Origin of the sequence: Gramella sp. KN1008, assembly GCF_004332155.1 — a bacterium.
Classification (GTDB): Bacteria; Bacteroidota; Bacteroidia; order Flavobacteriales; family Flavobacteriaceae; genus Christiangramia.
On the sequence record NZ_SJDV01000006.1, the window covers coordinates 173,014 to 230,684 of the forward strand.

At 40.5% G+C, this 57,671-nt stretch carries 52 protein-coding genes and 1 tRNA gene (2 of these 53 only partly in view); 35 read left to right on the forward strand and 18 right to left on the reverse strand.

Annotated features, from left to right (window positions below):
* From EZJ28_RS12410 to EZJ28_RS12435, 6 genes are all read left to right on the forward strand, one after another.
* Positions 1–595, forward strand: the end of a protein-coding gene (locus EZJ28_RS12410; protein WP_131398312.1) for a TonB-dependent receptor. The gene continues 2,429 nt to the left of window position 1, outside the view; only the last 595 of its 3,024 coding nucleotides appear in the window; the start codon falls outside the window, past its left edge; it ends in the stop codon at positions 593–595.
* A gap of 5 nt (positions 596–600) precedes the next feature.
* The gene (locus tag EZJ28_RS12415) at positions 601–2,097 is read left to right on the forward strand and encodes a RagB/SusD family nutrient uptake outer membrane protein (RefSeq protein WP_394346090.1); all 1,497 of its coding nucleotides are present in this window, start codon (positions 601–603) and stop codon (positions 2,095–2,097) included.
* Between the two features lie 15 nt (positions 2,098–2,112).
* Positions 2,113–4,248: a hypothetical protein gene (locus tag EZJ28_RS12420; protein ID WP_131398316.1), complete on the forward strand. Its 2,136-nt coding sequence runs from the start codon at positions 2,113–2,115 to the stop codon at positions 4,246–4,248.
* An 8-nt stretch (positions 4,249–4,256) separates the two neighbouring features.
* Positions 4,257–5,900 (forward strand): family 16 glycosylhydrolase, encoded by a 1,644-nt coding sequence (locus EZJ28_RS12425; protein ID WP_131398318.1) that lies wholly within the window; start codon positions 4,257–4,259, stop codon positions 5,898–5,900.
* A 68-nt stretch (positions 5,901–5,968) separates the two neighbouring features.
* Positions 5,969–8,248, forward strand: coding sequence for a beta-glucosidase BglX (gene bglX, locus EZJ28_RS12430; RefSeq protein WP_131398320.1), 2,280 nt, complete (start codon positions 5,969–5,971; stop codon positions 8,246–8,248).
* Complete coding sequence (locus tag EZJ28_RS12435; protein WP_131398322.1) at positions 8,248–9,024, forward strand: family 16 glycosylhydrolase; 777 nt, start codon at positions 8,248–8,250, stop codon at positions 9,022–9,024. Before bglX ends, EZJ28_RS12435 begins: the two co-directional genes overlap by 1 nt.
* An 82-nt stretch (positions 9,025–9,106) precedes the next feature.
* Here EZJ28_RS12435 and EZJ28_RS12440 read toward each other — a convergent pair whose 3' ends face one another.
* Positions 9,107–9,556, reverse strand: a complete 450-nt coding sequence (locus EZJ28_RS12440; protein WP_131398324.1) for a nucleoside deaminase — start codon at positions 9,554–9,556, stop codon at positions 9,107–9,109.
* 90 nt (positions 9,557–9,646) lie between these two features.
* Between EZJ28_RS12440 and EZJ28_RS12445 the strand changes: the two genes are divergently transcribed.
* Both EZJ28_RS12445 and EZJ28_RS12450 read left to right on the forward strand, forming a co-directional pair.
* Positions 9,647–11,419 (forward strand): 1-deoxy-D-xylulose-5-phosphate synthase, encoded by a 1,773-nt coding sequence (locus tag EZJ28_RS12445; RefSeq protein ID WP_131398326.1) that lies wholly within the window; start codon positions 9,647–9,649, stop codon positions 11,417–11,419.
* Positions 11,420–11,456: 37 nt separating this feature from the next.
* Entirely contained in the window at positions 11,457–12,446 is a 990-nt protein-coding gene (locus tag EZJ28_RS12450; protein ID WP_131398328.1) for a DUF3078 domain-containing protein, read from the forward strand.
* Position 12,447: 1 nt separating this feature from the next.
* Here the strand turns inward: EZJ28_RS12450 and dgt are convergent, their stop codons facing one another.
* The 7 genes from dgt to EZJ28_RS12485 form a co-directional block, all read right to left on the reverse strand.
* The gene (dgt, locus tag EZJ28_RS12455; RefSeq protein WP_131398331.1) at positions 12,448–13,794 is read right to left on the reverse strand and encodes a dGTP triphosphohydrolase; all 1,347 of its coding nucleotides are present in this window, start codon (positions 13,792–13,794) and stop codon (positions 12,448–12,450) included.
* 161 nt (positions 13,795–13,955) lie between these two features.
* Positions 13,956–16,415, reverse strand: coding sequence for a ribonucleoside-diphosphate reductase subunit alpha (locus EZJ28_RS12460; protein WP_131398333.1), 2,460 nt, complete (start codon positions 16,413–16,415; stop codon positions 13,956–13,958).
* A gap of 152 nt (positions 16,416–16,567) precedes the next feature.
* Entirely contained in the window at positions 16,568–17,545 is a 978-nt protein-coding gene (locus tag EZJ28_RS12465; RefSeq protein ID WP_131398335.1) for a ribonucleotide-diphosphate reductase subunit beta, read from the reverse strand.
* Between the two features lie 518 nt (positions 17,546–18,063).
* Complete coding sequence (locus EZJ28_RS12470; protein ID WP_131398337.1) at positions 18,064–18,510, reverse strand: hypothetical protein; 447 nt, start codon at positions 18,508–18,510, stop codon at positions 18,064–18,066.
* Between the two features lie 38 nt (positions 18,511–18,548).
* Positions 18,549–19,796 carry an OmpA family protein gene (locus tag EZJ28_RS12475; protein ID WP_131398339.1) on the reverse strand — a complete coding sequence of 416 codons (1,248 nt, stop codon included), beginning with the start codon at positions 19,794–19,796 and terminating at the stop codon, positions 18,549–18,551.
* 12 nt (positions 19,797–19,808) lie between these two features.
* Positions 19,809–20,795 (reverse strand): hypothetical protein, encoded by a 987-nt coding sequence (locus tag EZJ28_RS12480; RefSeq protein WP_131398341.1) that lies wholly within the window; start codon positions 20,793–20,795, stop codon positions 19,809–19,811.
* Positions 20,796–20,809: 14 nt separating this feature from the next.
* Complete coding sequence (locus EZJ28_RS12485; protein WP_131398343.1) at positions 20,810–21,817, reverse strand: hypothetical protein; 1,008 nt, start codon at positions 21,815–21,817, stop codon at positions 20,810–20,812.
* A 135-nt stretch (positions 21,818–21,952) separates the two neighbouring features.
* On the opposite strand from EZJ28_RS12485, the gene EZJ28_RS12490 reads away from it, so the two are divergent.
* The gene (locus EZJ28_RS12490; RefSeq protein WP_131398345.1) at positions 21,953–24,097 is read left to right on the forward strand and encodes a tetratricopeptide repeat protein; all 2,145 of its coding nucleotides are present in this window, start codon (positions 21,953–21,955) and stop codon (positions 24,095–24,097) included.
* On the opposite strand, the gene EZJ28_RS12495 is transcribed toward EZJ28_RS12490, so the two are convergent.
* The gene (locus EZJ28_RS12495; protein ID WP_131398347.1) at positions 24,094–24,663 is read right to left on the reverse strand and encodes a DUF3109 family protein; all 570 of its coding nucleotides are present in this window, start codon (positions 24,661–24,663) and stop codon (positions 24,094–24,096) included. The two genes, EZJ28_RS12490 and EZJ28_RS12495, sit on opposite strands and share 4 nt — an antisense overlap.
* 134 nt (positions 24,664–24,797) lie before the next feature.
* Here EZJ28_RS12495 and EZJ28_RS12500 point away from each other — a divergent pair, with 134 nt between their 5' ends.
* The 3 genes from EZJ28_RS12500 to EZJ28_RS12510 are packed head-to-tail and all read left to right on the forward strand — an operon-like array spanning position 24,798 to position 26,180.
* Complete coding sequence (locus EZJ28_RS12500; protein ID WP_207388463.1) at positions 24,798–25,379, forward strand: MarC family protein; 582 nt, start codon at positions 24,798–24,800, stop codon at positions 25,377–25,379.
* On the forward strand, positions 25,376–25,573 hold the full coding sequence (locus tag EZJ28_RS12505) for a hypothetical protein (protein WP_131398349.1): 198 nt from the start codon (positions 25,376–25,378) through the stop codon (positions 25,571–25,573). The genes EZJ28_RS12500 and EZJ28_RS12505 overlap by 4 nt, the downstream gene beginning before the upstream one ends.
* Positions 25,563–26,180 (forward strand): FAD-dependent oxidoreductase, encoded by a 618-nt coding sequence (locus tag EZJ28_RS12510; RefSeq protein WP_242670118.1) that lies wholly within the window; start codon positions 25,563–25,565, stop codon positions 26,178–26,180. Before EZJ28_RS12505 ends, EZJ28_RS12510 begins: the two co-directional genes overlap by 11 nt.
* Here EZJ28_RS12510 and EZJ28_RS12515 read toward each other — a convergent pair.
* From EZJ28_RS12515 to EZJ28_RS12530, 4 genes are all read right to left on the reverse strand, one after another.
* Positions 26,172–26,474 carry a hypothetical protein gene (locus tag EZJ28_RS12515; RefSeq protein WP_131398353.1) on the reverse strand — a complete coding sequence of 101 codons (303 nt, stop codon included), beginning with the start codon at positions 26,472–26,474 and terminating at the stop codon, positions 26,172–26,174. The genes EZJ28_RS12510 and EZJ28_RS12515 overlap by 9 nt on opposite strands.
* 15 nt (positions 26,475–26,489) lie before the next feature.
* A complete protein-coding gene (locus EZJ28_RS12520; RefSeq protein ID WP_131398355.1) occupies positions 26,490–28,082 on the reverse strand; it encodes a S41 family peptidase in 1,593 nt (530 codons plus the stop codon).
* A complete protein-coding gene (locus EZJ28_RS12525) occupies positions 28,079–28,510 on the reverse strand; it encodes a dCMP deaminase family protein (RefSeq protein WP_131398357.1) in 432 nt (143 codons plus the stop codon). The genes EZJ28_RS12520 and EZJ28_RS12525 overlap by 4 nt, the downstream gene beginning before the upstream one ends.
* An 87-nt stretch (positions 28,511–28,597) precedes the next feature.
* A complete protein-coding gene (locus EZJ28_RS12530; RefSeq protein ID WP_131398359.1) occupies positions 28,598–29,185 on the reverse strand; it encodes a HupE/UreJ family protein in 588 nt (195 codons plus the stop codon).
* A gap of 456 nt (positions 29,186–29,641) precedes the next feature.
* Here EZJ28_RS12530 and EZJ28_RS12535 point away from each other — a divergent pair, with 456 nt between their 5' ends.
* The 6 genes from EZJ28_RS12535 (at position 29,642) to EZJ28_RS12560 (ending at position 34,111) form a co-directional block, all read left to right on the forward strand.
* On the forward strand, positions 29,642–30,454 hold the full coding sequence (locus EZJ28_RS12535; RefSeq protein WP_131398361.1) for a response regulator transcription factor: 813 nt from the start codon (positions 29,642–29,644) through the stop codon (positions 30,452–30,454).
* Between the two features lie 73 nt (positions 30,455–30,527).
* The gene (locus EZJ28_RS12540) at positions 30,528–31,340 is read left to right on the forward strand and encodes a response regulator transcription factor (RefSeq protein WP_131398363.1); all 813 of its coding nucleotides are present in this window, start codon (positions 30,528–30,530) and stop codon (positions 31,338–31,340) included.
* A 4-nt stretch (positions 31,341–31,344) separates the two neighbouring features.
* A complete protein-coding gene (locus EZJ28_RS12545; RefSeq protein ID WP_131398366.1) occupies positions 31,345–31,797 on the forward strand; it encodes a hypothetical protein in 453 nt (150 codons plus the stop codon).
* 204 nt (positions 31,798–32,001) lie between these two features.
* On the forward strand, positions 32,002–32,982 hold the full coding sequence (locus tag EZJ28_RS12550) for an NAD(P)-dependent alcohol dehydrogenase (protein ID WP_131398368.1): 981 nt from the start codon (positions 32,002–32,004) through the stop codon (positions 32,980–32,982).
* A complete protein-coding gene (locus EZJ28_RS12555; RefSeq protein WP_242670119.1) occupies positions 32,966–33,757 on the forward strand; it encodes a DUF6090 family protein in 792 nt (263 codons plus the stop codon). Before EZJ28_RS12550 ends, EZJ28_RS12555 begins: the two co-directional genes overlap by 17 nt.
* 72 nt (positions 33,758–33,829) lie before the next feature.
* On the forward strand, positions 33,830–34,111 hold the full coding sequence (locus tag EZJ28_RS12560) for a DUF3291 domain-containing protein (RefSeq protein ID WP_207388464.1): 282 nt from the start codon (positions 33,830–33,832) through the stop codon (positions 34,109–34,111).
* A gap of 136 nt (positions 34,112–34,247) precedes the next feature.
* On the opposite strand, the gene EZJ28_RS12565 is transcribed toward EZJ28_RS12560, so the two are convergent.
* Positions 34,248–34,469 (reverse strand): hypothetical protein, encoded by a 222-nt coding sequence (locus EZJ28_RS12565; protein ID WP_131398370.1) that lies wholly within the window; start codon positions 34,467–34,469, stop codon positions 34,248–34,250.
* 632 nt (positions 34,470–35,101) lie between these two features.
* Here EZJ28_RS12565 and EZJ28_RS12575 point away from each other — a divergent pair.
* Positions 35,102–35,183 (forward strand) — tRNA-Leu (locus tag EZJ28_RS12575).
* Positions 35,184–35,271: 88 nt separating this feature from the next.
* Here the strand turns inward: EZJ28_RS12575 and EZJ28_RS12580 are convergent.
* Together EZJ28_RS12580 and EZJ28_RS12585 are read right to left on the reverse strand one after the other, a co-directional pair.
* Positions 35,272–36,372, reverse strand: coding sequence for an acyl-CoA desaturase (locus EZJ28_RS12580; RefSeq protein WP_131398374.1), 1,101 nt, complete (start codon positions 36,370–36,372; stop codon positions 35,272–35,274).
* Between the two features lie 151 nt (positions 36,373–36,523).
* Complete coding sequence (locus tag EZJ28_RS12585; protein WP_131398376.1) at positions 36,524–36,757, reverse strand: hypothetical protein; 234 nt, start codon at positions 36,755–36,757, stop codon at positions 36,524–36,526.
* 130 nt (positions 36,758–36,887) lie between these two features.
* On the opposite strand from EZJ28_RS12585, the gene EZJ28_RS12590 reads away from it, so the two are divergent.
* The 8 genes from EZJ28_RS12590 (at position 36,888) to EZJ28_RS12620 (ending at position 44,656) form a co-directional block, all read left to right on the forward strand.
* The gene (locus EZJ28_RS12590; RefSeq protein ID WP_207388465.1) at positions 36,888–37,448 is read left to right on the forward strand and encodes an AraC family transcriptional regulator; all 561 of its coding nucleotides are present in this window, start codon (positions 36,888–36,890) and stop codon (positions 37,446–37,448) included.
* A gap of 292 nt (positions 37,449–37,740) precedes the next feature.
* The gene (locus tag EZJ28_RS12595) at positions 37,741–38,079 is read left to right on the forward strand and encodes a cupin domain-containing protein (protein ID WP_131398378.1); all 339 of its coding nucleotides are present in this window, start codon (positions 37,741–37,743) and stop codon (positions 38,077–38,079) included.
* The gene (locus tag EZJ28_RS12600) at positions 38,080–38,763 is read left to right on the forward strand and encodes a PIG-L family deacetylase (RefSeq protein ID WP_242670120.1); all 684 of its coding nucleotides are present in this window, start codon (positions 38,080–38,082) and stop codon (positions 38,761–38,763) included.
* Positions 38,764–38,766: 3 nt separating this feature from the next.
* Positions 38,767–39,909 carry a glycosyltransferase family 4 protein gene (locus EZJ28_RS12605; protein ID WP_131398380.1) on the forward strand — a complete coding sequence of 381 codons (1,143 nt, stop codon included), beginning with the start codon at positions 38,767–38,769 and terminating at the stop codon, positions 39,907–39,909.
* A gap of 6 nt (positions 39,910–39,915) precedes the next feature.
* Positions 39,916–41,091 (forward strand): glycoside hydrolase 100 family protein, encoded by a 1,176-nt coding sequence (locus EZJ28_RS12610; RefSeq protein WP_131398382.1) that lies wholly within the window; start codon positions 39,916–39,918, stop codon positions 41,089–41,091.
* Positions 41,092–41,203: 112 nt separating this feature from the next.
* Entirely contained in the window at positions 41,204–41,335 is a 132-nt protein-coding gene (locus EZJ28_RS16205) for a hypothetical protein (RefSeq protein ID WP_278248329.1), read from the forward strand.
* Positions 41,336–41,360: 25 nt separating this feature from the next.
* Positions 41,361–43,634: a glycosyltransferase family 4 protein gene (locus EZJ28_RS12615; RefSeq protein WP_131398384.1), complete on the forward strand. Its 2,274-nt coding sequence runs from the start codon at positions 41,361–41,363 to the stop codon at positions 43,632–43,634.
* An 8-nt stretch (positions 43,635–43,642) separates the two neighbouring features.
* Positions 43,643–44,656 (forward strand): glycosyltransferase family 4 protein, encoded by a 1,014-nt coding sequence (locus EZJ28_RS12620; RefSeq protein WP_131398386.1) that lies wholly within the window; start codon positions 43,643–43,645, stop codon positions 44,654–44,656.
* Between the two features lie 4 nt (positions 44,657–44,660).
* On the opposite strand, the gene EZJ28_RS12625 is transcribed toward EZJ28_RS12620, so the two are convergent.
* A complete protein-coding gene (locus EZJ28_RS12625; RefSeq protein ID WP_131398388.1) occupies positions 44,661–46,121 on the reverse strand; it encodes a glycoside hydrolase family 130 protein in 1,461 nt (486 codons plus the stop codon).
* Positions 46,122–46,220: 99 nt separating this feature from the next.
* Positions 46,221–46,400 (reverse strand): hypothetical protein, encoded by a 180-nt coding sequence (locus EZJ28_RS12630; RefSeq protein ID WP_131398390.1) that lies wholly within the window; start codon positions 46,398–46,400, stop codon positions 46,221–46,223.
* 757 nt (positions 46,401–47,157) lie between these two features.
* Here EZJ28_RS12630 and nrfH point away from each other — a divergent pair.
* From nrfH to EZJ28_RS12670, 8 genes are all read left to right on the forward strand, one after another.
* A complete protein-coding gene (nrfH, locus tag EZJ28_RS12635) occupies positions 47,158–47,766 on the forward strand; it encodes a cytochrome c nitrite reductase small subunit (protein WP_131398392.1) in 609 nt (202 codons plus the stop codon).
* A complete protein-coding gene (gene nrfA, locus EZJ28_RS12640; RefSeq protein ID WP_131398394.1) occupies positions 47,763–49,265 on the forward strand; it encodes an ammonia-forming cytochrome c nitrite reductase in 1,503 nt (500 codons plus the stop codon). Before nrfH ends, nrfA begins: the two co-directional genes overlap by 4 nt.
* Positions 49,266–49,343: 78 nt before the next feature.
* Positions 49,344–52,487 carry a cytochrome c biogenesis protein gene (ccsA, locus tag EZJ28_RS12645; protein WP_242670121.1) on the forward strand — a complete coding sequence of 1,048 codons (3,144 nt, stop codon included), beginning with the start codon at positions 49,344–49,346 and terminating at the stop codon, positions 52,485–52,487.
* A gap of 179 nt (positions 52,488–52,666) precedes the next feature.
* Entirely contained in the window at positions 52,667–53,944 is a 1,278-nt protein-coding gene (locus EZJ28_RS12650; RefSeq protein WP_131398396.1) for an alginate export family protein, read from the forward strand.
* 232 nt (positions 53,945–54,176) lie between these two features.
* Positions 54,177–54,641, forward strand: a complete 465-nt coding sequence (locus EZJ28_RS12655; RefSeq protein ID WP_131398398.1) for a (2Fe-2S)-binding protein — start codon at positions 54,177–54,179, stop codon at positions 54,639–54,641.
* Between the two features lie 25 nt (positions 54,642–54,666).
* Positions 54,667–56,943 carry a molybdopterin cofactor-binding domain-containing protein gene (locus tag EZJ28_RS12660; protein ID WP_131398400.1) on the forward strand — a complete coding sequence of 759 codons (2,277 nt, stop codon included), beginning with the start codon at positions 54,667–54,669 and terminating at the stop codon, positions 56,941–56,943.
* 16 nt (positions 56,944–56,959) lie between these two features.
* Positions 56,960–57,298 (forward strand): winged helix-turn-helix domain-containing protein, encoded by a 339-nt coding sequence (locus EZJ28_RS12665; RefSeq protein WP_131398402.1) that lies wholly within the window; start codon positions 56,960–56,962, stop codon positions 57,296–57,298.
* Positions 57,299–57,376: 78 nt separating this feature from the next.
* Positions 57,377–57,671, forward strand: the beginning of a protein-coding gene (locus EZJ28_RS12670) for a cysteine desulfurase family protein (protein ID WP_131398404.1). Its footprint extends 860 nt past the window's final position; 295 of the gene's 1,155 nt are visible here — the first part of the coding sequence; it begins with the start codon at positions 57,377–57,379; the stop codon falls past the right edge of the window.

A 57,671-nucleotide genomic window follows, 5' to 3' on the forward strand; every position in this document is an offset into this window, starting at 1 on the left:
TGAAGTAGCGGCAGGTAATCAACCCGATGCGAACCCTGGCGATCTAAGGTTTGTAGATCAGAATGGAGATGGTGAAATAAATTCATTAGACCGTGTAGATATTGGGGATCCTATTCCAGATTTCACTATGGGTCTTAACCTTGGTGTTAACTATAAGAATTTTGACTTTAGCGCTTATGCTTTTGCCTCATTAGGGAATGATATAGTAAGATCTTATGATAGAAATGGATTAAGAACCAATAGAACTGTTGATTATCTAAATAGATGGACTGGAGAAGGTTCAACAAATTACTATCCTAGAGTAAGTAATGGATCCAATGATAACTTCGTATTTTCTGATTTCTTCGTAGAAGACGGGTCTTACCTAAGACTCCAGAATGTTCAGTTAGGTTATACTTTAAATGAAAATATATCAGAACAACTGGGGATTAGAACATTAAGGTTTTATGTTTCTGTGAATAATGCCTTTACCTTAACAGAGTACCAGGGATTTGATCCTTCGGCCTCATCTGGAGCTCCAATTGGAAGCGGTATAGATCAGGGCTTTTATCCTGTACCCAGGGTTTATCAAGCAGGTCTAAACTTCAAATTTTAATAATAATGAAGATGAAAATAAACACAATTAAGAATCGAATTATCTTCACTTTAATAGCCGCATTCGCTATTTCGTGTAGTGATGATTTTGTAGATGTACAGTCTGAAAATGAAGATTCAGCTAACTTCTTTAATTCTGAAGAAGATTACCAGGATGCACTGGTAGCTGCCTATGATCCATTACAAAGCACATATATTAATGTGATGCTCGGGGAAATTGCAGGAGACAATACTGTAGCAGGAGGTGAAGGTATCATTGAAGAAAAAGGCATCAGGGATGTTGACTTTTTTGAATTGACAGAAGTTAATCCAGAATTAAGGAATCTATGGAACTGGATGTTTAACGGTGTGAACCGTGCCAATTATATAATGCAATATCAGGATAAGACCGATTTTCCGGGTAAAGAGGAAGTGATCGCCCAGGCAAGGTTTTTAAGAGCCTATTATTATTTTGAATTGGTAAAATTCTTTGGCGATGTACCTTTAGTGATAGATAAACCTCTGGAATTTGGAGATCAATATGAGGTTGATCGTACACCAAAAGAGGAAGTTTATGATCAGATTGAGGTTGATCTCATGTTTGCTGCAGAAAATCTTCCTCCCACGCAGGCCCAGACAGGTCGCATTACCTCTGGGGCTGCCAATGCCCTTTTAGGTAAAGCCTATTTATATCAAAATCAATTTGAGGAAGCAGCTACGGCATTGGAGAAAGTGGTAAATGGACCTTATATGCTGGTCGAAGATTATGCGAGTATTTTTGAGCCGGAGGGAGAAAATGGCCCCGGATCTGTATTTGAAATTCAATATACAGATAAAGAAGGAGGAAGCTTTAATTGCTTTCCATGTTCAGAAGGGAATATTGCAGTTGGTTATAGCGGCATCAGAGGATATATTGGACCTATATATGATGAAGGTTTTGGTTTTAACCTTCCTACTCAGGACCTGGTAGAGGCGTATTCAGCAGGTGATATTAGGAAAGATGTAACAATCTTGGATATAGAAGCCCTGGCTGCAGAAACTGATGAAGAAATAGAATATGAGGAAGGATTTCAGCATACCGGTTTTTACAATAAAAAATATCTTCCAAGGAAGGGAGATTTAAATATTCCAGACGCAAACCTTACGAATCCTAATAATTACAGGGCAATTCGATATGCCGATGTCTTGTTAATGGCTGCAGAAGCTAATTATAAAAAACCATCAGCTAATGAAGAAAAGGCCAGGAAGTATCTAAATATGGTAAGAGAGCGAGCTGATTTAGATCCTGTAACCCTTAGCGGAAATGATCTGCTGGAACAAATTTATGAGGATAGAAGACTTGAATTAGCAGGAGAAGGACATAGGTTCTTTGACCTTGTAAGAACCGGTAGAGCTTCAGAAGTTTTAGGGGAACTTGGTTTCCAGGAAAATAAACATAAGTTATTCCCAATTCCACTTATAGAAATTGAATTAGCCGGTAACCGTTGGAATAACAATCCAGGATACATACCTCAAAATAATTAATAAAAAACATTCGATATGAAAATATTCAGATTTTTAGCAATGCTTACCGTCTCCGTCCTTTTGTTCACGGGTTGTGCAGACGATGATATTACAAACTACGCCTTCGCGGAAGTTTCTGCTCCATCAAATGTGAGTGCAGATTTTAATGTAACCCAGGATGATACAGGAACCGTTACCATTACTCCAAGTGGAGAAGGAGCACAAATGTTTGAGGTTTATTTCGGGGACGTCGAAAATGAAACTCCGGTTGAAGTTCCTGCAGGAGAGAACGCAACTCATGTTTATGATGAAGGAGAATATGAGGTTAAGATCGTGGCTATTGGCTCTACCGGTTTAACCAGTGAATATAACCAGAAGCTTATAGTCTCATTTAAAGCACCGGAAAACCTGGAGATTAACGTAGATCAACCGGCTACTAATCCAAAAAAGATTACTGTAAGCCCTTCAGCAGATTACGCTACCCTTTTCGAAGTGTATTTCGGAGATGTGGATGATGAGGAGCCAACCCAGGTGATGCCAGGTGAAAGCGTGGAACATACATACGATCCAGGGGTGTATGAAATAACTGTAATTGCGAAAGGCGCAGGTAGTGCTACTACAGAAGAAGATGCGATTGTTATTGTTCCTGAGGCTACAGATCCATTGAAGTTGCCTATTACGTATGATATTGGAACGGTAAGTTATGCTGCAGACACTTTTGGCGGAACAAGTTACGAGGTAGTTACAAATCCAGATATGTCAGGAATAAATACCACCGAATCTTATGTTGGAGCGATTACAAACTCTGGTGTTAACTGGGAAGGTATTGCTTACACTCTAGGAGAACCGGTAGACTTTAGCGGACCTGGGAAAACTATTTCTATGAAGGTTTGGTCTGATGTTGCTCTTCCGGTATTATTGAAATTTGAAGGGGGCATAAATGATGAAAGACAAACTGAAGTAACCGCAAACCATGGGGGTACTGGATGGGAAGAACTCACATTCAATTTTGCCACAGACGCGACAAAAAGTTACATAGACGGAACCCAGGGTGTTGGAGAACCTTTCGTGCCAACAGGACAATATGGTACTACGGTTCTATTCATTGATGGGCCTGGTACAAGTGCAGGTACTTTCTATATAGATGATATCAAGAAGCTTCCAGGAATGCCATTTAAATTACCGGTTACTTTCGATACTTTCGATGTGTATACTGAGTCTATGATAATTCCTTTTGGAGGTACTTTCGAAGTGGTTGCTAATCCAGATACTTCCGGAGACAATCCTGATGCTAGCGATGTGGGATCATTTACAAAAGGTGGTGGTCAGTATGAAGGCCTTACTTTCAAACTTGATGAATCTCTTGATTTCTCTGGTGATAATAAAACCATGAGTGTAACTCTTTGGTCAGATCAGGCGTATGACGTACTATTTAAATTAGAAACAGGCGTAAATGGTGAAAGATCTAACGAGGTATTAGTTTCTCACTCTGGTTCTGGATGGGAAACCTTAACCTTTGATTTTAACAATGCGACTAAAAGTTATATAGATGGATCTCAGGGCGTTGGTGAACCATTTGTGCCAACAGGGGAATACGCATCTTTTTCAGTATTCTTTGCCTTTGCTGAAGGTATAGGTGGAACATATTATATAGATGATATTTTCCGTGTAGGAGATGATATGGTTTCTCTTTATTCACTTGATTTTGATTCAGCTGCTAATTATCAAACTTCCGGTATTGGATTTAATGTAGTCACTAACCCGGAACAGTCTGGAATAAATGATTCAGATACAATGGTAGGAGAGTTAACGAATGCTGGCTCTCAGTATGAAGCATTAACCATTGCATCGGATGTGGAAATCGATTTTTCAGGTTCTAATAAAACCATCACAATGAAGGTTTATTCTGAAACTGCCTACCCGGTTCTGTTTAAACTTGAAACAGGAGTGAATGGTGAAAGAGCCAATGAGGTTGAGGTAAACCACGGTGGAACCGGTTGGGAAGAATTAACTTTTGATTTCAATAATGCTAGAAAAAGTTATATAGATGGAAACCAGGGAGTAGGAGAGCCTTTTGTGCCAGTGGGTCAATACAATACTTATTCTATTTTTCTTGATTTTGCAGGTACTACAGCAGGTACTTTCTACATTGATGATATCGAACAGAATTAGAAAAAACTATGAAATATTTAAGAATTATTAATTTTATGATCATCAGTATCCTGGCAATTAGTTGCCAGGAAGATGATCTGGGACTTGAAGATATATCTGTACCTACTAATTTAATTATAAATACAGATGTTAGCACAGATGGGTCTGGGATAGTGAATTTCAATGTATCTGCAGACAATGCTTTTACCTATCAATTTAATTTTGAAGATGGTTCCAAGGAAACCTCTTTAGATGGAACTCTTGAAAAAAGATTTACCCGTATAGGTTTAAATCAATACCTCGTAACTGTTGTGGCATATGGCAAGGGAGGCGTAAGTAGTTCCAGAAGTATAGAGGTAGAAGTGGAAAGCACCTTCGATGATCCGGAAACCAAGCAATTTTTAACCGGAGGTAGTTCTAAAACCTGGTATATAGCTTCTGCGGTCTCAGGTCATCTGGGAGTAGGTCCAAGATTAGATCCAGGTTCAGGTGAAGTGAGAGCAGATGACGAGTATTTTAGTGCTGCAGCAGAATTTGGTCCGGAGTGTTTTTATGATGATGAAATGATATTTTCACTAACAAACGAGGGTGATATAAAATATGTGTATAATGATTTTGGCGAAACCTTTGTGCAATGGAGCTTGACACCTCAGTTTGGGGGTAATGGAAATCAATTTCAAGATGAATGTCTTGCGGTTGGAGCCTCCGATGATATCGCGGTATCTTTAATACCTGCTTCATCCGGGATTTCCGAAGATCTTTCTACCGGTACTTCCATCCAGTTATCTGGCAATGCTTTTATAGCTTATTATGTAGATAATAGTGAGTATGAAGTACTGGAGATCAATGAAAATTTCATGTATTTACGTGTTATTCAGGGGAATGATCCTGCTCTAGCCTGGTATATTAAGTTAACTACGAATGCTGATGGAAGTGTTGTAAGCGATAGAAGTGAAGAGCCGGGTTTTCAATCTCAATTCACTACCGAGGTCTGGTCAGATGAATTTGAAGGAGATGCTCTTGATACCGATAAGTGGAATTATGCCATTGGAAATGGTGAAAATGGATGGGGTAATGGAGAAGCTCAGTACTATACTGATGCTGAAGACAACGTGAAAGTTCAGGATGGACACCTTATCATCACCGCTAAAAGAGAGGCTGAAAGCGGTTTCGATTTTACATCGGCAAGGATCACCACCAAGGATAAATATGAATTTACTTACGGTCGCGTTGAGGTTCGTGCCAAACTTGCCGAAGGTCAGGGTACATGGCCAGCGATCTGGATGTTAGGTGAAGGCTGGCCCGAAGAGTCCTGGCCTGGGGTAGGAGAAATGGATATTATGGAGTTCGTGGGAAATGATCCCGACAGAATTTCTTCAGCCATACACTATACGGGTAACTCCGGTGGTGATGCAATTGTAGGTGAGGTAACGGGTGTAGATGATGTAACTTCTGAATTTCACGTTTACGAGGTAGAATGGACCGAAGATAAGATCACCTTTTTTATGGATGGTGTAAATCATTTGGAATTCGATAATTCGGATGCCACGCCATTCAATGATGATTTTTACCTGCTTCTGAATGTTGCCATGGGTGGAAGCCTTGGAGGTACTATAGCAGATGACTTTCAGGAGTCATCAATGGAAGTGGATTATATAAGAGTATTTCAATAACTGTTTGTTTTTTGCTCAATTGTTAGATTTCCGGGGGTTAACTGCCCCCGGATTTTAAACTATCTATTATGAAAAAAATATTAACTACCATCACGTTTCTCACAATGGGAACGCTCGGGCTTTTTGCCCAGTCCAGTGACATTCCCAGTTCTGTGAAGGATGTGGAGAGAAAAGTAGATTCGGTACTCAGCCAGATGACCCTTGAAGAGAAAGTTGGCCAGATGGTGCAGTATAACGGGAGTTGGGACCTGACAGGTCCTGCCTCTGGAACAGATAATAAACAGAAGGAGGAGCGACTTAAAAACGGCCTTGTGGGCTCTATGCTTAATGTTATTTCTGTAGAAGCCACCCGTGAAGCTCAACGTTTGAACATGGAGAATTCCAGGATTAAGATCCCTCTTATGTTTGGCTATGATGTGATTCATGGTTATAAAACCATTTTCCCGGTTCCGCTAGGCGAAACTGCCAGCTGGGATCTTGAGGCCATGGAAAGTTCAGCTCGAATCGCAGCGATAGAATCTGTGGCTCACGGGATCAACTGGACCTTTTCACCTATGATCGATATTTCACGTGATGCCCGCTGGGGTCGTATCATGGAAGGATCGGGTGAGGATCCGTATCTCACTTCTAAAGTTGCTGTTGCCAAAGTAAAGGGTTATCAGGGTGATGATCTTTCCAATCCTAAAACGATCGCTGCCACCGCCAAACACTTTGCCGGTTACGGCCTTGCCGAAGGTGGAAAGGATTATAATGCGGTAAATATTGGAAAAAATGAACTTCATAATGTCGTTCTACCTCCTTTTCATGCTGCGGCAGACGCTGGTGTGGCCACCTTTATGAACTCTTTCAATACAATAGATGGTGTTCCTGCTACAGGAAGTGAAAGTCTTCAGCGTGAAATTCTTAAGGGAGACTGGAACTGGAATGGGTTCGTGGTATCAGACTGGGGCTCAATAGCTGAAATGATCCCTCATGGTTTTGCGAAAGATAAGATCCACGCTGCACAGATTGCCGTAAAGGCCGGGAGTGATATGGATATGGAAGGAGGTGCCTACGAAGCCGGACTTCAGCAACTGGTAGCCGAAGGAAAGATAGACGAAGCACTTATAGATGATGCAGTTAGAAGGATACTCCGTGTGAAATTCAAAATGGGACTTTTTGATGATCCTTACCGTTACATGGATGAAGATCTTATCAATTCCATTGCTTATGACGAACACAGGAAGACTGCCCGCGACATCGCGAAGAAATCAATCGTTCTTTTAAAGAATGAAAAGAATCTGCTGCCAATAGCCAATTCAGTCAATAAAATAGCGGTTATAGGTCCTCTGGCTGATGACAGGGATACTCCTATTGGAAACTGGCGTGCCCAGGGAGAAACCAATTCAGCGGTCTCAGTCCTTGAAGGATTGAAGAATGCTGTGGCAGAGAATACAGAGATAACTTATAGCAAAGGTGTTAGCCTGGGAGAAGGAGAAAGAAGTTTCCTTATGCCCCTGGAAATTAATGAAACTGACAGGTCTGGAATTCCTGATGCCGTAGAAAAGGCGAAGCAGGCCAACCTGGTAGTAATGGTACTTGGGGAAGATGCATTTCAGTCGGGAGAAGGCCGTAGCCAGGCAAATGTAGGTTTGGCCGGACTGCAAATGGAATTACTGAAAGAAGTGCAAAAAGTGAATAGCAATATCGTACTGGTCTTAATTAATGGTCGTCCGCTTGAGATCACATGGGCTTCAGAAAATATTCCTGCCATTGTGGAAGCATGGCAACTGGGTACCGAAAGTGGTAATGCCATAGCAGATGTCCTTCTTGGGAAATATAATCCTTCAGGTAAACTGCCGGTATCTTTTCCTCGGTCTGTAGGACAGGAACCCTTGTATTATAATCACCTCAATACTGGTAGACCATATAGTGAACAGCACGTGACCTATGCACATTATTCCGATATTGAAAATGGTCCTTTATATCCATTTGGTTATGGGTTAAGCTATACCGATTTTGAATATGCAGAACCTGAACTTTCTTCTTCCACTCTTAATGCAGGAGAAGATATTACCCTTAGTGTACAAATTACCAACTCCGGTGATGTTAAAGGTAAGGAAGTGGTACAGCTTTATATCCATGATCTGGTAGCCAGTCTGGCCCGACCTGTGAAAGAATTAAAAGGTTTTGAACTGGTTGAATTAGGTCCGGGTGAATCAAAGACAGTTGAATTCACTATTAGTGAGGAAATGCTTGAATTCTATTCTGCTTCCGGAAAATGGGAAGCTGAAAGCGGTGAATTTGAACTAATGGTAGGAGGAAATTCTGAAGATGTAAAAACTCTAAAACTAAATTACCAGAAATAATGAAAAGGTTTTCAGGAGTAATAGTTTGTACGGCTTTTCTTTTTGGGATCGGCTCCTCGGTAACAGCCCAGGAAAAGGTGATCTTCGTAGAAGATTTCAATGGGGAAAGCCTGGATATGAGCGTTTGGAATTATGAAGAAGGTGATGGATGTCCCAATCTTTGTGGATGGGGTAATAATGAAAGACAGATCTACGATCGCGATTATGTGGAGGTCAAGGATGGCAAACTTGTCATCACGGCCGTAAAGAAGGATGGGGAATATTATTCCGGAAAGATCAATTCAAAAGATAAGTTTGAGTTTAAATACGGCGAGATAGAAGTAAAGGCTAAATTAGGAACAGGAAAGGGTATCTGGCCTGCTTTCTGGATGCTTGGTGCAGATATAGAAGAAGTCAGCTGGCCTGCCAGCGGGGAAATTGATATTCTGGAATATGTGGGAAAGGAGCCCGGTATGGTCTTTACTTCTCTCCATACTCCCGCCAGTCATGGCGAAACCATCAATACTAAAAAGACCAGAATAGATGGTATCGAGGAAGGTTATCATACGTATAAGGCCGTTTGGACAAAAGATTATATCGAATTCTTCGTTGACGGAGAACAGGTCTATCGTTTTACCCCTGAAAAATATGATGATGAGCATTATCCTTTCAGGAAGGATTTCTATTTTCTCATAAATATGGCTGTGGGAGGAAATTTTGGTGGTCCTGAGGTGGATGATTCAATTTTTCCGGTAAAGTATTATATAGATCATATTAAGGTCACACAAACCAACTAACCAACTAAATAAGCGGAGTCTTAAAGTCAAATTTTGAGCTTGGATTAGCGTTACTAACACTACATTGCTTTGGGCTCCGCTTTTAATTAAGGTTTCTTTTTTCAATAAAGAACCTTTTTAGAAGCTCTCCGCACTCATTTTCCATTATTCCGGATTTTACTTCGGTCTTGGGATGTAATTGCACCCCGGAACTGCGATAGCCCCGCTTCGGGTCTGAAGCACCAAATACCAGTTTAGGGATCTGACTCCAGTAAAGTGCTCCTGCGCACATCTGGCAGGGTTCCAGGGTAACGTACATTGCGCAGTTCAAAAGATATTTTCCGCCCAGGAAGTTAGCCGCGGCAGTGATGGCTTGCATTTCGGCATGAGCGGTCACATCATTAAGCGTCTCGGTAAGATTATGGCCCCTTGCGATGATCCGGTCGTTTATTACTACGACCACACCCACGGGAATTTCTCCCTTTTCATAGGCCTTTTCGGCTTCTTCCAGGGCCTTTTTCATAAAATATTCATCGTTAAAAGGAGAGAGCATGATCAGAATTTTCAGGAAAGATATGAATTTTTGAATTCGGCTGTGCTGTGATATGCTTCATTAGGATTTCATAATGTAACTTTGCCGTCTATGGCCGAGAATATCCTGAGAAATATAAATGGTCCTGAAGATCTTCGAAAGCTTGGCAGGACTGAACTGCAGGAACTTGCAAGGGAACTGCGTCGTTTTATCATCAATATCGTAGCCACGAAGGAAGGACATCTTGGGGCGAGTCTGGGTGTGGTGGAGCTTACAATTGCTCTGCATTATGTCTTCAATACGCCGGAAGACCTTCTTATATGGGATGTAGGCCATCAGGCCTATGGACATAAGATACTTACCGGTCGTAAAGACATTTTTGATACTAATCGCCAGCTTGGAGGAATCAGTGGTTTTCCTAAACGAAGCGAAAGTGAATATGACGCCTTTGGTACGGGGCATTCTTCCACGTCCATATCTGCTGCGTTGGGTATGGCCATAGCATCCAACCTTAAAGGGGAAACCGAAAAGCAGCATATCGCGGTGATAGGCGATGCTTCAATTGCCAGCGGAATGGCCTTCGAGGGCTTGAATCATGCCGGTGTAACCAATGCGAATCTCCTGGTGGTCCTTAACGATAATGCCATAGGAATAGATCCCAGCGTTGGAGCCTTGAAGGAATACCTTACCAAAGCCAGGGTAGGTTATAAACCGGCCAGAGATAATATAATAGAGGCACTTAATTTTAAATATTTCGGTCCGGTTGACGGGCATGATCTTGAAGGCTTGCTAAAGATACTTGGAAAGATGAAGAAGATAAAGGGACCCAAGTTCCTTCATGTGATCACCAGGAAAGGAAAGGGCCTTAAAAAAGCTGAAGAAGATCAGGTAAAATACCACGCACCGGGGAAATTTGAGCCGGCTACGGGAGAATTACTGAAATATGATACCGATGGACTTCCATTGAAATATCAGGATGTATTTGGATTTACCCTGGTTGAACTGGCTAAAAAGAATGATAAGATCATTGGAATAACTCCCGCGATGCCAACGGGTAGTTCCCTGAAATATATGATGGAGGCTTTTCCCGAAAGGGCTTTTGATGTTGGAATAGCCGAGCAGCATGCGGTTACTTTGTCGGCCGGGATGGCCAGCCAGGGATTTGTCGTTTACTGTGCTATCTATTCAACATTTCTCCAGAGAGCTTACGATCAGTTGATACACGATGTGGCACTTCAGCAATTACCGGTGATCTTTTGCCTGGATCGGGCCGGACTTGTAGGTGAAGATGGTGCTACCCATCACGGCGTTTTCGATATCGCCTATGCCCGGGCAATTCCAAATCTGATGATCGCGGCTCCCAGGAATGAAGTAGAACTTCGGAATTTACTTTACACAGTCCAGCTGGGACTGGAAAATCCGATTATCATTCGTTATCCACGAGGCACAGGGGTGCTGAAAGAATGGAAACTTCCATTCCAAAAGATAGAAATTGGAAAAGGAGAATGTCTGAAAGAGGGTTCTGAGGTAGCGGTACTTAGCATCGGGAATATGGCCGGAAATGTTTCAGAAGCGATTGATGAAATAAAGGGGAAAGATAAAGTCGCTCATTACGATATGCGTTTTGTAAAACCGCTGGACGAGGAATTGCTGAAGGATATTTTCAAAAAGTATCAGAAAATTGTGACAGTGGAGGACGGGGTAAGAAAATCAGGATTTGGAAGTGCGGTCCTCGAGTACGCTTCAGAAACAGCATTTAAAGGGGAAATACACATTCTCGGGATACCAGATGAATTTATTCACCAAGGAAGTGTAGTTCAATTACAAGAAATCGCAGGAATTCACGTTGAAGGAATAAGGCAAAAGCTGGAATCTATTATTTGATTTTTTATTTTTGCAAATCTGAAAACCTGAATTATTAATGAAGTTCCCAATCCTACTCCTGCTATTCTGTTTTATTTCTCTCAAATCTTTAGCTTCTGATTATAAATATATCGTAGTAAACGATACTACCGTAACTGCTTCAGATACCACTGCTTCAGATAGCATGATGATATACTGGACAGAGAAAAACACCTTTGGTGTGAATCTTAGCGAGGTAGCATTTGTTAACTGGAACTCAGGAGGTAACAATTCCGTTTCTGCTCTCTTTTATTCAAGTTTTGAAAGGAATTTTGAGAAGAATCTTACAATGTGGCGTAATTCTGCCTCATTAAGGTATGGACTCAATGCCCAGGAAGGAAGGGAAGTTCGTAAGACCGAAGATGAGATAAGACTAAAGTCTTCTTTCGGGTTTAGAACCGACAGTACTTCTAACTGGTATTATTCTGGAAAATTCAGTTTTAATACCCAGTTTTCCAACGGTTATAAATATCCCGATACTGAGGTGCCGATTTCCCAGTTTATGGCTCCGGGCTATACTTTCCTAGGGGTAGGAACCGAATATTCGCATCCCGAAGAAGATCTGCAGGTCTACCTTTCGCCTATTACCTTTAAGTCCACCTTTGTACTGGATCAGCGGCTGGCAGATGAAGGGATGTTTGGTGTGGAACCTGCCGTTACCGATGAGCTCGGAAATATTCTGAAAGAAGGTGAGAACCTTCGAACAGAATTCGGTTTTCTGGTCACCAGTGGCTTTAGCAAGGAAGTTTTTGATAATATAAATCTGGATAACCAGCTCAGCCTTTATTCAGATTATCTCAATAATTTTGGAAATGTTGATGTAGACTGGCAGCTTAACGTGAATATGAAGGTGAACGACTTTGTAAAGGCCAACGTAGGTTCCCACATTCGTTATGACGATGATGTGAAATTCAAGGAAGACACCAACGGCGATGGTAAACTTGAAACGTCAGGTCCCCGGATTCAGCTTAAACAGATGCTGGGAGTAGGCCTGGTATATGAATTCTAGACTACAGGCTCTGACCTTTATATTTTTTCACGGAAGCCACCGTCATCCCATCGGTTAATGAAGCGGTAAAGGAACAGATCCCTATCAGTTTTTCATAAACCGAATCGCTTTTCTGTAAATGCTCCAACTGTGGAACCGATTTCAGAACTAGTTTCGTGAAATTTGAATCCTCCGCATTATCTTCAGGCAGCAGGGCTTTAGTGTAAATGTCCAGCAGGTAAGATAGCATACGGTAGCCAGCAATTTCCTTGCTTATAACTTCTTCGCTCTGATAGATCTTCTCGATACTTATCTTAATGATATCCTTTATTTGTGCCTCATAACTGCTTTTGTCAAACAGGGATTCGTGAAATTCTCCTTTAAGGATCGCATCTTCATTTTTAAGGAATATTTCGGCCGCCTCGCCGATAAGAGTACTTATCGCTAATGACCTGAGATAGGCCAGCCTGTCAGCAGTGCTGATAAGGCCGTTGTATTTTGCTGTATTGATGTTGTCTTTTACAAGCTTTATCAGGTATTCCAGAGCATAGTCCTCATCGATCAGGCCAAGGTTTATTCCGTCCTCAAAATCGATAATGGTATAGCAAATATCGTCAGCCGCTTCTACAAGGAATGCCAGGGGATGCCTGCAATAACCTATGTCTTTTCCTTCTCTTGTTTTTTTAAGTCCTAATTCCTCGGCCACTTCCTCAAAAAAATCTCTTTCGCTTTGAAAGAAACCGAATTTTTTATCCTCAATATTTCCTGAAGGTTTATGCGGAAGGGATTCCTTTGGATATTTGGTGAAAGCACCAAGCGTAGCATAAGAAAGCCTTAATCCACCTTCGATCCCGGGTCGGTGTTCGGTAAGGATCTTGAATCCGTTAGCATTACCTTCAAATTTAACGAGGTCCTGAAACTGCTTTTCACTAAGCTGCTCTTTAAAACGCTTCCCGTTTCCGTGACTGAAATATTCACCAATGGCTTTCTCTCCCGAATGTCCGAATGGAGGATTCCCTATATCATGAGCTAATGCCGCGGCTGCAACGATAGCTCCAAAATCGTTCATCTGGTAACCGAAAGTATCCCGAAGATGAGGGTGTTTTTCCAGCAGTTTCTGGCCTGTTAGCCTTCCCAGGGATCTTCCTACCACCGAAACTTCCAGGCTGTGAGTAAGTCTCGTGTGAACAAAGTCGGTCTTTGAAAGTGGGATGACCTGGGTTTTATCCTGAAGACTTCGGAAAGCCGAAGAAAAGATGATACGGTCGTAATCAACCTCAAAGCCCAGCCGGGTTTCATTCTGTTCCTGTCTAAGTCTTTTATGTGTATCTCCGAATCTTTTAAGTGATAAGAGTTGTTCCCAGTTCATTGCAGTTGGTGGTTATCATTGAATTTGATTGGCTAAAAATAAATAAAAAAGAGGCGTATGAAAATTTTAAGACCCGCATCCTGCATTTATTTTACCAAAATAAAAAAGGGAAGTAAAATTTACTTCCCCCCTTTAAATTCAAATTTGAATTAGCCAAAATTTTAAGACCCGCACATCAGGCAGTCGTCACCTTCCCCTTCTTTGGACTGAGCGATGATAGCTCTTAATTCCTCGGGTGTAAGGGCAGCTTCCTCTGGATTTTGCTCAGAAATTACTGGAGCCGATTGAGCCTGCATCTTTTCTGCCGCTCTGTCGGGAGCCTGAGATCCGGTCTTTATAGTTTCTTTTTTGTTTTCTTTCTGAAGCGTAAACTTAATAGCGTCTACGGCTGCTTTGGTGCGAAGATAATACATTCCGGTCTTAAGTCCGCTTTTCCAGGCATAGAAATGCATGGATGTAAGTTTACTGTAATTCGCATTTTCCATGAAAAGATTGAGCGATTGTGACTGGTCTATAAAATATCCCCGCTGCCGTGACATGTCGATGATATCTTTCATGCTCATTTCCCATACGGTCTTGTATAGCTCTTTGAGGTCCTGCGGGATGATATCGATATTCTGAACCGAACCATTATTACGCATAATGGCATTCTTAACATCATCTGTCCACAGATCTCTGGCAACAAGGTCTTCCAGCAGGTGTTTGTTCACCACGATAAATTCTCCTGAAAGCACTCTTCTTGTATAGATATTTGAAGTGTAGGGTTCAAAAGCCTCATTATTACCCAGGATCTGGGAAGTAGAAGCGGTAGGCATCGGTGCCATAAGCAGGGAATTGCGCACCCCGTTCTTCATTACCTGTTTTCTTAGTTTTGCCCAGTCCCATCTACCGCTAAGCTCTTCGTCCTTAATACCCCAGAGGTTATACTGAAATTCTCCCTGGCTTATAGGTGAGCCTTCAAAAGTGGAATATGGTCCTTCTTCCTTCGCCAGTTCCATCGAAGCGGTTACAGCTGCAAAATAAAGGGTCTCAAAGATCTCCTGGTTAAGTTTTTTTGCCTCGTCGGAAGTGAATGGTAGTCTTAGTTTGATAAAGGTATCTGCCAGTCCCTGAACTCCAAGTCCAACCGGGCGATGCCTCATATTCGAATTCTCGGCTTCTTTTACAGGATAGTAATTTCTATCTATCACCTTGTTGAGATTCTTGGTGACCCGTTTGGTGATCCTGAAGAGTTCCTTATGATCAAATTCCTCTCCTTTAACGAAAATAGGCAGAGCAATGGATGCAAGATTACATACAGCGACTTCATCTTCACTGGTGTATTCGAGGATCTCGGTACACAGGTTTGAGGAACGGATGGTTCCGAGGTTCTTCTGGTTCGATTTTCGGTTGGCCGCATCTTTATAGAGCATATAAGGAGTTCCGGTCTCTATCTGGGATTCCATGATCTTCTCCCAAAGTTCACGGGCCTTGATGGTTCTTCGGCCTTTATCTTCGGCTTCGTATTTTTCATACAACTTTTCGAACTCTTCTCCGTAGGTATCAAAGAGACCCGGACATTCATTGGGGCACATAAGGGTCCATTTCCCGTCTTCCTGCACACGCTTCATAAAAAGATCGGGCATCCACATAGCATAGAACAGGTCACGGGCCCGCATTTCTTCTTTTCCGTGGTTCTTTTTCAGATCCAGGAAATCAAAAATATCGGCATGCCAGGGTTCCACATAAATAGCAAAGGAACCTTTTCTTTTTCCTCCACCTTGATCCACGTACCGTGCAGTATCGTTGAATACCCTAAGCATTGGGACTATCCCGTTCGAGGTGCCATTGGTGCCAGAGATATAAGAGCCTGTAGCTCGAACGTTGTGGATTGAAAGGCCTATCCCGCCGGCCGATTGCGAGATCTTAGCCGTTTGCTTTAAGGTGTCGTAAATACCATCTATACTGTCATCCTTCATCGTAAGCAGGAAACAGGAAGACATTTGTGGTTTTGGTGTTCCCGAGTTAAAAAGTGTTGGGGTAGCGTGTGTAAAATATTTTTTAGACATCAGCTCATAGGTCTCTATGGCCGCGTCCAGGTCATCTATATGTATCCCAATGGAAACACGCATCAGCATATGCTGCGGGCGTTCAGCGATCTTTCCGTTGAGCTTTAGAAGATAGGATCTCTCCAGGGTCTTGAATCCGAAATAATCATAACCGAAATCGCGATTGTAGATGATAGTGGAATCCAGTTTTTCTTTATTCTGTGAGATAACCTGGTAGACTTCATCCGAAATGAGCGGAGCCTTTTCATTAGTACGTGGATTAACGTACTCATAAAGATCGGTCATCACTTCAGAGAAGGTCTTTTTCGTGTTCTTGTGCAGATTGGAGACAGAGATCCTGGCAGCTAGTTTCGCGTAATCAGGATGAGAGGTGGTCATGGTCGCTGCGATCTCAGCGGCCAGGTTGTCCAGTTCGCTGGTACTTACATTGTCATAAAGACCTTCTATCACCCTCATTGCCACCTTTACCGGATCTACCAGTTCGTTAAGACCATAGCAAAGTTTCTTGACCCTGGCGGTGATTTTGTCGAACATAACAGGCTCTTTCCTCCCGTCTCTTTTAACTACATACATAAACTACAATTTTTAGGTCAGGAACACAGGAATCTTAAAGAAAGGTACTGAGGGCCCCTGCCGGGATATGCCCCGGTATTGGAAATCTATTTTTAGGATGAAAAATTAAAGTTCAACGTACGCCGCGTTGGGGGACACGGCGCAGTTGCGCTTTAGAAATCAGCATCGAAGCTGATCTCATCTGATTCTTTATCTTTATTCATCACACCTGCCTTCTGATATTCGCTTACGCGCTTCTCGAAGAAATTGGTCTTACCCTGCAGGTTGATCATATCCATAAAATCGAATGGGTTTGAAACATTGAATACTTTTTCGCATTCCAGTTCAACCAGCAATCTGTCTGTTACAAATTCAAGATACTGTGTCATGAGCCTGGCATTCATGCCAATTAGACTAACGGGGAGTGACTCGGTAATGAATTCTCTTTCAATATTCAGTGCATCAACGATGATCTCTTTTATTCTGGCTTTTGGCACTTTGTTGATCAGGTGGTGGTTGTGAAGGTGAACTGCAAAATCACAGTGCATGCCTTCATCCCTGGATATAAGTTCGTTGGAAAAAGTTAATCCAGGCATTAGTCCTCGCTTCTTAAGCCAGAAGATCGAACAGAAAGCACCAGAGAAGAAGATACCTTCTACGGCAGCAAAGGCTATAAGTCTCTCAGCAAAGGAGTCTGACTCTATCCATTTCAATGCCCAATCTGCTTTTTTCTTAATGGCAGGGAAGACTTCAATAGCTTTGAAGAGCTTATCCTTTTCCTTGTCATCTTTTACATAAGTGTCAATAAGAAGCGAATAGGTCTCAGAGTGAATGTTCTCCATCATGATCTGAAAACCATAAAAGAATTTCGCTTCAGAATATTGAACCTCATTAACGAAATTTTCGGCCAGGTTCTCATTTACGATCCCGTCTGAAGCCGCAAAGAATGCAAGAATGTGTTTTATAAAATAGCGCTCGTCGGAATTCAGTTTGTTGTTCCAGTCGTTAATATCCTGATGAAGATCGATCTCTTCTGCAGTCCAGAAACAAGCCTCCATTTTTTTATACCAGTCCCAGATATCATGATGTTTTATCGGGAAGATCACAAAGCGATCTTTATTATCCTGTAAAATGGGTTCGGTCTGCGCCATATTTGATAAATTTCTATTCCAGGTTTATTTTCTTTGAAAAGAGTTTAACAAATATTTAAAAATGAAGCATATAATGAAAGATTTTAGCCTAAACGTTTTCAACAAAGTTTTCAACACGAGAAATTCCCGGTTTTTCATACTTTATTGTTAAATCAAGTCGTATAAAACTAACAGTCAAATAGTTATAAGATGTTAATAATTTTATGACCAAAAAACCCTTCCTTTGGTTTTCTTTAGTCAACAGGCCTGTGAAAATGTATACAATTCAACCTTTAACAGGGAATTTTAAAAAACGAAAACCGGCAATAATTTGCCGGTTTTCCAGAAAACAGAATTACCTAATTTTTTGATTGGTCCACTAATAAAAATTTGTGGGGTAATAAAAGTCTTGTATTCCTGTTGAATCAGAATTTTTAATTGTATTCCTAAATTTTTTCAGGGGGGTGCTATAAAAGGGGGGAGTTCTAAAATTACAAAAAAATAAGCTACTTTCTATCAGGTTTTAAGATATAATAATTTCAATTGACTCGAAAGGTTAATTCATTTTCCTTCTTTGAAACAATTGTGGTGTTAATTAAATATTGTGCGTCATGATTAATTATATACTGGTCCCCGGGTAGGTATTGATCTCCAGGAAGAAATATTTTAGACGTTAGATCTCCATCCAAAAGGAGCCTAAGAGTACCTCCACTATATGGTTTTACCATCCCTGAGGTTAGTTTGTAATCTCCAGTAAACTCCCCGGATAGATAATCATAATTTGGATAGGTCTTTTCCAGCTTATATAACTGAGCTTTCAGGTCTGTTTCTTTTTTCACGATAAAATCTATTTTATCAGTTTTAAGATTCATAGCGAATAAAACAGGGATCGTCTTGTTTAAACTTAATTGATTGCTTTTAAGAGTTCCAGAAGTGAGTTGAGCATGGCTAATATTAAATGTCAGACAAAGGATTATACAGCTCATAAACCTAATTATATGTTTTGCTTTCATGGTTTTTTGTTTTAGTTGTTGAAAATCTTAATAAATTCTACCCTTCGGTTATTTGCTTTTCCTTCAGGTGTGTTGTTTTCGCTGATTGGTTTTTCTTCCCCGTAGCCTTTGGTTTCCATTCTGGCCTCATTAATCCCTAACCGGATGAGGGAAGTTTTTACGGCTTCGGCCCTTGATTTGGAAAGTTTGAGATTGTAGGGCGCTTCACCGGCACTATCGGTATGACCTTCAATGCTAAATTTAGTTTCCGGATGTTCCTTCATCATCCGGGCTATTTCGGTAAGTAATCCGCCAGATTCAGGTTTTATAGTAGATTTATTTACATCGAAGAGGATGCTGCTGGTGATAAATTTTCCTTCTTCAATAAGTCGTGAATAGAGTTTAGACCCTCCTTTGGCAATCCGTACATTTTTGACAGCCTTCAGATCTTCTTTCTGGGTTTGAGCCTCGATGCTGAATACAGATAGTTTCAAACTGATATTCGGAATATTGAGAATCCGTTCTTTGTCAATATAAACCTTCATGGCCCTTTCGTTAAAAGAGATCGCGATGTGCTTCCATCCCGAAATTCCCGGGGCTCCAAAAGGACCGAATTTTTCAAACTTAATTTCAGAGCCCTTCACTTTTGAAGTAATTCTTGCACCGTTGCCTTGTATTAGCAGTGGGGATAAAATATCTCCATTATCGAACTTTTTATTAGGCTCTGCGCCATTATAAAACCTAATAAGGTACTTCTGCCATGAAGCGGGTACGTCATTAAAAAATGCATCGAATTCCACTGTAAAGGATTCCGGTAAATATTCATTGGAATTTATCAATGGAGTAATAATTCCCTTATGGTCAATTTTGATGGCGTGAATGCCATCTATACTGACGTTTTCGGCATTACCGCGTATTAAATCCCATCTGGATGGAAATTCTCCCGCTTGTTCAGATTCCAGATCATCTGTAAAAATGACCTCAGATCCCCCCACAAAATCATAGGCTGTCCAAATCTCTGGTGATGATACACCGGCCTTTTGGTTGGTAGTGTCAGAGTTATTATCAGATTCAGCGGGTTTGGGATCTTTAGCCCCAAATTTTGGATTCAGGATAGTATCCATTATTTTTCCTGTTTCCCTGGCAGCTTTTTCTTCTGATTTTTTTACGATCACATTTTCTACTGCCTTTTCTGTCCCTTTTTTGATCTTTTTTAATAGCTGTGCGTTTCCCGGCAGGCTACTAAAAATAACCATCATTAAGATTAAAATTAGTTTCATTAGTTCAAGATTTTAAAGTTTATCCATTCCTATCTCAAATGTTGCAAGCATTTTATTTGAAGCCGGGTCCGGGATTTCTGCCACCAAAGCATATTTCCCGGGAATAAGATCTGCTTCAAAATAAGCTACCGATCCTTCGGGCATTTCCTGAACTCCTCCCAGAAATTCTATATTTTTCGGTGAAGGAGATATAAAGGAATCAACGCCCACCCAGTTCATCCAGTCATTCAAAGCTTTTAAATCCTCAACAGATTGATATCTCACGAGATTTACATCATGTCCCACAAAATTCCCATAAGCCTGCTGATCTAAAAAATTCACCTTAAATTTTTGTTGACCTGTCTCCGGGACATTTTCCAAAACAATCCCTCCCTCTGTTGAAATATTAATGATATTGTCTGCTTGAGGTTCTTTAGTAGTGGTTTTTGCCGGTAAGACCTCAATTTCTTCAAGCATTCCCATGGCTGAATGGAAGGTGCCATCAGGCATTTTCACATAGCATTCTACCAGGTAATTTCCGGGTTCCAGATTCAGCGTTGTTTGTGCAGTGTGACCCGGTGAGACCAGGCCCACGCCGCCTAGAAATTTTATATTGAAGAACCATTCGGGCAATTCCTCAAATTTTTTAAAGCCCTTTTCGGTATCACCTTGGTTTATCAAATTCATAGCGTCTACGAAAACGGGAACCACTTCTTTTTCTGAGTCTTCAATATGTTTGCCTGCAGGTAATTTCTCAAGGACTAAAAAATGTGTATCTCCCGAACGGTTTTCATAGGTTATTTTTTGCCATCCAGATTTGATTTGATCAGGGAGTTCAAAGTTCATTCCCCTGGAAACTATAGTGACTCCAGTGTCCTCACCTGTGTTTATTGATGTTTCTTTTTTATAGTCCTGAAGACTAATAGCCTCATCGCTAATTTGATTTTTATCCTTGCAGCCAGCGATTAATAAAAGAGTAATTGCAAGTAGATTGATATATTGTGATTTTATGATCTTCATACTTAAAAGTTTTATTAGTTGGATTGATTTTGAGGAACTTCGAAGATCTTGAACATGTTTTTGCTCATTGGATCAGGTACTTCAGATATAAAAGCATAGGTGCCCGGTTTTAAAATGGCTGTAAAATAGCCGGTTTCTCCAGCCGGCAATTCCTGCATTCCTCCTAAGAATTCTACGCCTTCTGGTGCCGGAGTTTTGAATTGGTCAGGATCTTTCCAGTTCATCCATGCATTTAATGCATCAATATCTGCCTCTGGGGATAATTTTACCAGGTGGACGTCATGACCTAAAAAATGTTCATGAACTACCTGATCTTCAAAATACACTGAGACCACATGTTGTCCGGGTCTTATATCACTTTTAAACTGAATCCCTGAAGTACTTGAGATGTTTATATCTAAAGTGGATTCAGGTTCTTTTATTTTGGAAGTTTCCTCACTTACATGTATTCCTTCGATCATTCCTATGGTTGAATGGAAAATACCGTTGCCGGTCTTTACATAACATTCTATTACATAATCCCCCGGCGTCATATAGACTGTGGATTCCGCGGCTGTTCCTGGAGATACCAAGCCCGGTCCTCCCTGTAGAACCACCTCCCAGTACCAGGCTGGTAAGGAGAAAAACACTGCCAGGGCTTCGTCATCAAGACCGGCCTCAATAAGATCCATGCCTTCCTGAAATACGGGGACAACTTCTGCTTTGCTATCCTCAACCGTTTTGCCCGCGGGGAGTTTTTCAATCACGAAAAAATGAGGGTTTGATGTCCCGTTCTCGTATCGGAAAGTGTTCCATCCAGATTGGATTTCTTCGGGAGCAGTGAAGCTCATACCCTCACTTTTGATAACAACTTTTTTTGAATTGTTGGCGTCGGGATTTTCTCCTGCGATATTAACTTTAAGATCACTTTCGTTGAGGCCGGTAAGGCTTTCCTTTTCACAGGCTGCCAGGGCTATAATTAGAATCGCGCCACAAAGAATTCTGCAAAGCCATAAAATAATTGGATAATTAATAGTTTTCATAATTTCAGATTTTAGTTAGAGTTTTTATAGGTTTTCATCTTTCTCAAGGTCTTTTTTCGGCTAATTTAGAAGCGACTCATAGTTAATTCTGTTTTGTATCTTAGATAAGAATCTAAGAGACTAAAAATCAGCTTAATGATACAGGTGAACATATTGGGTCCCGCCGAAATACGGAAGCCGGACGGGGAATTAGAACAGTCTTTTCTCACTGGTCCCAAACGACTGGCTTTGCTGGTGTATCTGCTGTTAAAAAGGCCTTTCGGGTTTCATAGAAGGGACAGTTTGCTTCCTCTTTTCTGGCCGGATATGGGACAAAAAAATGCCCGGAATTCTCTTAGTAATATTTTGTATCACATTAGAAAAACCTTCGGGAATGATTCTGTTTTAAATCGTGGTGGAGAGGAGATCCAGATTAATAGCGATTTGTTTGATTGTGATGTGAATATTTTTGAAGACTATTTAAAAGAAAACAGGATCGATTTGGCGCTGGATCTTTACCGGGGAGATTTGCTTAAAGGTTTTTATGTTTCTCAAACATCGGCAGAATTTGAATTCTGGTTAGAAAATGAACGTCAACGCCTGAAAGATAAGGCTGGGAGATTCGTCTCGAAACACATAAAGGAATTGATCACCACGGGAAATTCGACAGCACTTGAAGTGTATACGCAAAGATCCATGGAGCTTAACTTGCCTGAAGAGGTAGATTGTCTTGAATGGGTGGATACTTTGGTCGCTCAGGGTGAAAACCAAATGGCACAAAACATTTACAGGGAATTCTGCCAGAAATATATTGCTGAATTTGAAGAAGAACCATCTGCAGAATTCATGCAGAAAATAAAGGAAATCCGTAATAATAAACTTTCTCGGAATGGTGAAATATTTGGGGAAGTACCATCGAAAAGAACAGGAAACAGAATTGCGGTTTTACCTTTTGACAGTTGTGGTCAGGAGAGCACTCCTACTCTTACAGAGGCGATTCATAGTGATATTCTTACCAAACTTTCCGGCCTTTCCGGCCTTCATGTGATATCCAGAACCTCTGTACTTGGATATAGAGGAACTAATCATACGGCGCCGGAGATCGCCAGTAGATTAAATATAAACTGGATCCTTACAGGTGAAGTTATAGAAATGGGTAGTAATATAAAAGTCAATGTGCGGCTTATAAATGCTCGGGAAGACCATCAAATATGGTCTGAAAGCTATATTCGGCAATTAAATGTGGATAATATTTTTAAAATTCAGTCTGAAATCACTCACAGGATTACTAATTCTCTTCGCGTTAAACTTGATCCGGTTACAAAACAAAATAAAATAAATGCTCCTGCAGAAAATCTGGAATCTTATTGCCTATGTGCCCAGGCAAGATGGTATTTTGATCAAAGAACAGAAACTGGGATTCGTAAAGCCATAGGTCTTTTTAGGAAAGCCCTGAAGGAGGATAATAATTATGCTTTAGCCTGGGTTGGATTAGCAGATTCTCTTATCCTGCTGCAAGATTATGGGTACCTTCCACATGATGAAGTTATACAGGAAGCTGAAATGGCTTCTAGAAGAGCATATGAACTTGACCCTGAACTTGCTGAAACTCACGCTACCCTGGGCCTCCTCCTTGCAGATAAACGAGAGGTTTCCAAAGCGATTATGGAACTAAATGAAGCTACCAAGCGAAGACCCAGCTATTCAGATGCCTTCAATTGGATAGGATGGTTCTCGAATGTTACGGGTGACTCAAATAAAGCACTGTTGAACTCCAGGAAAGCTGTAGAATTGAATCCTCTTTCACCGGAAGCTGTAAGTAATCTATCCCTATCATATCTTAGTAATGGAGATTATGATGCGGCAATAAGACAGGCGCAACAAATCCAGGTTATAAATCCCGACTGGACTACCAGTTACTTTTATGAAGCTTTGGGGTTATACCATACTGGAAAACTTGATGAAGCTGAAGTTATTCTGAAAGATCTTGTCGTAGACTGGGCTGGGAATGCAGTTGATAATCTCCTTGCCATGATCTGGCACAAAAAAGGAAATAACAGGAAATTTGAGAAAATGCATAAGGAATTTCAGGAACAGAATGATCACTTTGGCAGCGCTTTGGGTTATTGTCTTCTTAAAGATCTGGATAAGACTTTACTGGAAATGCAAAAGATCACGAAGTGGAATTATTGGAATTCCCTGGCGCTTTTCAATTTATTCAAAAACGAGTTCATGGGCTTGGAAGAAAAATCAGAATTTATTGAGATTAAAGAAAAGGCCAAAAGGTCCTGGGGAGTTTAGGGTTTTAATTCCACGGCCACATTCTCCAGCTCTTTATACCAGTCCTCTCCAAATTTTCTGATAAGGGCGTCTTTTACGAATTTATACACGGGAACCTGCAGCTCGGCTCCAAGGCTACAGGCATCATCACAGATCTCCCAGCGATGGTAGTTGACTGCAGAGAAAGAAGAATATTCCTGGATCCTTACAGGGTACAAATGACAGGATACAGGTTTCTTCCACTGGATCTTTCCTGCATTGTAGGCCTCCTCTATCCCGCATAATGCGGTGCCTTTCTCATCAAAAGTAACATAGGCGCAATCTGCGCCATCAATCAGCGGCGTCTCTATCTCACCATTTTCACGGGTTATATATACTCCCTGTTCTTCAATAGCTTGGATTCCTTCCTCCCGCAAATAAGGTTTTACATGGGGATAGATATCTTCCATAATAGCTCTTTCTTCGGGCTCTACAGGTGCTCCCGCTTCTCCATCAATACAGCAGGCTCCTTTACAGGCTGACAGGTTGCACACAAAATCATTCTTGATGATCTCTTCAGATACTAAAGTTTTTCCCAATTGAAACATGCCGCAAAGATAAATTTATGTCTCATAGAACGAAGAAAACGCTATATAAAATTTATAAAAATTTAACCTTATCTACCGATTGTCAATCAGATAAGATGAAGTACTTTTGCGCGCAATTTTAAAAACGAGTAGCTATGTTCAATTTGCTGAATTTTAGGGAAGTATTCACCGCCGGGATGGTACTTTTTGCCGTGATAGATATTATAGGCAACATTCCTATCATTATCGATCTTCGTTCAAAAGTGGGGCATATTCAGAGTGAAAAGGCTTCTGTGGTTGCAGGTGTTATTATGATCGTATTCCTTTTTGTAGGGAAGGAGATACTTAATTTAATCGGGATAGACGTAAATTCCTTTGCTGTGGCAGGTTCGCTGATATTATTCTTCCTGGCCCTGGAGATGATTCTGGGAATAAGTTTGTATAAGGACGATGCGCCGGAAACCGCTTCCATAGTGCCGCTGGCATTTCCTCTCATCGCCGGAGCGGGAACCATGACTTCACTGGTTTCCTTGCAGGCCGAATTTGAAATGGTGAATATTATTGTGGCTATCATTATCAATATTATCTTTGTGTACCTGGTACTGAAATCCTCTGCCAAGATAGAGAGGATTCTGGGTAGCCAAGGAATTAACGTAATCAGAAAAGTTTTTGGAGTAATATTGCTAGCTATTGCAGTGAAATTATTTGCCGAAAATATTCAGAACCTGTTTTCATGAAGTACTTTATTTACATTCTTATACTCTTATCCCTAAGCTTTATCGGGATAAGCGCCAGCGTGCTTGATTTTAATAACCTTACTGAAGGAGATAGCGGAAAGGCTCTTGTGGTTATCCTCGCGAGCCTTTGCGTTATTGTAATGATGGCCATACTCCTCGTGTCCAGAAGGATCTCTAAAAAGCATGATCAATAATATGGATTTTGATGTACTTATCATTGGTGGAGGGGTTGCCGGAATGTCCTGTGCACTGGTGATAGGTTCGGCTATGGAAAAACCCTACGCTGAAAATAGGAAAGCGGGAATTATCCTGCATCAGAAGAGTTCTCATTTGCAGTCTGCATTGTTGAAAAACGTCTTTGGGATCGAGCCGGGAACCGCTGGCGGAGAAGTGTTAAAAAAGGGAATGATCCACCTGGAAAACCTGTATCCTGCTATGGAGATTATAAAAAAGGAAAAGGTGAAGGGGGTAGAAGAGCTGGAAGAAGGTTTCAGGGTTATCACGAATAAAGCAGAATACACTGCTTCAAAAATAGTGGTGGCCGTGGGTTATACAAGTCCGTTTAGGATTTCCGGTCTTGAGCAGTATCTTATTCCGCATAAAAAGGCCAAGGTATCAAAGAACAGGATACAGTTAAGGAATGAGGATCACCTGGTAAAACCAGGGCTTTATGTCGCCGGGACCTTAGCTGGCTGGCGAAGTCAGTTTGCTATTGCCAGTGGGAGTGGGGCTGCCGTAGCCACCGATATTCTTACCGATTGGAACGGAGAGCATACCAAGGTACACGATAAATTAACCTAGAAAGAAAAATAGCAGGCTAAAGGGGAAACTAAGGATAGAAAGGATTATAAAACCCTGTTGTAAGTTTCTTAATATCAGGGCCTGTTTTAATTTACGGGTGAATTCCGGGTCAGAATTATGTTTTATCTGGCTCTTTAAAAGTCGGCGGGAAACATTGGAAGAATTGATAAGGATATCCCTCTGAAGAAAAAGAGAAGTGCTGTTATCCAGAAGCCTGAAAGTTACTGCGATTATGAAAAAAAGCAGGGGAAGCAACGGCCAGAGAGTAGACAGATATTCAATGAATTTTTCCACTGGAAATCCAAAGTATCAATTTTCCTCAGACAACTCAATTACTTTCTCGATTATTCGGTCATCTTCATTTAAATACCGTTCAAATGCATTAGTTCCAAAAAGTTGCTGAGCCATTTCAGCTTTTAAATATTTCTTAAGCAGGGGTTTATGTTCTTCTCCATTAAGGTTGATCCTTACCCCCATTTGGCGTAAATATCGGTCAAAATTCCGGAGCATTTCTTCGGTTATCTCTATCCTTTCCCGGTACTCACTCTTGGGAATAGAATTGTAATATTCCCGGTCCTTTTCAAGCAGGTCAAAGACATACTTGTCCATATATCCTCCACGAAGCAGAAACGTAAGCTTTTCCTTCTCAGAACTGGTGTCTTTCGGAACGAAGACATCCGGAATGATCCCTCCACCTCCATATACCACTTTTCCGCCGGGAGTTACATATCTCAAAGAGTCATTAACCTGGATACTATCTAAGTTTTTTAGTTCACCGTTCTCATATCGGCGCATGTAGTCATTGAAATAAGATTCATTGCCATTATTATATGGTTTCTGGATAGAGCGTCCCGTTGGTGTGTAATATCGGGCTATGGTGAGTCTTACCGCACTGCCGTCACCCAGTTCCATTTCCCTTTGAACCAGGCCTTTTCCATAAGAGCGCCGGCCCACTATGATCCCAACATCGTTATCCTGTAAGGCTCCCGCGACGACCTCGCTGGCAGAAGCTGAATTCTCATTAATAAGTACGAACACCTTACCGTTCTCAAATTCACCTTTTCTTTGCGCATAGGTTTCCTCAATCGCTCCGCTTTTATTTTTTGTATAGAGTATCAGTTTGTCACCTTTGATAAATTCATCGGCGATATTGATGGCTTCAGCAAGATAACCACCTGGGTTGTCTCGCAGATCCAGTGCGATCTGGGTGGCTCCTCTTTTCTTTAACTCGCCAATCGCATCCCTGAATTCCTTATAGGTAGTTTCTGCAAAACGATTTATCTTAATATATCCGAGATTCCTGGTTAACATGTAAGAGGCATCAACACTTTTAAGAGGAACCTTTCCCCGGGTTACCTTAAAGGTAAGCAGGTCTTCTATTCCCCGTCTTAGAATCTTCAGGGAAACCTTAGTGTTTTCCTTTCCTTTTAATTGTTTTGTGATGGAATCATTACTTATTCCCTGGTTAAAAAGTTTGTTGCCGTTAGCATATAAGATCCTGTCGCCGCCGCGGATTCCAATCTTTTCACTGGGACCGCCTTCCAGGGCCTTGATTACCACAATGGTGTCCTGTATGGTGTAAAAGCTCACCCCAATACCAACAAAGTCACCTTTCATATTTTCGGTTACACTGGCATATTCTTCCTTCGGAATATATACCGAATGAGGATCCAGGTTTTCGAGTATTTTGTTTACGGTGAGATCTACAATGCTATCGGTATTCACATCGTCTACATACTCATAGTCGATATAATCTATAAGACGGTTTAATTTCTGCTTTTTCGGATTCCCGGAAAAAAGCTCGTCTGATGGGTCAAAGTTTAGACGTGCGCCAAGAAGAAGCCCAATCGCGCAGGCGATGCTCAGCAAAAGTGGAGTGTATATTTTATTTCTTCCTTTCAATCTTCCAGTTCAGTTATCTGTTCAAGTTCCACGCCCGCTTTTCGGAGAAAATCAAGACCGGAGTTATCCTTGTAGTCTATCTGGTAAACAAGTCTCTTTATACCAGATTGGTGTATAAGTTTGCTACATTCCTTACAGGGCGACATGGTGATATATAAAGTTGCGTCCCTACAGGATTGTGTAGACCCTGCCACCTTAAGTATCGCATTAGCCTCGGCATGCAGCACATACCATTTGGTATAGCCTTCTTCGTCCTCACAAAAGTTTTCAAATCCGGTGGGCGTTCCGTTATAACCATCAGAGATGATCATTCTATCCTTCACAATTAACGCGCCAACCTGTTTTCTATTACAATGACTTAATTTACTCCATTCCCGGGCGATCCTTAAATAAGCCTTGTCGTACTTAAGTTGTTTTGTCTTATTCATCAACTATAAAAGTCTAAGCGGTAGAAATTAATAACGAGCTGCAAATTAAAAGATTATTGATAAAAATGCAGATTAAAAAAAATAATTCTAGAGTGGCTGATAGCTTTCCTGTAGTATAGGCAGAATTATTCCTATTACGATAGAAGCGGTGACCAGTATCCAGTCACGCCTGGAAACATTAAAAATATTCTGACAGATAAAACCAACTATCATTACCGCAAGTACCACGATCACCTGTGCGATCTCTATTCCCAGTGCGAATTCTACCAAAGGCCAGAATTTTGCATCCGAGCCAGCGGCTATCATTTTAAAATAAGACGAGAATCCTAAACCATGTATAAGGCCAAAGAAGATAGTAGTAAAGTATAACAAACTATAGTTAGTGTTCTTAAGCTTTTTTCCGGCGGTGGCGATGTCAAATATCGCGGTTGCCAGTATGGTTACGGGGATAAGGAATTCCACATAGTCTGTGGCAACCTTAACGATACCATATACAGAGAGAAAAAGCGCTAGGGTGTGTCCCAGCGTGAAAAGAGTGACCAGCCATAATACCCGCTTCCAGGAAGTGAAACCATAGGAGGCCACCAGAACCACCAGAAAGAGTACATGATCGTATGCCTGCCAGTCCAGTACATGGTCCAGCCCAAGCCTGAAATAGAGCCAAAATTGGGACATAGGGTTATCTTTATGAAAGAACCGAATTTACAACATAATAGATTAATAACAAATTAAGGATTAAGGCATCATTTGGACCTTTTTCACAATCAGTACATTAGAAAAAAATACCTTTTTTGTGGTATTTCGGGAAGGGGTATGACAACTTAACTTAGCACTCCCAAAAAATTGGGGATTTCTGCGGGATGTGTAGGAGAAATTAGAATTTTGGGTAGGGTCAAAATTCTAAATCGTTTTTTTGTTGGGGTAAAAATCGATGTTAATAGATCATATTTCCGAAACTAACCGCAGATAACAGGCCTCCGGGAGCAATTCCGGGGGTTTTTTTATGTATTACATATTAGTCTGGTCTTATAGAGTTCATGTTGAATGGATTAAAGTTCTTAATAAAGACAAGTAGATACCTAAAAAAAGGTATTTTTTATATATTGCGATTTGTTAAGAAAATCTAAAATAATGAATAAGGATTTCAGAGAAATCGCCGAATACTGGAAAAAGGAATATTCAGATCAGATAAAGGAAGCCAAGAAATATGAAGCCTCCGAACAATTTAAGCAGTTATCCGCTTTTCTTACTCCAGGTAATTCCTATTATTATATTGTGAATTTTCATAACCTGGAACTGGACCTGGTTTCAGATTCTGTAGAAGATTTTACAGGGGTGGATAGAGAGAATGTTACGATGAATGATATCCTGGGGACGGCTTTACCAGAAGAGATTGAATTTGTTAAGAAAAAGGAAAATGTGATTAATGATTTTTTCATGAGGTATCTTGATCGCGAGGAGATACTTTCTTATAAAGTTATTTACACCTACCGGATGAAGGATGCGAAGGGGAAGATACGTACTATCCTGCATCAGGCTACACCTCTTTCAATGACAGATAACGGGATGTTTCAGCATGTTTTCAGTGTGCATTCAGATATCTCCTATCTGAAAATGGTAAGTTCCAGGGATGTTTCTTTTGTGCACCTGAAAGGCGGAAGATCTTATTATAATATTAATACTGTACACGGTTGTTTTGATCCCCGATATTCTGAGTTCCGGGAACAAAGTCTAAATGATCTTCTTACAGAAAGGGAAAAAGAGATCGTGAGTGAACTGGCGAGAGGTTTGAGTGCAGAAGATATTGCGCGGGAACTAAATCTTTCACCCCATACCGTTAAGACCCATAGGAAAAACATCCTTCAGAAGAGCGGTAGCTCCAATACAGCCCAGTTAGTGGCTAAATGTATTACCGGCGGAGTGATCTCTCACCATCTCAATTAAAGAAGGCTTAAAAGATCCTTTTTAAAGAAGCATCTGAAAATTTATATTTATTACCCCTCTTAACCGTATTTGGATGAGTAAAGAACTTGAGAAGATTACAGAATACTGGAAGGAAAACTATTCGAGCCATGTGAGCGAATATCGTCCTTTTGAGATTTCTCATGATTTCAAAAGATTTGCTTCCATGTTCGCTTTGGGGAATTCCTATATGTATATCGTTAATCTTCATGATTTTGGATTGGAATATATATCAGAGTCAGTGAAATCCTTTGTAAAAAAGGATATTGGTGATATTGAGCTTAAAGATATTTTGCAAACCGTGGTTTCAGAAGAAATTGAGAACATTCATCTGAAGAGCCAGGTGATCAACGAATTTTATACTTCTTTTCTGCAGAAAGATGAGGTTCTGGATTATAAGAATATATTTTTCTATCGCATGAAAGATCCTTCGGGACAGGTAAGAACGATGCTTTATCAAGCCATTCCGTTAAATGTTCTTGAAAATGGGGCGCCAGAGCATGTTCTCTGTATTCAAACAGATGTTTCCCACTTAAAAGTAACCGCGACAGACACTGTTTCTTTAATCCATATGAATGGGGGAAAATGTTATTACAATGTGGAGGTTACAAAAGGCAAATTTGACCCTGAAACCTGCGAAAGGGCTACCAAGGATCTTTCAGAGCTTTTTTCCGAAAGAGAAATTGAAATAATCAAAGAATTAGCCAATGGTTTAAATGCCCAGGATATTGCCCGAAAACTTAATCTTTCTCCCCATACTGTAATGACCCATCGTAAAAATATCCTTCAGAAGAGTGGCTGCTCCAATACAGCCCAATTAGTTGCCAAATGTATTACCGGGGGCGTAATTCCCTTAAATTTAAACTGAAGCTATGATTTATCTTATAATTCTTATCACTTCATTTTTTACTGAACCTGCAGAAAGTTTTTGTAGCTGTTTGCCTCCGGGGGAAATCACCACTGAAGAATATAAATCATACGATATCATACTTCACGGAAAAATAGAAGCAGCTCGGGAAGAGGGAAGGAAAATGGTTTATACCATCAGGGTAAAAAAATTTTATAAAGGCGTGGGGAATAAGGACTTCATTGAAATTGACTCTTTCCTGGAACCTTCAATGTGCGGGATAGGTTTCGTGCCAGGAGATAAATGGCTTATCTACGCTTATAAAACGGACGAAGGGTATTTCACCGATCTCTGCACCAGGAGCAAAATAATCGGCCGGGAAGAAAATGCTGCGGAACTGCGTAAGGACCTCGAATTTCTAGTGAAAAGCTTAGAGTTAAGAGCTCAGAAGATTTCCGGTTCTAAAAGGGGTGGGTGAAAATAGAGATATCGATAATTTCCATTACTATTTATAATCCCAATATACATCTAAAAAAACTCCGGATTCATTTATCCTTGAGGGCGTTTCATGAGACTGTATCATACTCATTTAAAAGAATTTAATTAAATTCCATAAAATTTGGGGTCTATAGTGTTGTAGGTAAGTGTTGTTTTATTAATTATTAAGACTCCGCTTGTAATTATGAAAGCAGTTACTCGTTCTCAATATGGCCTGCAGGAGGTATTAAGTATTACCGAAATTGAAACTCCCAAAATTAGTGAAGACGAGTTACTGGTTAAAGTCTATTCCACAACAGTAAATCGAACCGATTGTGCAAATCTTACTGGTAAGCCTTACATCGTCAGAATTTTTACCGGGATTACTGCTCCGATGAAGCAGGTCCCGGGGACCGATTTTGCCGGAGAAGTAATGCAGGTTGGAAAAGATGTGACCGGTTTTGAATCTGGGGACCGGGTGTTCGGTTTTGATGATAACGGACTTTCATCAATGGCTGAATATATGAGCATTAAAGCCTCCAGGGCAATAAGACATATTCCATTGGGACTTTCTTATGCAGATGCAGCTGCTTCAGTAGAAGGAGCTCATTATGCCATTAATTTTATAAACAAGGTAAAGCTTCGTGCCGCTGAAAAGGCAATGGTGAACGGTGGGACGGGGGCTATTGGTTCCTCTCTAATTCAGATGCTTAGTTATTATGGATTAAAGGTTGTGGCTACTGGACCCGGGGAACATCTGGAGAAGCTCTATACGCTTGGAGCTGAAAGGGTGATCGACTATAAAACTCAGGATTTCACACAGGATGATGACAAGTTCGATTACGTCTTTGATTCGGTAGGTAAGAGTACTTTCGGAGAATGTAAAAGGTTACTGGTAAATGACGGTATTTATATTTCTTCAGAACTCGGACCGTATTCCCAAAATCCTTTCCTGGCAATCACCACTACTTTTTCAGAAGGGAAGAAGGTGAGATTTCCGTTTCCCGTAAATATTCCACAAAGTCTGAAGATCGTTTCAGAACTTATAGAAAGCGGAAACTATAAACCACTTATTGACCGAAATTACCAGATGGAGAAGGTAAAAGAGGCTTTTGAATATGTGATGAGGGGGCAAAAGATCGGAAATGTTATCCTAAATATAAGTAACGATGATCAGCCTCTTTAGAAGAACCCGAAGGTGGTTGCTAAACCAGAATAAATTTGGCAGGTATTTGCTTTATGCCATAGGAGAAGTGATCCTTATTGTGATAGGGATCCTGATCGCTTTGGGTATTAATAACTGGAACCAGAGAAGGATCACCCAGGAGAGGGAACAGTTCTATCTGGCAGGTTTGAAGGAGGAATTTCTGCAAAGCCGAATCAAACTGGAAAATCTCATCCAGGTGAATCGGCTCAACTATGAAGGTGCCAGGAAGATCGCTGATTACATAAATGGACCCGGTCAAAGACCCGGTGAGCGAGAACTGTCAGGTCTGCTTTTTAATTCCCTATCTTATGAAATAGATTATAATCCAAATAATTCTTTGCTGAATGAACTAATAAATTCCGGAAGGCTGAAAGATTTTTCCAATGCCCAGTTAGGCAAAAACCTTACTTCCTGGGAATCTTACATACAAAGTGTACACCGCCAGGAATCTGATCTTAGGGAGCAAAGGGAAAAGATGCTGGATTTTTTAAGAAAGGAACAGAATAGCATTAGAAATATTCTTGATGAGACCGGTGTGTCTGATGAAATTGGACTCGAGCAGTCTGCCGATGATCACAGCAATCTGGGTATATTGGATTCCGGGGAATTCGAAAATAACCTGCTCATTTATATCCTTACAGGGATGAGAACGGAGACTTCTCAATATCTGCCGTTGCTGGAGGAGATAGACAGAATCCTGGTTCTCATAGATTCGGGATTAGAGAATAATGACGGGGAAATTAATTTTAATTAAGGTTTCTTGCAGAGGCTTATGAAGGCGACCATCACATCAATTGAGTTAAAAAATCCGTTCAAATTCTTCAGCTTGTCATGGCAGGCGTGGAAGATCATGCGACAATTAAAGACCAGTGGACATCTTGACTTTAAAAAAAGAGGTTTTTGGATGAAACATTATACTATGACACTCTGGCCAGATGAAGAGAAAATGAGGATGTTTGTCTATAGTAATGCTCATCTTGAAGCTATGAAAAATAGCCAGAAAATTGCCAGGGAGATAAGAACCATCACCATAGATGCGCCAGAATTGCCTGACTGGAAGAAAGCAAAGGAGTTGCTGGCCCGGGGAAGATCCATAAGTTATCCCTAAATCTTAATCACGACTTAGAAGAAAATACATTTTTTGGGTTGACCTGAATAGACTCTCAACAGGGAACTCTGCCGACAGAAAACAACAGAGTCCTGCTTCTGGCAGGACTCTGATAGATTAAGAATATTGTATTTTCTTATTCGGTTGGCATCTCTTGCTCTGTAGCTTGTAAAGAATCTACTTCTTCTACCATTTCCACTTCCAGGCTGTCCTCGATCTCTGTAGATACTTCAGGAGTAATTTCAGCATTGATAGCAGTTTCTTTCGTAGTTTCCTCGGTAACTTCAGTATTCTCATTACGGCAGGAAGCCATTGTAATCATTGCAAGTGCAAGAGCACCAAAAATTAGTTTTTTCATTTTTATGATTGGATTAAAAATCGGGCGAATATATATCAAAAACCGAAACGAAATCGTGCCGGGTTGAAATTTTCATAAATATTTAAATAAATGATGGTCAGAGCCTTATACGTTCCATAAAAAAAGAGTGCCTGGAATCTGTAACAAAATTCACTTTAATGACTCTAAGAAGGTGAGGCAGGGCCTGTTTTAATATAAAGTTCTGCGATTTATTCTATGAAAAAATAAGTAGCCTTCGGCTTAGACTTATCGTATACATGGTTAAATTTCGATTTCATGAGATATTTTTTTCTCTTGTTGGTAAAAGTCTGTTTCCGGATATATCCTGTTCATAAAAAAACCAGGTGCATCTTTAAAGAAAACTGTTCCTCTCATATAAGAAAGAGTTTTAAAGAAAGAGGCAGCATACAGGGATTAAAATCTATCTGGTTCAGATATAGAAATTGCCGGCCGGGTTTTTCACTATTGAAGAACCCAAGGACTAATGAAATTAATATGCTCCTGCGAACAAACACAATTGTAACAGAGGATAAAATTGCAGATCACCTGATTACTGAAGCTCAAAGCGCCCGTTAAAAATTAGAGGTTTCCATTTTTAAGACACAATTTTTTTATATTTTTGCCATCCATTTGCTCGAGTGGCGGAATTGGTAGACGCGCTGGATTCAAAATCCAGTTCTTTCGGGAGTGTGGGTTCGATTCCCACCTCGAGTACTTAAAAACCCTTATGAACTCAATGTTTATAAGGGTTTTTTATTTTAAAATAACTGAATAGTAACAGAAAAATTGAATATCTCCAAAATTATAATCTAACCTTATTACAATCCCTGGATCCTAATATTTTCAGCATTTTAATATGACCTGCAATAGCTCCGAAAAAGCTTTTGTTAATGTGATACGGCAAATTAAATTCCAAAGCAGTCTTCTTCACGATTCCTGAGATATTCTTGTAATGAACATGGCAGATATTAGGAAATAAATGATGTTCTACCTGATAGTTTAATCCTCCTATTAGCCACGAAAAAACCTGGCTTTTAGGAGAAAAATTACTGGTAGTATTTAATTGGTGGTGGTACCAGTCCCCTGCAATGATATTTCTAGTGTCAGGTTCCGGAAAATCTGTTTCTGGAAGAATATGTGCCACCTGAAAAACTGTACTAATTAAGAGGCCGGTGACCAGGTGCATAAATAGAAATGCCAGCAGAATGATCCAGGCGGGTTGTGGCACCATGATAAGAGGCAGGATTAACGCATATGAAAAGTAAAGTAGTTTCCATCCTATAATACTACTAACCGCCTTACGGAATTCATTTTTTTTATTCAGAAAACCCATATTTTTAAAACGGGTTATCTTAACGAAATCTTTGGCGGTAATCCAGAAAATGGTGGAAAGAGCATAAAAAAACCATACGTAGAGATACTGAAATTTATGAAGCTTTAACCTCTCCGATTTAGGTGAAAAACGCAAAAAAAATGGCTGATTTATATCATCATCGGCACCGTCTATATTCGGGTAGGTATGATGGAGAACATTATGCTGTATTTTCCACACCCCGGCATTCGCTCCAATAAGATTAAAAGTATAACCCAATACTTTATTTGTTGTTTTATTCTTTGAATAAGAACCATGTATAGCATCGTGCATGATGCCCATCCCAATGCCAGACATTCCCAAACCACTGGTGATATATAAACCGATAAGAAGCCATGGATTACTAACGTAACCCGTATTTATTATGATAAGCGGCACAAAAAAAAGGCTCAGCATAGTAAGTGTTTTTAATCCCATACTGGAATTTGCATGCGGATTGAGCTTATTTTTTTTGAAATAAGCCTTTACTCTTTTTCGCAACGTACGCGAAAATTCTGTACTTCTTTTTTGGGAAAATCTTGGGGAATTCATAACGATAACATTTCAAAATACAGCCTGGCCGTATCAAATTTATTTACATAAAGAGGGTGTGCTCTTATTAAAGGAAGGCTTGAAAAATTTACATTTTAGGATCCCGTTTTTCAGAAATTAAACAGGAAAAAGGAGTAATAAGCACCTTGTATTATAAAACGATCAACCTGGTATTAGCTTTTGTGGCCTCCAGAATTTCAAATTGAGCTTTTAGAAATTCACGATAATTTAAAAACTCCTTTTTTGAGATGTCTTTGTTCTTATAAGTTAAAAACAAGGGAGTTTCAAGTAAATTCTCGTAAATTTCAGGGTACTTTAATTGAAATGAAAGGGTCAAATCAAATATTTCTTTCAATAGTCCGTCCCGGTTTCTTAAGCTTTTCATGACCTTAATCTTTACATAACAATATATTGACTATTGATTATATCAACTTGTATTTATACCAGGTAGAATTATATAAATCCCACTTTTTGTTTTTTTTCGGATCGATTAACAGTCAAAAAATCAATTGTTTATGATTATTTATATTAAATATATGGTAAGTCTGCGATGTAAATTAGTGGTTAAGGAGGAGTTGAAAAAACTGGGGCTGCATCATATAAATGTCGATCTGGGGACAGTTGAAATCTTAGAGGATATTACCCAGAAACAAAAAAAGGAATTAAAAAAGAACCTTTTGAAATATGGTCTGGAACTGCTGGATGACCGAAGAAATATCTTAATTGAAAAGATCAAGTCGGTTATTATCGAAATGATCCATTATTCAGACGAACTTCCAAAAGTAAATTATTCAGATTATATCAGTGAGCAACTGGGCTATGACTATACCTATCTATCTAATATCTTTTCAGAAGTAAAAGGTATTACCATTCAGCAATTTATAATTATACACAAGATCGAACGGGTGAAGGAGCTTTTGCTTTATGACGAATTAAACCTTACCGAGATTTCCTATCAACTTCATTACAGTAGTGTAGCACATTTATCCAATCAATTTAAAAAGATAACCGGTCTTACCCCTTCATATTATAAAAAAATTAAAAAGATGCGTCGCAGGAATCTCGAAGACCTGTGAATTGTACAATCTTAATGTATTTGGGTGTAATCTAGTCTTATAGATAAACATGAACTTGCAGGAGCCATTGAAACGTTAAACTGTTTAATTTGGGGAGCAAGTGTTAGGACATGTAGGTATCTTGACATTGGTATGGAAAAGTCTTATGATAAAATCATAGGGCTTTTTTATTTGAGAATGACAATTGTAGTATTTATGCAACTTTGACCAAGCATAGTATAACACTTCATACAGATTTTATACTCAACTTTAGTAGCTCCCCTTTCTTAGTCATTCTTATAAATATTTTGCTATGGAAAATGTTGAAGTCGAAAAATCGAAGGTTTTCATTGTTGTTGAAATTATCGAATATATCCCAAATTCGATAGTTATAAAAACGATCATAAAGAAGACCACGGGAAATGTAAGTGTCGTTTCCTTTGATTCGGGCGAAAATCTGACTGAAAAGACTTCACCCTTCGATACATTTATTCAGATCATAGCCGGGAAGGCTGAAATTTGGATCAATGATATTTCTCAAATACTTGAAACAGGTGAATCCATTATTATTCCCGCCCATAGCCGTAATTCCATAAAAGCAAATGAAAGATTTAAAATGATATCGACTATTATAAAAAGTGGCTATGAATAATTGAAAAAGCACCGAGGTCAGGTAACCAAAATAAAAAATGTGATGGGATTATCTGGAAAAAATATTGCCGTGATCACTGCCCATCCAGATGATGAAACCTTATGGTGCGGGGGAACTATTTTAATAAATCCAGATTGCAACTGGTTTATCGCCTGCCTGTGTAGAAAAAATGATAAAAACCGGTCTCCAAAGTTTTATGAGGTTTTAAAAGTATTAAACGCCAGGGGAGTGATGGGGAACCTGGATGATAGCCCGGAACAACAACCTTTATCACTTAAGATTGTAAAAGAAGTGATTGTAGGCTTACTGCCCTCAAAGAATTATGACCTCATTATTACTCATGATCCTTCGGGTGAATATACCAGGCATAGAAGGCATGAGGAAATTAGTAGGGCGGTCATTGAATTATGGTATAAGAATAAAATTTCAACAAAAGAGCTCTGGACCTTTGCCTATGAAGACGGGAATAAAAAGTACCTACCCAGGAAGAAGGACTCAGCTAATATTCAGGTAAAATTAACCAAAGAAATTTTTGATCATAAATATAAACTCATCACCGAAATCTATGGATTTCCTCCAGATGGTTTTGAGGCCCTAACCACTCCGAAAGATGAAGCTTTCTGGAAATTTGAAACGCCGGTCGATGCTTTTATCTGGCTTAGAAAAGATGAGAATTTAAAATAAAATATGAAGGTCCTTGTATTATACGATTATCCCCCGTCTCCTGGTGGCCTTGCCACCCAGGGCGATCTATTATACCAGGGCCTTCTTGAATTAGGGGTTGATGCCCATGCAGTCAATTTTGAATCGGCGCAGGAAAAGGAATGGTATTATCGCTGGTTTAAGCCAGATGTTGTCGTAGGAGTTGGATATTGGGGACATACCCCTCAGCTCGTCCTGCATCCTAAACGTTATGGAGTTTTACCTGTACCCTGGCTGGTAGCCGATGGCTATATCGCCAATTATCAGGAAGTATTAAATGATTTACCTCTTATTCTGGTTACCTCTCACTGGGTAAAGGAAATGTATGTTCGGGATGGTATTCATCCAGATACTATAGAAGTACTTCCGGTAGGTTGCGATACCAGGTCTTTTGTTCCATTTAAAAAAGATGATCCTAAAATATTGGCTGTGCGTGAATCTCTGGGTATTTCCCCGGATCAGCTAATGATCTTAACTGTTGGGGGCGATGCCGCTTCTAAGGGAGCCCAGGAGGTCATGCAGGCACTATCTATAATAGACATCAAAGCTCCAGATTGGAAATACGTGTGTAAAGTATGGCCTCAGCCCAGAACTAAAGCTCAAAATCTCATCGATCTGGAAATGGCCAGTCAGTTGGGTTTGGATAAAAACATCATCTATGCCACTAACAAAATTTCCAGAAACTTTATGCCTTACCTCATTGGAGCCTGTGATATTTATGCAGCACCGTCCAGGCTTGAAGGATTTGGAATGCCCCAGGTTGAGGCGGGTGCCTGCGGAAAACCCGTTATAGGCATCAAGGCTATGGGAATGCTGGATACGCTAATTCATGAAAAGACGGCTTTTTTAGCGCAGGTAGCCAGGAAAATCGTGGTAGGTGAAGTCATACTAGGCAAGGAATCTGGTTTTGAGAAAAAACATACCGTTCAATTTGATATTCCCAGGACAGTGGATTATCGGGCAAATATCCAGGATATCGCGGGTTATTTACTCACCCTTATGGAGGATGAAAAGTTAAGGGAAGAAATGGGTAGAAATGCGCGGGAGTATGTTGTATCTAATTTCGATTACCGGGTGGTAGCTCAAAAATTCGTCAATATCATCCATGAAAAACTAGGAATTAATTAGCAGAGAATGACTTCAGAAAATATAAATTTAATTGAATCTGCTAAACAAGCAGCCCTGGAAGTTCTACTGCATAACGCTAAAGGACCATTTCAGGAATTGCCAAGGACTGCAGGTTGGGGTTATCCCGAACCCTATACTCGTGACCTCTTGATTTCAATTTTCGGCATAGCCGTTTCGGGAAATAATATACTCCTTAAAAGCATGCGCAGGGTCCTGGAAACTCTTGCTGAAAACCAATCAGAAAAAGGACATATTCCATCCCTTGTTCACGATAAGGAAGATCGCGGGGCGAGTGACACCACCCCATTATTCCTTATCGCGGTGGCGATTTTCAGGGAAGTAATGCAACAACCAGATTTTTTGAAGAAAGCAATAGAAAAGGCACTTCTATGGATGGAATACCAGAGTCCATCTGATAGAAGTCTTATAGCTCAGCAACCTACCAGTGACTGGCGTGACGAACAATGGGTTACAGGTTACGGTCTTTTTGTAAACACTCTTGCCTACATGTACCTGAGGTTATATGGAAATCATCTAAGGGCTCAAAATATCCGTGAAGAAATCGGAAAATTCACGATAACCAATGAAAAACATCATCAACATGTTCATGAAGGCCTGGTGGTGAAACATAAACCATATTACGCTTTCTGGTCTTATAAAATATATAGCAGTGAACGTTTCGATCTGTTAGGAAACAGCCTTTCTATTTTATCTGGTATTGCCTCTTCTTCCCGAGCTGAAGCGATGACATCATGGATTGAGAAGGAGTGCGCAGCGATGATGGAAAAAGGAGAATTAGCCCCTGGTCTTACTCCTAATTTTTTTCCTTTCATTAAACCAGGAGAAATAGACTGGTATCCCCGATATGAGGAATTTAACCAGCCTGGTGAATATCATAATGGTGGAGCCTGGCCCTTTATTTCGGGATTTTATATAGCCGCATTGGTAGCTACCGGAAAAATTAAACTGGCTGAAAGGAAATTACTTGAATTGACGAATACTATTAAACTTAGCAGGACAGGGGAACTGGAATTCGGTTTTAATGAATGGTATAAGGCACAGAATGGTGAGCCCAGGGGGCAGGATTGGCAAACATGGAGTGCTTCAAATTATCTATACGCCGTAAAATGTGTGGAGGAAAAACATACGCCATTCTTCGATAGAATAAGGGAGATGAATTGAAAAACTTATCCCGAAAACTGTGATATATGTAAGTTAATATCGGCATTCTATAGCTCTTTCATTCTTTTTTCCTGTAGTTTAAATAATTGATTTTCAGCAATTAAAAATAGATATGATGACGAAAGGAAAAAAAGTATGGTCGAAGTCTGATAAGACAAAACCAACATTAAGTTTAAAGGAAAAAAGAGCGGCGAAAGAGGCTAAACGCAGGGAAAAAGATGGGAATCACGGTCTTCTTCATTAGATAAACCTTAAAATATAGAGAACGAATGAAGCTGGCTTATATTGGAACATATCCTCCCCGTGAATGCGGCATAGGAACTTTTACTCAAAATCTAACAAAATCTATGTTAGGTCTGGATAAACAGGCCAGGCCTCAAAATGAGATCCTGGTCGTCGCAATGGACGATAATGACCAAAAATATGCCTATCCTCCCGAGGTAAAACTCAGCATTCGCCAGGAACAGCAAACCGATTATCTGGAAGCTGCAAATTTTATAAATCTTAGCGGATCTGACGTTTGTATTCTCGAACACGAATTTGGTATTTATGGAGGTTTAAGCGGAGTTTATATTTTACCCCTTTTGCATCGTCTCGATATTCCCATTATTGTGACCTTACACACCATCCTTGATTCGCCTTCCTATAACGAAAAGGCGATCCTAAAAGAGATCTGTAAAATGGCAGATAAGATTGTGGTGATGAGTCAAAAAGCCATCGTTTTTCTTACCCAGATTTATGATGTTCCCCAGGAAAAAATCGTGATGATTGAACATGGGGTTCCAGATATTCATTTTGATAAACAAAAATCAAAAAAAGAATTTAAGCTTCAGAAAAAGAAGTTGCTGTTAACCTTTGGTTTTATCGGCAGAAATAAGGGAATCGAAACCGTGATCAAATCCTTGCCGGGGATTATTGAAAAACATCCCGAGGTATTATACATCGTACTGGGAAAAACCCATCCAAATGTTCTGCGACATGCAGGAGAAGAATATCGAAATCACCTGCTTCTTTTAATCAAAAATTTGAACCTGCAATCCCATGTACTTTTTTTGAACGAATTTATTGGAGAGACCGATCTATTCAAATATTTGGCTGCCAGTGATATTTACATCACTCCCTATCTTCATGAAGCTCAAATCACCAGCGGAACCCTTTCCTATGCCATGGGAGCTGGTTGTGCCGTGGTTTCCACACCTTACTGGCATGCTGCAGAACTCCTTACGCAAGAACGTGGAAGGCTTTTCGGTTTTAATAATCAGGAGGAGCTTACCAAAATATTAAATCAATTGCTGGATCGTCCGGAAACACTAAAAAAAATACAGGCAAATGCCTATGAATATGGAAAAAATATCATCTGGCCTAAAATTGGTAAAAAATACCTGCAGCTTTCTAAAGCTATACTTGCTTTTCCAAAACAAGAAATAGAAAAAAAAGAGACCCCTATAGATCTCCTTTTACTTCCCCCTTTTTCGCTGATGCATATTAAGAGATTAACCGATGATACGGGGATTATCCAGCATGCCAAATTCGGGATTCCTAATCTTAAAGAAGGTTATTGTCTAGACGATAATGCCCGGGCCTTGCTAATGGTTTTAATGACCTATAAGCAGAAAAAAGATGAAACGGCTTTGGAATTCATGCCTATTTACCTGAGCTACATTCATTACATGCAAAATAAGGACGGTACTTTCAGGAACTTTTTAAGTTTTAATCGAAATTTTCTTGATGAAGTGGGATCTGAAGATTCCTTCGGGAGAACGATCTGGGCTTTAGGCTATCTCATAGGAAATGCGCCAAACGACGCTTATTACCAAACCGGAAAACTGGTATTTTTTGATGCGGTTCCAAATTTCGAAAAACTTCAATCTATTCGAAGTATTGCCAATACGATCATCGGGATTTGTTATTATTTAAAAACCAATGCTTCAGATGAACATATGCTGGAGATTTTAAAGAATCTAACGGCGAAACTCATTCAGCATTACGAGAATAATCATTCCGAAAACTGGAAATGGTTTGAATCTTTACTCGCTTACGATAATGGGATTTTACCTTTGGCCCTGTTACATTCGGCTCAAATAATTCACGACGACAAAGTGACTGAAGTCGCCATGGAAACGATGGAATTCCTCGTTCAACACACTTTAAAAGAAGGAACGCTTTCTGTGATTGGCAATAAGGACTGGTATTACAGGGATGGGGAACGGTCCTTCTTCGCGCAACAGCCCATAGATGCAATGGCCATGGTGCTCATGTTTTACCAGGCATTTTTGCTAACTGGAGAAAAGGAATACCTACATCTTCTTTTTACCTCGTTTATGTGGTTCCTGGGTGAAAATGACCTGCGCATGAGCCTTTATGATTTTGAAACCAAGGGCTGTTGTGATGGTTTCGAGAATTATGGAATTAACCGAAACCAGGGAGCTGAAAGTTCATTGGCTTACCTCATTTCACATTTAACCGTTTTACAAGCTTACGAAGTGTTTTACCAGGTGGATGTTTTGGAAAATTACGAAACGGAAAAAGCTTTACATAATTGATCTAAAAGATGAAAATTGCCGTTCTATCTTCCATCGCTTGGAGAACACCTCCCGAAAATTATGGTCCCTGGGAACAAATGGCTTCTAATATCACAGAAGGCCTGGTGGATAAAGGACACAAGGTAAGTCTTTTTGCCAGTGGCAATTCCATTACCACGGCCAAATTGCGGTCGGTTTGTAAATTGCCTTACAACCAGGATGCTTCCGGGGATCCTAAAGTTTCAGAATGTCTTCATATAAGCCATTTGATGGAAAATGCAGCCGATTTTGATATTATCCATAATCATTTCGATTTTCTTCCGCTTACTTATTCCAGATTGATTAAAACACCCATAATCACAACGATTCATGGGTTTTCTTCTCCCAAGATCATTCCCGTCTATAAAAAGTATGATGCTTCAACAGCTTATATCTCTATTTCAGATTCAGACAGGCATAAAGAATTAACTTACCTGGATACTATCTATCATGGCGTTGACCCTACACTTTTTACCTTTAGAAAAGACAAGGAAGATTACTTATTATATTTTGGGAGGATACATCCCGAGAAAGGTTTACATAAAGCCATTGAAATTGCTGAAAAATCTGGATATATTTTAAAAATTGCAGGACTTATTCAGGATGACAAGTATTTTCAAGCAGAAATAGCTCCGAAAATTGACAACGAACAAATTCAGTTTCTGGGGAATGTGGGAAAGGAAAAAAGGGATTTGTTGCTGGGAGGGGCAAAAGCTTTACTGCATCCCATTTCATTTGAAGAACCCTTTGGTTTAAGCGTGCTGGAAGCCATGATGTGCGGCACCCCTGTAATTGCCTTTGCCCGGGGTAGCATGCCAGAACTTATTAAAGATAATTTTTCCGGTTTTCTGGTAAAAAATGTCTCTGGAGCTGTTAAGGCTGTACAAAATATTGAAAGGATAGATCCTAAAGATTGCAGGACTCATGCAGAGGAAAATTTCAGTTTGGAAAAGATGATTAATTCTTATCTGGAAGCATACCAAAAGGTACTTGAAAGCTTTTAAAAAATTAGTTTATCAAGGCGGCAAAAAGTTCTTCCAGGTCAACCACGGCATAGGTTGAAGAATAATCGGAGACAGCATAAGGCAGAATTAGATTATTATTGTGAATGATAGATCCACAGGAATACACCACGTTGGGCACATACCCATTTCTTTCCTCCTCTAGCGGCATTAACAAAGGTTCTTCCAAACGCCCAATTTCTTTAGAAGGGTCATCAAGGTCAAATAGGGATGCTCCAATACTATAGCGGCGCATCGGCCCGACTCCGTGAGTAATAACAAGCCAGCCTTTTTCTGTCCATAATGGGGAGCCGCAATTACCAATCTGGGTAAATTCCCAGGGAAATTTTGGTTCCTGAATTAATTTTGGATTATTCCAGAGCGTAGCTCTGTCAGAAAGCATTAAGTAATTATTCACCCCGTCTATCCTGGATAACATGGCGTATTTTCCCTTAATTTTCTTCGGAAAAATAGCCAGGTTCTTATCCTGTGCACCACTTCCTCTAAGTGGCATGACCCTGAAGGTGTAAAAATCTTTGGTTGAAATTAGCTTGGGCATAATGGTATGGCCATTAAAAGCTGTATAAGTAGCATAGACCCTGGTAGAGCCGTCATCTTCAAGGAACCTTACAAAACGTGCGTCTTCTATGCCCCGGCTCTCAGATTCAGAAATAGGAAAAATCACTCTTTCTGTTATATCAGAGTCTTTATGAAACTGAATGTCATAAAACGAGTCTACCAGCCACGTGATTTCTTCCAAAGCCATTCTTCTGGAGGCGGTTATATCCTGATCTTTAAGTATATTTTTTACTGAATTCTTGAGTGTTTCATATTCAAACCTGTCTGGCAGATCGTTCATTATGGTCATAGAATATTTCTCCGGAATACCCATTTCTTTCAGTCTTCTTAAAAACCTCCCCTTATCATAAAGCTTCTTATGAGAAATCTCGGCCATATCTATATAATCTCCCATTTTTGATAAATGAAGATCGCTATTCGCATCCAGGATAGCTCTTCTGAAGACGATCGATGAAATATGGCCTTCACCTGTTGCTCTGAAGGAAATAATCACTCTTTTCTCGTCCTTTTTAAGATAAGACTGGTCAAAATCCTCGATGATAGAAGGATTAAAAAAAGCGGCAGATTCTATTGAATACTCCATGGTACAATAGGAACCTAGGAGCATTTTACGGTCATCTGAAAGGGAATCAAAATTTATATTCATGTCTTCAATGACGCCGCGAATATTATTACAATGTTTAAAGAATAGACGTGAAATATTACGATGCCGACTGGCGAATTCTCTTAAGGTCTGTTCCAGGGCGTGACTAACCTGGATTTCCGTCATTTGGCTAATGCGAGTAATCAGGTTACGGGTTCTTAGATCACTGTTGATAAAATAGCGCGCCACCACTCGACTGGAATCGGGTAGAAAATTGACTTTTTTTCGAAGAACAGTAACTCTCACCGGTGTAGATTTATCTTAAAATTTTTAAGGATTATGGATGTAAGATCATGACATGAGTCATGGAAGTAGCAGACAAAATCAAAACATTCAAATCCACAGTTAAATACTACTTTGCATGAATAGTTCTATTTCCCTTTCGAAATAAACTTCTTCTTTTTCTTCAGGATGGTCTACAACATCACAATAATATACCCTCCTGGCAAAAATTCTAACCGCCAGTGGCTTTGACCTATTGTTTTTTGCACACACAATATCTCCTTTTTGGAATAAATCACTCATGGTTTTTATTTTTTAATTAGCTCCTATCGAATTGGGAATAACAACTGATCGCTTTTTTTTATTAATAAGTAAAACACATTAGCCTCCTGCTTTGTTATCGCGGAGTAGAGGGTAAGCTAGAACTTATGTTGTGAAATAAGTTATAAAACTGGAACGGAGTGTTATATATATTACAGAATTGGCTTTTTAAATCGTAATGCAACCTAGCTTTTCGGGAAAGAATAAATGAAACATACTAATGTGAATTAACAAGTAATAAAATCCGGATTATTATAAGACAAAAATGCTGGTTGGTAGGTAGATATGCGGAATTCAAAGGTTATCATGAATAGAGCCAATCTAAAAAGTGTGGCTGACGCCACCCACCTCGAGTACACTTTAAAATTAAACCCGGTAAACTTTTAGTTTACCGGGTTTTTTAGTTTGTGACTTTCGCTATGTGAATTCCATTTTTAAAAAGGTGGCGTTTCACAATCATTTTGAAACATCCGGGACGCAAATTGCTAATAGTTAAGGAATTAATAATATGAGCTCGGATAATTGTTAATTTGTTCTTAATTTTAATTATGAAATATGCGATAAAGTTCCTATTTTCACTGGTGATTAGGTGCTTTTAAATTAGATATAGTGCTTTATATAAATATGACAAATGTCATCTTTTGCTATTAGTGGAGGTACTAAATTGCGCCTAGTTTCGTAGAGTTTGTGATAGGTTCTTTGTAAAGACCTAATCAATTAACTACTGACCTCAGAAAACATGAAATCATCTTTCAAAATTCTACCAGAACGCGGCTCGAATTGGCGGCAGATCGCACTATTCTTTATCGCGGTAATAATTGGATTGGGTCTTTTTATGATGAGAGAGGCCAGGGTAACTTCATATCTTTCTGACGATCCCCAGGCCTGCGTTAACTGTCATGTGATGACACCTGTTTATAACAGCTGGATGAATAGCTCTCACCGGGAATGGGCCAACTGTAACGATTGTCATGTGCCTCATGATAATTTGGCAAATAAATATTTTTTCAAAGCTAAAGACGGGTTATATCACGCATCTGTATTCACAGCCAGGGCAGAGCCCGATGTGATCAAGATGAAGGAGGCTTCACAGGAGGTAGTACAGCAAAACTGTATCCGTTGTCATGTACAACAGGTTACACAGGTTAAATACGATGGATGGATCGAAGATCACCAGGAAAAACGAACCGGAAGGCAATGCTGGAGCTGTCACAAGCAGGTACCACACGGAAAAATCCATGGTTTACATACCGTTAAATATAATCTAGCACCAATTCCAACCGATCAGGAAGAGATGGTTATTCCAGATTGGCTGGCAGAACAAACCACCAAAAAACCGCAAGAATGAAAAATAAAGTCCTTTTTATTGTTACGATTATAGTTGTGTTCCTGTTAGGACTGCTCGCCTCGAGTATCATCAACAGGAAATCTGAGGCAAAATATGAATTTGTGCCCAAGGTCGAAATTGCTGAAAACGAGCCCAGAAATGAGGTGTGGGGAGAGAACTATCCAAAGGAATATCAGTCTTATCTTCAAACCAAGGATACAACCTTTAAATCCTATCAGGGAGGTTCGGCGATGATCGATGTTCTGGAAGAAGATCCTAACCTGGTAATTCTTTTTGCGGGTTACGGTTTCTCTAAGGATTATAACCAGGGACGTGGTCATGCATATGCAATTGAAGATATTCATAATACCTTAAGAACAGGTGGACCAAAAGGCGAAGGGGATGGCCCAATGCCATCTACATGCTGGACCTGTAAGAGTCCGGATGTTCCAAGATTGATGAATGAAATCGGTGTTGCAGAATTTTACAGCGGCAAATGGGCTGATAAAGGACACGAGGTAGTCAATCCAATTGGATGTGCCGACTGTCATGATCCAAAAAGCATGAAGCTTCGCATTACAAGACCTGCTCTTGTTGAAGCTTTTGATGCAATGGGTAAGGATATTAACGATGCTACTCATAACGAGATGCGAAGCCTTGTTTGTGCCCAATGTCATGTGGAGTACTATTTCAATAAAAACCTTCCGGGCAAAGAAGGAGTTCCTTATCTCGTGTTCCCATGGAAAGAAGGAACCAGCGTGGAAGATATGGAAAGGTATTATGATAATATGGAGTTTTCAGACTGGACACACCAGTTAAGCAAGGCTCCAATGTTAAAGGCTCAGCATCCTGGCTATGAGACTTTCGTGACAGGTGTGCATGCCGATAGAGGCGTGTCCTGTGCAGATTGCCATATGCCTTATAAGAGCGAAGGTGGACAAAAATTCACCGATCATCATATTCAGTCTCCGCTTAACAATACCTCAAATGCATGCCAGGTATGTCACAGGGAGGAGTCTAAGAAACTCATTGCGAACGTTTACGAAAGACAGAAAAAAGCATCTGAAAACAGGTTGAAACTGGAGGATCTTCTGGTAAGAGCTCATCTTGAAGCTAAAAAGTGCTGGGAGCTGGGTGCTACCGAAGAGCAAATGAAAGATATACTTACAGATATACGTCACGCACAATGGCGCTGGGATTTTTCAGCTGCAGCGCATGGAGCTTCCTTCCATTCTCCGGTGGAGATCGCAAGGGTAATTGGTGGCGGACTTGTAAAAGCTCAGGACGCCAGACTTAAGCTAAGTCGTGTCCTGGCAGACCTTGGTCATAATAAACCGGTTGAAATGCCCGATATTGATACCAAAGAAAAAGCCCAGAAATATATAGGTCTTGATATGGAAAAACTTGAAGCGGAAAAGGAAAGCTTCAAGGAAAATCTTCTTCCTAAATGGATGGAAAGAGCCAAAGAACGTCAAGCTGAAATGGATATTAAAAAAGCGGTTACTTCGACAGAAGACTAAAAATAAAGATTGATTAACTGTAGAGGCACCTTCTGAAACAAAGGTGTCTCTATATTTTATAGAGTAAAAGAAATTGCAATGAAAAAGTTATACAGGATCTTTGCCTCCCCGGTACTGGCCATAATATTGTTGTTTGCATATGCCGTGGCGATGGCGGTCGCTACTTTCGTGGAAAACGATTTTGGAACTTCAACGGCCTGGCAGCTTATCTATGATTCCCTATGGTTTGAATTGATCATGCTGGGACTGGGACTGAGCTTCGCTGCAAATATTTTTAAATATAACCTCTGGAGAAAGGAAAAATGGCCGATCCTCTTATTCCATCTCGCCTTTATAGTGATCCTTCTTGGGGCGGGAATTACCCGGTATACTTCCTATGGCGGAATTATGCGTATTCGTGAAGGCGCAACCTCCAATACCATAATTTCAGATGCCAATTTTCTGAAGTTCACCCTAAGTGATAATAATGATTCAAAGACTCTTGAAAAGCGTATTAATTTCTCTCCGATTGGTGATAATGATTTTTCCATTGAAACTGACTTCAACGGTGAGCCTGTAAGCGTTAGCTATAATGAATTTGTAGCCGATGCCGTACCTGAAATAGTTGATGATACTGAAGACGGAAGACCTATGCTTCAAATGGTAGTTTCGGCAGGGAGCCGGCGCCAGACCGTTTTCCTTGAAAAGGGGGAAATTGAGAATATTGGCGAGCACAATCATTTGGTTGGCTTCGAGGCAGACCAGGAGGGAGTGATCAATATTATTGAAGAGAATGGGAGTTTTAAAATAAGGTCTCCACGGAATCTTGGAACCTTTGTTATGGCTACCGAAACTGCCGGAACCCTGGCAAAGGATAGTTTACATACCATGCCCTTACGTACTTTGTACAGAGATGGAGACGCTTCATTCGTTCCTTTGTCCTACCATCCTAAAGCTGCCATTAAACTGGTAAGCGAATCTGAAAAACCTAAAGACAATGATGAGATCAAAGATGATGCGCTCATTTTGAATGTGAAGGTGGGAGAGCAAGAAGAAGAGGTCAGCCTGCTCTATCGGGAAGGTTTTCTGCCTTCTCAGCATGAAGTGGAGGTGAATGGGACTCAAGTGATCCTGTCTTATGGTTCGAAGGCTCTTACCACTCCTTTTGCCATTCAGCTTGAAGATTTTCAGCTGGAACGCTATCCTGGATCCACGAGTCCGTCATCATATGCAAGTGAAGTGAAGGTGCTGGACGACGGAAAGGAAATACCACATCGCATCTATATGAACAATGTACTGGATTACGAAGGCTACAGGTTTTTCCAGGCAAGTTATGATACCGATGAAAAGGGAACGGTGCTGGCGGTGAATCACGATGCCCCGGGCACCTATGTTACCTATGCAGGGTATTTTCTCATGATGATCGGGATGTTCTTTACGCTCTTCGGAAGGGCTTCAAGGTTCACCCAGATTAATAAGAAACTAAAGAAAATGAAGACGCTAAGCATGTTGCTTTTGCTTCTGGGGCTTTCTGCCGGAATGCAGGCTCAGGAATCTCACCCTGAGATCACCATAGATATTATTGAAGACCAGGCTGTGAATGAACAACATGCCGAAATGTTCGGAAGACTCATGGTTCAGGATCTGGATGGACGTATTAAACCTGTTAATACCCTGGCATCAGAATTCTTAAGAAAACTCACCCGGAAGCCCTACTTCAAATTCAGCAAGGAAGGAGGAACCATAAGCTTAAGTGCAGACCAGGCATTTCTGGCAATGCATACTTCTCCCAATGTGTGGCAGTATATCCCCTTGATCAAAATAGACAGGGATAAGGCAGGAGGCGCTTTTTCGGCACTGGAGTTCAGTGAAAACGGGATGGTCTCCTTTGCCCAGCTACTTGACGAGGACGGAAATTATATGCTTGCAAAGGCAATAGAGGATGCAAATCAGAAAAAACCGGCAGAACGTAACGAGTTGGACAAGGAGGTGATCAAGGTAGACGAACGTTTCAATATTCTATATAATGTTTTTGCGGGTCATTATCTCAAAATATTTCCTAACAGTAATGATGATACCAATAAATGGTATAGTCCTACTCATGACTTTAATGACTTTCCAGTAGAGGATACCCGTTTTGCGAAAGGAATAATTCCGGGTTATTTTAATGATGTAAAGAACAGGGATTGGGCCGCTGCCAGTGAAAAACTGTCTTATATCAAGAAGTTCCAGGATGTTCTGGGAGTTGATATAATTCCCAGCCGCAAGCGTGTGGAAGCCGAGATATGGTACAATGAGCTGAATCTCAATTTCTGGTTATTCCAAATTTATTTCACCGTTGGAGCCATACTTTTATTGCTGGCCATTGTAAAGATCTTTATAAAAAATAAAGCGATAGAGATTGCGTGGAATACTTTGATCCTGATAACGCTTATCAGCTTTCTGACTTTTACCGGCAATATCATTTTACGCTGGTATGTAGCCCAGCATGCGCCATGGAGTAATGGCTATGAAATGCTGGTCTTTGTAGCCTGGACGCTACTGCTTTGCGGATTGCTTACCTTCAGAAAATCTGATTTCGCCCTGCCTCTCGCTACTCTCTTTACCGGAGCCCTTTTATTTGTTAGTTATCTGGACTGGCTGAATCCTGAGATCACCAATTTGATGCCCGTGCTTAAATCATCTTTCTGGTTGAAAGTTCACGTGGCAACTATTGTGAGTAGTTATGCGCCTTTGGCACTTTCAGCAATTCTGGGCTTAATGGCTCTGCTGCTGATAATTTTCAGAACTCCGGGCTCCCAGAAAAGGATCAATGTCAAGATCAGGGAAATCACTTATATCAACGAGATATCCATGACCATAGGGTTGTTTGTACTGGCTGTAGGGACCTTCCTTGGCGGGGTCTGGGCTAATGAGTCCTGGGGCCGTTACTGGGCGTGGGATCCCAAGGAGACCTGGGCGCTTATAAGTATCATCGTATACACAGTGGTATTGCACCTGCGCTTTATTCCGGCATTACGAGGTAGATTCGTGCTCAATGCAGTGAGTGTTTTTGCCTTTGGTTCTATAATTATGACCTCTTTCGGGGTTAACTATTATTTATCCGGGTTGCATAGTTATGCGGCTGGAGATCCGCTACCCATACCTTCATTTATTTATGTGATCGTTGCGGCTCTCACAGCCATTGCGATCCTTGCGTTTTTCAGGGACAGGAACTACAGGAAGTCACGACTTTCAGCCTAATAGGCATGGAGTAGAACAATAATGGTATTGAAACACCCAAAACTTTTACTATAAAATAGACTTATTTCCTGCAATTCCTTGAAATATGCAGATGGATTTTATCCTAAATGATCAAAGTCATATTTATCTATTGAATATGTGTCAATATTTGCTAATCAAAAAAAATAATTCAATCTCTCATGACTAATCCTACCTTTAAACTATTACTGGTATTTCTGTTAATAGTAAATGCAGCTGTTGCACAGACTTTTGAAGCCGATGCTGATGTAAGGGCCCGTTTTGAATACCGCCATGGTTTTAATAATCTTTTTCCCGATAATGCCGATCCGGCTGCCTTCGTACAGCAGCGAACCAGGTTGAATTTGGGGTATGCGACTGAAAAATTGAAGTTGTTCATAGCCGTACAGGATGTAAGCACCTGGGGAGACACCCGCCAGATCCTACCGGTAGATGGTAATGATTCCTTTTCATTATTTCAGGCCTATGCTTTGTTGAACTTCAATGAAAACTGGTCAACAAAGGTGGGGAGACAGTCCATTTCTTATGATAACCAGCGAATATTTGGTGGATTAGACTGGGCTATGCAGGGACGTTTTCATGATGCAGCCATTCTGAAGTACCAAAAGGATGGTTTTAATATGGATCTGGGAGCGGCATATAGTCAGGAAAAACCGGTAAACGAAGGAAATGCTTACCTCATATCCGGATTTTTTACTTATAAGACCATGCAATATGCATATCTGAAGAAAGCCTGGGAAAAAAGTTCTGCAAGTTTTCTGTTCCTGAATAACGGTTTTCAGGATTATACAGGTCCAGATAATGACATCCCTGAAGGTGTTTACTATCGCCACACTATGGGAAGTTATTTCGAATTCCCCATACAAAATGTGAAAATGGCCGGTAGTGCATACTATCAGTTCGGAAAAGCCAATGGCACTACCGATCTTTCAGCCTACGAGCTTTCACTGGAGGCTACTTTTAAACCCGGAAGTACTCTCTTTGGACTTGGAATGGAAATGTTAAGCGGAACCGATCAGGAAGGTGATTCCAGGAACAGGTCATTCTTCCCTTTATACGGGACCAATCATAAGTTCAATGGCTTTATGGACTACTTTTACGTAGGGAATCATGCCAATAATGTTGGTTTGAACGATATGTATGCTAAAGCGGTTTTTGATACCGGGGAGAAATCGAATCTTTTGCTAAAAACTCATTATTTCATGTCTAATGCTGAACTACAGAATGATGCTGATAGGTATCTGGGAACCGAAGTGGATCTTGTCTACACTAATAATATCATGAAATATGTGAAGTTGGGCATGGGTTATTCCCATATGTTCGCCTCAGATAGTATGAGTTTGATTAAGGGAGGCAGACCAAACGATAACACTAATAACTGGGCCTGGGTTCAGCTAATCGTTAATCCTAAATTATTCACAGTAGATTTTAACAAGTAGAATAGTTTAACTACCATACAGAAAATAATATTTAAAACCCTGGAAATTACTTCCGGGGTTTTTCTTTTTTAGACTCTGAAATTAGGAAAAGACAGACTCGATTAGTTTAAAATGTGGGTTTTCAAAAAAAGCTTCTCTTAATTTTTCAGAATCAGGATTCATTTGCAATAAAATTGAAGATCAGGCTGGTATCTTATGGAATTTATTAGTAATTTTTGAAAAAATTAAGGTCATGGCGGAATTTAGTTTAAGAATTAATGGCAAGAGCCATACGGTTGAGGCAGCACCTGATACACCCCTGCTTTGGGTATTACGGGATCATTTAAAACTCGTAGGGACAAAATATGGCTGCGGGATAGCCCAGTGTGGTGCCTGTACTGTCCATCTCGATGGAACTGCAATCAGATCCTGTCAGCTACCCGTTTCATCTGCTGAAGATAGCGAGATCACTACAATTGAGGGTCTTTCGGAAAATGGAGATCATCCTGTACAAAAAGCCTGGTTGGAGCATGACGTGCCACAATGTGGCTATTGCCAGGCAGGGCAGATAATGTCTGCGGCTGCCTTATTGGAACGTAATCCTTCTCCAAGCGATGAGGAAATTGAGTCTGCCATGAATGGGAATATTTGCCGTTGTGGAACGTATACCAGGATCAAAGCAGCTATAAAAACAGCCTCGAATTCTAAGATAGCCTAAGCAGTTGAATTAAAAGCACAAAACAATGAGTAAAGTAAGAACAGGAATTGGAAGAAGGTCTTTTATCAAAAGTGTTTCGATTGCAGGAGGCGGACTGATGATTGGCTTTAACTGGATGGCATGTAAAAGAGCTGCGGAAGATGGCTCAGAGGAGATGGTCATGGAAATGCCCGATGAATGGTTTGAGCTGAACGGGTATTTGAAAATTGGAGACAACGGAATTGTAACTATTTATTCCCCAAACCCGGAGATAGGTCAGAATGTAAAAACTTCAATGCCTATGATCGTTGCTGAAGAGCTGGATGTGGACTGGGACAATGTGATCGTGGAACAGGCGCCGCTGAATACAGATATTTTTACGCGTCAGTTGGCCGGAGGTAGCCAGTCTATACGTCAGGGTTGGGAATCATTGAGAACAGCCGGGGCTACAGCCAGGCAAATGTTGTTGACGGCTGCCGCGAATGAATGGGAAGTGCCTATTTCTGAACTTTCAGTAGAAAAAGGGATGATTAATCATAAGGGCAGTAAAAGATCTATCGGTTATGGAGAGATCGCCAAAGCTGCCGCTCAGATCGAGGTTCCGGAAGAAGTTGAGCTTAAGAACAATGATGATTTTAAGATCATTGGAACCTCAAGAAAGAATGTGGATGCGAAAAAGATCGTAACCGGCCAGCCACTTTATGGTCTGGATACATATAAAGACGGAATGCTTATCGCGATGGTGGTGCAGCCACCGGCCTTCGGAATGGAGTTTAAGTCCATGGATGCAGAAAGAGTAAAGGAAATGCCGGGCATTACTGACGTTTTTACCATAGACACCTATCCTGAAGACATGGAAAAGGAATGGAGCGATGTAGCTGCATTTTCCAAACTGGTCGTAATTGTAGGTGAATCAACCTGGCAGGTCATGGAGGCTAAGAAAGAGCTGAAGGTAGAGTGGGATCTGAACCCCGAGCTCACCAAACAGGTGGAGATCCTTGAAAAATCTGCGGGGATGGATGATGTTAGCGGATTGGAAAGCACTGATATCCATACTTCCTTAATGGCCGAGATCGGTTCTAAGAATGCTGAAGTAGTAAGGCGTGACGGTGATCCTGAAAAGGCTTTTCAGAACGCTTCGCGAGTAATAGAGCGTACCTACACCTGTCCCTTCCTGGCACATAACTGTATGGAGCCTATGAACTTTTTCGCTGATGCAACCGATGAAAAGGCTGAATTATACGGGCCTATCCAGACTCCTGAGTTTGCAGAAAAAAGTGTGAATAAGAGACTGGGTCTGGAACTTGAGGATATAGATATTCAAATGAGCCGTATGGGTGGAGGTTTTGGCCGCAGGCTTTACGGGCACTTCCTGGTAGAAGCAGCGGTGATCTCCCAGAAAATGGGAAAACCTATAAAACTTGTTTATACCCGGGAAGATGATATGACCAATGGCGTGTATCGTCCCGCCTATCATGTGACCTATCGCGCAGCACTTGACGGCAATAATAAACTTACCGCTTTTCATGTGAATGCAGGAGGTATTCCTGAAAGCCCGCTTTTTGCCAATCGTTTCCCTGCGGGAGCAATAGATAATTACCTGGCTGAAAGCTGGACGCTTGAATCCAATATCTCGGTTGGTGCATTCAGAGCTCCGAGATCTAATTTTATTGCTGGGGCAGAGCAGTCATTTCTGGATGAACTGGCTGAAGAAATGGGGCAGGATCCTATTCAGTTTCGTCTGGATTTATTGGACCGGGCTAAGAAAGACCCGGTTGGAGAAGAGAACGATTATGACGCGGCCCGTTATGCAGGAGTTCTTGAAATGGTAAGAGATAAGGCTGGATGGGAGAATGGAAATTCCTCAAAAGCTCGCGGAGTTTCCGCTTATTATTGTCATAATTCCTATGTAGCTCAGATCCTTGATATGACGGTCGAAAATAATGAGCCTTTGATCGATAAGGTAACCTGTGCCGTGGATTGCGGTATTGTAGTGAATCCTGATGCCGCGAAGAACATGGTGGAAGGAGGAACTATTGATGGTATTGGTCATGCGCTTTACAGTGAGATGACCTTTAAAGAAGGAATACCACAGCAGAGCAATTTCGATAAATACAGGCTTATCCGCCACAGGGAAGCACCCACAACTATAGACGTACATTTTGTGGATAACGGAATAGATCCAACCGGATTAGGTGAGCCGCCATTCCCGCCTATCATGGGAGCTCTGGCAAATGCTTTATATAAGGCAACCGGAAAAAGATTTTATAAACAGCCGTTTATTTCACAAATGAATGGTGAAACCAAAGAGCTAAAGACCTGATGGAATTCTTTCTGGTATGAAGAAGATCAAATTCAAATGCTGGGTGGAGAATGATGGTGGGAAGTTTTATGGTCCGGGACCTAATGAGCTTATAAAGCAAATTCAGAAAGAAGGTTCGTTGTCTAAAGCTGCTGGAAAAATGAATATGTCATACCGGAAAGCCTGGGATATTGTTCAGCGATTAAATGATAATTCTGGAGAACTATTCGTTATTCTGAAAAAGGGAGGGCAGCATGGAGGAGGAGCTGAAGTTACCTCTTATGCGCTGGAGGTGATGAGGGAGTATGAAAAAATGGAAAAGCATTTCTGTGAGCTCGCTAAGGAACAAAATGAATTCATAAAGCTTTTAAAATAAAATTGAGGGCTGAGGTTTTTCTTAGGATTTCATTAAATTGGATATCGATATATAAGTAAATACATAACGCTTTTTTAAATGACCTCTGGAAAAAAGATATATCTGGATTATAATGCGACGACACCTGTAGACCCTCGTGTAGTAGAGGTCATGTTGCCTTATTTTTCTGAGAGATTCGGAAATGCAAGTAGCGATCATGTCTTTGGATGGGAAGCAGATGAAGCGGTGGAAAATTCCAGGGAAAGTATTTCTAAGCTGGTAAATTGTAAGGCATCAGAGATCACCTTCACATCAGGCGCTACGGAAGCAGCGAATATCGCTCTATTCGGTTTCTGTAAAAGGAACAGGTATAAAGGCAATCATATCATTACCT

Bases quoted from the DNA above. Each gene is read 5' to 3' on its own strand.
- EZJ28_RS12585 (WP_131398376.1), bottom strand. From the start codon at position 36,757: ATGAAAAGCTTAAGAAACCGGGACGGACTATTGAAAGAAATATTTGAT.
- EZJ28_RS12530 (WP_131398359.1), bottom strand. From the start codon at position 29,185: ATGTCCCAATTTTGGCTCTATTTCAGGCTTGGGCTGGACCATGTACTG.
- EZJ28_RS12465 (WP_131398335.1), bottom strand. From the start codon at position 17,545: ATGGCGCAGACCGAACCCATTTTACAGGATAATAAAGATCGCTTTGTG.
- EZJ28_RS12615 (WP_131398384.1), top strand. From the start codon at position 41,361: ATGAAGCTGGCTTATATTGGAACATATCCTCCCCGTGAATGCGGCATA.
- EZJ28_RS12470 (WP_131398337.1), bottom strand. From the start codon at position 18,510: ATGAGCTGTATAATCCTTTGTCTGACATTTAATATTAGCCATGCTCAA.
- EZJ28_RS12565 (WP_131398370.1), bottom strand. From the start codon at position 34,469: ATGAAAAAACTAATTTTTGGTGCTCTTGCACTTGCAATGATTACAATG.
- nrfH (WP_131398392.1), top strand. From the start codon at position 47,158: ATGAAATCATCTTTCAAAATTCTACCAGAACGCGGCTCGAATTGGCGG.
- EZJ28_RS12665 (WP_131398402.1), top strand. From the start codon at position 56,960: ATGAAGAAGATCAAATTCAAATGCTGGGTGGAGAATGATGGTGGGAAG.
- EZJ28_RS12540 (WP_131398363.1), top strand. From the start codon at position 30,528: ATGAGTAAAGAACTTGAGAAGATTACAGAATACTGGAAGGAAAACTAT.
- nrfA (WP_131398394.1), top strand. From the start codon at position 47,763: ATGAAAAATAAAGTCCTTTTTATTGTTACGATTATAGTTGTGTTCCTG.
- EZJ28_RS12480 (WP_131398341.1), bottom strand. From the start codon at position 20,795: ATGAAGATCATAAAATCACAATATATCAATCTACTTGCAATTACTCTT.
- EZJ28_RS12490 (WP_131398345.1), top strand. From the start codon at position 21,953: ATGATACAGGTGAACATATTGGGTCCCGCCGAAATACGGAAGCCGGAC.
- EZJ28_RS12555 (WP_242670119.1), top strand. From the start codon at position 32,966: ATGATCAGCCTCTTTAGAAGAACCCGAAGGTGGTTGCTAAACCAGAAT.
- EZJ28_RS12580 (WP_131398374.1), bottom strand. From the start codon at position 36,372: ATGAATTCCCCAAGATTTTCCCAAAAAAGAAGTACAGAATTTTCGCGT.
- EZJ28_RS12545 (WP_131398366.1), top strand. From the start codon at position 31,345: ATGATTTATCTTATAATTCTTATCACTTCATTTTTTACTGAACCTGCA.
- EZJ28_RS12440 (WP_131398324.1), bottom strand. From the start codon at position 9,556: ATGCTCTCTCCTTTTAACGATGAATATTTTATGAAAAAGGCCCTGGAA.
- bglX (WP_131398320.1), top strand. From the start codon at position 5,969: ATGAAAAAAATATTAACTACCATCACGTTTCTCACAATGGGAACGCTC.
- dgt (WP_131398331.1), bottom strand. From the start codon at position 13,794: ATGAACTGGGAACAACTCTTATCACTTAAAAGATTCGGAGATACACAT.
- EZJ28_RS12535 (WP_131398361.1), top strand. From the start codon at position 29,642: ATGAATAAGGATTTCAGAGAAATCGCCGAATACTGGAAAAAGGAATAT.
- EZJ28_RS12500 (WP_207388463.1), top strand. From the start codon at position 24,798: ATGTTCAATTTGCTGAATTTTAGGGAAGTATTCACCGCCGGGATGGTA.
- EZJ28_RS12505 (WP_131398349.1), top strand. From the start codon at position 25,376: ATGAAGTACTTTATTTACATTCTTATACTCTTATCCCTAAGCTTTATC.
- EZJ28_RS12420 (WP_131398316.1), top strand. From the start codon at position 2,113: ATGAAAATATTCAGATTTTTAGCAATGCTTACCGTCTCCGTCCTTTTG.
- EZJ28_RS12550 (WP_131398368.1), top strand. From the start codon at position 32,002: ATGAAAGCAGTTACTCGTTCTCAATATGGCCTGCAGGAGGTATTAAGT.
- EZJ28_RS12650 (WP_131398396.1), top strand. From the start codon at position 52,667: ATGACTAATCCTACCTTTAAACTATTACTGGTATTTCTGTTAATAGTA.
- EZJ28_RS12660 (WP_131398400.1), top strand. From the start codon at position 54,667: ATGAGTAAAGTAAGAACAGGAATTGGAAGAAGGTCTTTTATCAAAAGT.
- ccsA (WP_242670121.1), top strand. From the start codon at position 49,344: ATGAAAAAGTTATACAGGATCTTTGCCTCCCCGGTACTGGCCATAATA.
- EZJ28_RS12525 (WP_131398357.1), bottom strand. From the start codon at position 28,510: ATGAATAAGACAAAACAACTTAAGTACGACAAGGCTTATTTAAGGATC.
- EZJ28_RS12590 (WP_207388465.1), top strand. From the start codon at position 36,888: ATGATTATTTATATTAAATATATGGTAAGTCTGCGATGTAAATTAGTG.
- EZJ28_RS12475 (WP_131398339.1), bottom strand. From the start codon at position 19,796: ATGAAACTAATTTTAATCTTAATGATGGTTATTTTTAGTAGCCTGCCG.
- EZJ28_RS12605 (WP_131398380.1), top strand. From the start codon at position 38,767: ATGAAGGTCCTTGTATTATACGATTATCCCCCGTCTCCTGGTGGCCTT.
- EZJ28_RS12415 (WP_394346090.1), top strand. From the start codon at position 601: ATGAAGATGAAAATAAACACAATTAAGAATCGAATTATCTTCACTTTA.
- EZJ28_RS12655 (WP_131398398.1), top strand. From the start codon at position 54,177: ATGGCGGAATTTAGTTTAAGAATTAATGGCAAGAGCCATACGGTTGAG.
- EZJ28_RS12435 (WP_131398322.1), top strand. From the start codon at position 8,248: ATGAAAAGGTTTTCAGGAGTAATAGTTTGTACGGCTTTTCTTTTTGGG.
- EZJ28_RS12445 (WP_131398326.1), top strand. From the start codon at position 9,647: ATGGCCGAGAATATCCTGAGAAATATAAATGGTCCTGAAGATCTTCGA.
- EZJ28_RS12450 (WP_131398328.1), top strand. From the start codon at position 11,457: ATGAAGTTCCCAATCCTACTCCTGCTATTCTGTTTTATTTCTCTCAAA.
- EZJ28_RS12460 (WP_131398333.1), bottom strand. From the start codon at position 16,415: ATGTATGTAGTTAAAAGAGACGGGAGGAAAGAGCCTGTTATGTTCGAC.
- EZJ28_RS12630 (WP_131398390.1), bottom strand. From the start codon at position 46,400: ATGAGTGATTTATTCCAAAAAGGAGATATTGTGTGTGCAAAAAACAAT.
- EZJ28_RS12595 (WP_131398378.1), top strand. From the start codon at position 37,741: ATGGAAAATGTTGAAGTCGAAAAATCGAAGGTTTTCATTGTTGTTGAA.
- EZJ28_RS12510 (WP_242670118.1), top strand. From the start codon at position 25,563: ATGATCAATAATATGGATTTTGATGTACTTATCATTGGTGGAGGGGTT.
- EZJ28_RS12495 (WP_131398347.1), bottom strand. From the start codon at position 24,663: ATGTTTCAATTGGGAAAAACTTTAGTATCTGAAGAGATCATCAAGAAT.
- EZJ28_RS16205 (WP_278248329.1), top strand. From the start codon at position 41,204: ATGATGACGAAAGGAAAAAAAGTATGGTCGAAGTCTGATAAGACAAAA.
- EZJ28_RS12610 (WP_131398382.1), top strand. From the start codon at position 39,916: ATGACTTCAGAAAATATAAATTTAATTGAATCTGCTAAACAAGCAGCC.
- EZJ28_RS12425 (WP_131398318.1), top strand. From the start codon at position 4,257: ATGAAATATTTAAGAATTATTAATTTTATGATCATCAGTATCCTGGCA.
- EZJ28_RS12620 (WP_131398386.1), top strand. From the start codon at position 43,643: ATGAAAATTGCCGTTCTATCTTCCATCGCTTGGAGAACACCTCCCGAA.
- EZJ28_RS12485 (WP_131398343.1), bottom strand. From the start codon at position 21,817: ATGAAAACTATTAATTATCCAATTATTTTATGGCTTTGCAGAATTCTT.